At 68.0% G+C, this 56,639-nt stretch carries 57 protein-coding genes and 2 pseudogenes (2 of these 59 only partly in view); 30 read left to right on the top strand and 29 right to left on the bottom strand.

Annotated elements, in window-relative coordinates; all coding sequences use genetic code 11:
- Positions 1-425: the 3' portion of a PhzF family phenazine biosynthesis protein gene (locus tag IBX18_RS24260; protein WP_194835825.1), read on the top strand. 229 nt of this gene lie to the left of the window's left edge; 425 of the gene's 654 nt are visible here — the last part of the coding sequence; its start codon lies off the left edge, out of view; its stop codon occupies positions 423-425.
- On the opposite strand, the gene IBX18_RS24265 is transcribed toward IBX18_RS24260, so the two are convergent.
- Complete coding sequence (locus tag IBX18_RS24265) at positions 422-562, bottom strand: hypothetical protein (protein WP_194835826.1); 141 nt, start codon at positions 560-562, stop codon at positions 422-424. The genes IBX18_RS24260 and IBX18_RS24265 overlap by 4 nt on opposite strands.
- 28 nt (positions 563-590) lie before the next feature.
- Positions 591-2,519: a 1-deoxy-D-xylulose-5-phosphate synthase gene (gene dxs / locus IBX18_RS24270; protein WP_194835827.1), complete on the bottom strand. Its 1,929-nt coding sequence runs from the start codon at positions 2,517-2,519 to the stop codon at positions 591-593.
- A 167-nt stretch (positions 2,520-2,686) separates the two neighbouring features.
- Here dxs and glsA point away from each other — a divergent pair, with 167 nt between their 5' ends.
- Together glsA and IBX18_RS24280 are read left to right on the top strand one after the other, a co-directional pair.
- Positions 2,687-4,552 (top strand): glutaminase A, encoded by a 1,866-nt coding sequence (gene glsA, locus IBX18_RS24275; RefSeq protein ID WP_373889222.1) that lies wholly within the window; start codon positions 2,687-2,689, stop codon positions 4,550-4,552.
- A gap of 104 nt (positions 4,553-4,656) precedes the next feature.
- Positions 4,657-5,337, top strand: a complete 681-nt coding sequence (locus tag IBX18_RS24280; protein WP_135232190.1) for an SIMPL domain-containing protein — start codon at positions 4,657-4,659, stop codon at positions 5,335-5,337.
- Positions 5,338-5,397: 60 nt separating this feature from the next.
- Here the strand turns inward: IBX18_RS24280 and IBX18_RS24285 are convergent, their stop codons facing one another.
- On the bottom strand, positions 5,398-5,694 hold the full coding sequence (locus tag IBX18_RS24285) for a DUF1330 domain-containing protein (RefSeq protein ID WP_194835828.1): 297 nt from the start codon (positions 5,692-5,694) through the stop codon (positions 5,398-5,400).
- 103 nt (positions 5,695-5,797) lie between these two features.
- Between IBX18_RS24285 and IBX18_RS24290 the strand changes: the two genes are divergently transcribed.
- The 3 genes from IBX18_RS24290 (at position 5,798) to IBX18_RS24300 (ending at position 8,543) form a co-directional block, all read left to right on the top strand.
- Positions 5,798-6,682: a CPBP family intramembrane glutamic endopeptidase gene (locus IBX18_RS24290; protein WP_194835829.1), complete on the top strand. Its 885-nt coding sequence runs from the start codon at positions 5,798-5,800 to the stop codon at positions 6,680-6,682.
- A 301-nt stretch (positions 6,683-6,983) separates the two neighbouring features.
- A complete protein-coding gene (locus IBX18_RS24295; protein WP_194835830.1) occupies positions 6,984-7,598 on the top strand; it encodes a hypothetical protein in 615 nt (204 codons plus the stop codon).
- A 141-nt stretch (positions 7,599-7,739) separates the two neighbouring features.
- Complete coding sequence (locus tag IBX18_RS24300) at positions 7,740-8,543, top strand: enoyl-CoA hydratase (RefSeq protein WP_194835831.1); 804 nt, start codon at positions 7,740-7,742, stop codon at positions 8,541-8,543.
- Between the two features lie 624 nt (positions 8,544-9,167).
- On the opposite strand, the gene IBX18_RS43165 is transcribed toward IBX18_RS24300, so the two are convergent.
- The gene (locus tag IBX18_RS43165) at positions 9,168-9,866 is read right to left on the bottom strand and encodes a hypothetical protein (protein ID WP_306796400.1); all 699 of its coding nucleotides are present in this window, start codon (positions 9,864-9,866) and stop codon (positions 9,168-9,170) included.
- Positions 9,867-9,974: 108 nt separating this feature from the next.
- Between IBX18_RS43165 and IBX18_RS43465 the strand changes: the two genes are divergently transcribed.
- Complete coding sequence (locus tag IBX18_RS43465; protein WP_373889225.1) at positions 9,975-10,811, top strand: hypothetical protein; 837 nt, start codon at positions 9,975-9,977, stop codon at positions 10,809-10,811.
- Positions 10,812-10,910: 99 nt separating this feature from the next.
- On the opposite strand, the pseudogene IBX18_RS43470 reads toward IBX18_RS43465, so the two are convergent.
- A pseudogene (locus IBX18_RS43470) lies at positions 10,911-11,006 on the bottom strand (hypothetical protein); the annotation flags it as partial.
- A gap of 40 nt (positions 11,007-11,046) precedes the next feature.
- Positions 11,047-13,035: an APC family permease gene (locus IBX18_RS24315; RefSeq protein WP_194835832.1), complete on the bottom strand. Its 1,989-nt coding sequence runs from the start codon at positions 13,033-13,035 to the stop codon at positions 11,047-11,049.
- 160 nt (positions 13,036-13,195) lie between these two features.
- Here IBX18_RS24315 and IBX18_RS24320 point away from each other — a divergent pair, with 160 nt between their 5' ends.
- Both IBX18_RS24320 and IBX18_RS24325 read left to right on the top strand, forming a co-directional pair.
- Positions 13,196-13,861: a TrkA family potassium uptake protein gene (locus IBX18_RS24320; protein ID WP_194835833.1), complete on the top strand. Its 666-nt coding sequence runs from the start codon at positions 13,196-13,198 to the stop codon at positions 13,859-13,861.
- A gap of 2 nt (positions 13,862-13,863) precedes the next feature.
- Complete coding sequence (locus IBX18_RS24325) at positions 13,864-14,535, top strand: TrkA family potassium uptake protein (RefSeq protein WP_107658108.1); 672 nt, start codon at positions 13,864-13,866, stop codon at positions 14,533-14,535.
- A gap of 36 nt (positions 14,536-14,571) precedes the next feature.
- Here the strand turns inward: IBX18_RS24325 and IBX18_RS24330 are convergent, their stop codons facing one another.
- From IBX18_RS24330 to IBX18_RS24340, 3 genes are all read right to left on the bottom strand, one after another.
- Complete coding sequence (locus tag IBX18_RS24330; RefSeq protein ID WP_194835834.1) at positions 14,572-15,195, bottom strand: sigma-70 family RNA polymerase sigma factor; 624 nt, start codon at positions 15,193-15,195, stop codon at positions 14,572-14,574.
- A 171-nt stretch (positions 15,196-15,366) separates the two neighbouring features.
- On the bottom strand, positions 15,367-16,071 hold the full coding sequence (locus IBX18_RS24335) for a DUF3159 domain-containing protein (RefSeq protein WP_194835835.1): 705 nt from the start codon (positions 16,069-16,071) through the stop codon (positions 15,367-15,369).
- A 3-nt stretch (positions 16,072-16,074) separates the two neighbouring features.
- Positions 16,075-16,452 (bottom strand): OB-fold nucleic acid binding domain-containing protein, encoded by a 378-nt coding sequence (locus IBX18_RS24340; protein WP_107658110.1) that lies wholly within the window; start codon positions 16,450-16,452, stop codon positions 16,075-16,077.
- Positions 16,453-16,580: 128 nt separating this feature from the next.
- On the opposite strand from IBX18_RS24340, the gene IBX18_RS24345 reads away from it, so the two are divergent.
- A complete protein-coding gene (locus IBX18_RS24345) occupies positions 16,581-17,294 on the top strand; it encodes an alpha/beta hydrolase (protein ID WP_306796382.1) in 714 nt (237 codons plus the stop codon).
- On the opposite strand, the gene IBX18_RS24350 is transcribed toward IBX18_RS24345, so the two are convergent.
- Complete coding sequence (locus IBX18_RS24350) at positions 17,291-18,124, bottom strand: DUF3710 domain-containing protein (protein WP_373889224.1); 834 nt, start codon at positions 18,122-18,124, stop codon at positions 17,291-17,293. The genes IBX18_RS24345 and IBX18_RS24350 overlap by 4 nt on opposite strands.
- A 5-nt stretch (positions 18,125-18,129) precedes the next feature.
- Complete coding sequence (gene dut / locus IBX18_RS24355; RefSeq protein WP_107658113.1) at positions 18,130-18,594, bottom strand: dUTP diphosphatase; 465 nt, start codon at positions 18,592-18,594, stop codon at positions 18,130-18,132.
- A 103-nt stretch (positions 18,595-18,697) separates the two neighbouring features.
- On the opposite strand from dut, the gene IBX18_RS24360 reads away from it, so the two are divergent.
- Positions 18,698-19,183, top strand: coding sequence for a DUF3093 domain-containing protein (locus IBX18_RS24360; protein ID WP_194836004.1), 486 nt, complete (start codon positions 18,698-18,700; stop codon positions 19,181-19,183).
- A gap of 15 nt (positions 19,184-19,198) precedes the next feature.
- Here the strand turns inward: IBX18_RS24360 and IBX18_RS24365 are convergent, their stop codons facing one another.
- Both IBX18_RS24365 and IBX18_RS24370 read right to left on the bottom strand, forming a co-directional pair.
- Positions 19,199-19,501 carry a DUF4193 domain-containing protein gene (locus IBX18_RS24365; protein ID WP_194835837.1) on the bottom strand — a complete coding sequence of 101 codons (303 nt, stop codon included), beginning with the start codon at positions 19,499-19,501 and terminating at the stop codon, positions 19,199-19,201.
- Between the two features lie 182 nt (positions 19,502-19,683).
- Complete coding sequence (locus IBX18_RS24370) at positions 19,684-19,893, bottom strand: hypothetical protein (protein WP_147135809.1); 210 nt, start codon at positions 19,891-19,893, stop codon at positions 19,684-19,686.
- Here IBX18_RS24370 and cei point away from each other — a divergent pair.
- The gene (gene cei / locus IBX18_RS24375) at positions 19,877-20,551 is read left to right on the top strand and encodes an envelope integrity protein Cei (protein WP_107660712.1); all 675 of its coding nucleotides are present in this window, start codon (positions 19,877-19,879) and stop codon (positions 20,549-20,551) included. The genes IBX18_RS24370 and cei overlap by 17 nt on opposite strands.
- A gap of 154 nt (positions 20,552-20,705) precedes the next feature.
- Here the strand turns inward: cei and IBX18_RS24380 are convergent, their stop codons facing one another.
- A complete protein-coding gene (locus IBX18_RS24380) occupies positions 20,706-21,626 on the bottom strand; it encodes an inositol monophosphatase (RefSeq protein WP_373889223.1) in 921 nt (306 codons plus the stop codon).
- Between the two features lie 171 nt (positions 21,627-21,797).
- Here IBX18_RS24380 and ppgK point away from each other — a divergent pair, with 171 nt between their 5' ends.
- Together ppgK and IBX18_RS24390 are read left to right on the top strand one after the other, a co-directional pair.
- Entirely contained in the window at positions 21,798-22,556 is a 759-nt protein-coding gene (gene ppgK / locus IBX18_RS24385; RefSeq protein ID WP_194835838.1) for a polyphosphate--glucose phosphotransferase, read from the top strand.
- A gap of 290 nt (positions 22,557-22,846) precedes the next feature.
- Complete coding sequence (locus IBX18_RS24390) at positions 22,847-24,217, top strand: RNA polymerase sigma factor (RefSeq protein WP_194835839.1); 1,371 nt, start codon at positions 22,847-22,849, stop codon at positions 24,215-24,217.
- 96 nt (positions 24,218-24,313) lie between these two features.
- Here the strand turns inward: IBX18_RS24390 and IBX18_RS24395 are convergent, their stop codons facing one another.
- A complete protein-coding gene (locus tag IBX18_RS24395; protein WP_194835840.1) occupies positions 24,314-24,934 on the bottom strand; it encodes a TetR/AcrR family transcriptional regulator in 621 nt (206 codons plus the stop codon).
- A gap of 149 nt (positions 24,935-25,083) precedes the next feature.
- Between IBX18_RS24395 and IBX18_RS24400 the strand changes: the two genes are divergently transcribed.
- Both IBX18_RS24400 and IBX18_RS24405 read left to right on the top strand, forming a co-directional pair.
- Positions 25,084-26,028: a metal-dependent hydrolase gene (locus IBX18_RS24400; RefSeq protein WP_194835841.1), complete on the top strand. Its 945-nt coding sequence runs from the start codon at positions 25,084-25,086 to the stop codon at positions 26,026-26,028.
- On the top strand, positions 26,028-27,188 hold the full coding sequence (locus IBX18_RS24405; RefSeq protein WP_194835842.1) for a hypothetical protein: 1,161 nt from the start codon (positions 26,028-26,030) through the stop codon (positions 27,186-27,188). Before IBX18_RS24400 ends, IBX18_RS24405 begins: the two co-directional genes overlap by 1 nt.
- Positions 27,189-27,312: 124 nt before the next feature.
- Here the strand turns inward: IBX18_RS24405 and eutC are convergent, their stop codons facing one another.
- The 3 genes from eutC to eat are packed head-to-tail and all read right to left on the bottom strand — an operon-like array spanning position 27,313 to position 31,090.
- Positions 27,313-28,263 (bottom strand): ethanolamine ammonia-lyase subunit EutC, encoded by a 951-nt coding sequence (gene eutC / locus IBX18_RS24410; RefSeq protein ID WP_194835843.1) that lies wholly within the window; start codon positions 28,261-28,263, stop codon positions 27,313-27,315.
- Entirely contained in the window at positions 28,263-29,672 is a 1,410-nt protein-coding gene (locus tag IBX18_RS24415) for an ethanolamine ammonia-lyase subunit EutB (protein ID WP_194835844.1), read from the bottom strand. Before IBX18_RS24415 ends, eutC begins: the two co-directional genes overlap by 1 nt.
- Positions 29,669-31,090 (bottom strand): ethanolamine permease, encoded by a 1,422-nt coding sequence (eat, locus tag IBX18_RS24420; RefSeq protein WP_194835845.1) that lies wholly within the window; start codon positions 31,088-31,090, stop codon positions 29,669-29,671. Before eat ends, IBX18_RS24415 begins: the two co-directional genes overlap by 4 nt.
- Positions 31,091-31,263: 173 nt before the next feature.
- On the opposite strand from eat, the gene IBX18_RS24425 reads away from it, so the two are divergent.
- A complete protein-coding gene (locus IBX18_RS24425) occupies positions 31,264-32,031 on the top strand; it encodes a rhomboid-like protein (RefSeq protein WP_306796384.1) in 768 nt (255 codons plus the stop codon).
- Here IBX18_RS24425 and IBX18_RS24430 read toward each other — a convergent pair.
- Both IBX18_RS24430 and IBX18_RS24435 read right to left on the bottom strand, forming a co-directional pair.
- Positions 32,021-33,205, bottom strand: coding sequence for a cation:proton antiporter (locus IBX18_RS24430; protein ID WP_194835847.1), 1,185 nt, complete (start codon positions 33,203-33,205; stop codon positions 32,021-32,023). The two genes, IBX18_RS24425 and IBX18_RS24430, sit on opposite strands and share 11 nt — an antisense overlap.
- 5 nt (positions 33,206-33,210) lie before the next feature.
- A complete protein-coding gene (locus tag IBX18_RS24435; protein WP_107658125.1) occupies positions 33,211-33,693 on the bottom strand; it encodes a cation:proton antiporter regulatory subunit in 483 nt (160 codons plus the stop codon).
- A 92-nt stretch (positions 33,694-33,785) separates the two neighbouring features.
- On the opposite strand from IBX18_RS24435, the gene IBX18_RS24440 reads away from it, so the two are divergent.
- Positions 33,786-34,973, top strand: coding sequence for a sensor histidine kinase (locus tag IBX18_RS24440; RefSeq protein WP_194835848.1), 1,188 nt, complete (start codon positions 33,786-33,788; stop codon positions 34,971-34,973).
- Positions 34,970-35,617: a response regulator transcription factor gene (locus IBX18_RS24445; protein WP_147135843.1), complete on the top strand. Its 648-nt coding sequence runs from the start codon at positions 34,970-34,972 to the stop codon at positions 35,615-35,617. The genes IBX18_RS24440 and IBX18_RS24445 overlap by 4 nt, the downstream gene beginning before the upstream one ends.
- A 29-nt stretch (positions 35,618-35,646) precedes the next feature.
- Here IBX18_RS24445 and IBX18_RS24450 read toward each other — a convergent pair whose 3' ends face one another.
- A complete protein-coding gene (locus IBX18_RS24450) occupies positions 35,647-35,967 on the bottom strand; it encodes a DUF952 domain-containing protein (protein ID WP_107658128.1) in 321 nt (106 codons plus the stop codon).
- A gap of 311 nt (positions 35,968-36,278) precedes the next feature.
- Between IBX18_RS24450 and IBX18_RS24455 the strand changes: the two genes are divergently transcribed.
- A complete protein-coding gene (locus IBX18_RS24455) occupies positions 36,279-36,473 on the top strand; it encodes a hypothetical protein (protein WP_029903635.1) in 195 nt (64 codons plus the stop codon).
- A gap of 48 nt (positions 36,474-36,521) precedes the next feature.
- On the opposite strand, the gene IBX18_RS24460 is transcribed toward IBX18_RS24455, so the two are convergent.
- Positions 36,522-37,319, bottom strand: a complete 798-nt coding sequence (locus IBX18_RS24460; protein ID WP_194835850.1) for a TetR/AcrR family transcriptional regulator C-terminal domain-containing protein — start codon at positions 37,317-37,319, stop codon at positions 36,522-36,524.
- 118 nt (positions 37,320-37,437) lie between these two features.
- On the opposite strand from IBX18_RS24460, the gene IBX18_RS24465 reads away from it, so the two are divergent.
- Positions 37,438-39,171, top strand: a complete 1,734-nt coding sequence (locus IBX18_RS24465) for a DEAD/DEAH box helicase (protein WP_194836006.1) — start codon at positions 37,438-37,440, stop codon at positions 39,169-39,171.
- Complete coding sequence (locus IBX18_RS24470; protein ID WP_194835851.1) at positions 39,171-39,728, top strand: SWIM zinc finger family protein; 558 nt, start codon at positions 39,171-39,173, stop codon at positions 39,726-39,728. The genes IBX18_RS24465 and IBX18_RS24470 overlap by 1 nt, the downstream gene beginning before the upstream one ends.
- Before the next feature lie 128 nt (positions 39,729-39,856).
- Here IBX18_RS24470 and IBX18_RS24475 read toward each other — a convergent pair whose 3' ends face one another.
- Positions 39,857-40,426, bottom strand: a complete 570-nt coding sequence (locus IBX18_RS24475; protein WP_194835852.1) for a class I SAM-dependent methyltransferase — start codon at positions 40,424-40,426, stop codon at positions 39,857-39,859.
- Between the two features lie 55 nt (positions 40,427-40,481).
- Here IBX18_RS24475 and IBX18_RS24480 point away from each other — a divergent pair, with 55 nt between their 5' ends.
- Entirely contained in the window at positions 40,482-41,249 is a 768-nt protein-coding gene (locus IBX18_RS24480; protein WP_306796385.1) for a helix-turn-helix transcriptional regulator, read from the top strand.
- A gap of 227 nt (positions 41,250-41,476) precedes the next feature.
- On the opposite strand, the gene IBX18_RS24485 is transcribed toward IBX18_RS24480, so the two are convergent.
- Positions 41,477-42,217, bottom strand: coding sequence for an SDR family NAD(P)-dependent oxidoreductase (locus IBX18_RS24485; RefSeq protein WP_194835853.1), 741 nt, complete (start codon positions 42,215-42,217; stop codon positions 41,477-41,479).
- 105 nt (positions 42,218-42,322) lie between these two features.
- On the opposite strand from IBX18_RS24485, the gene IBX18_RS24490 reads away from it, so the two are divergent.
- Positions 42,323-42,931 carry a TetR/AcrR family transcriptional regulator gene (locus IBX18_RS24490; RefSeq protein WP_194835854.1) on the top strand — a complete coding sequence of 203 codons (609 nt, stop codon included), beginning with the start codon at positions 42,323-42,325 and terminating at the stop codon, positions 42,929-42,931.
- 21 nt (positions 42,932-42,952) lie between these two features.
- On the opposite strand, the gene IBX18_RS24495 is transcribed toward IBX18_RS24490, so the two are convergent.
- Positions 42,953-44,641: a DEAD/DEAH box helicase gene (locus tag IBX18_RS24495; protein ID WP_194836008.1), complete on the bottom strand. Its 1,689-nt coding sequence runs from the start codon at positions 44,639-44,641 to the stop codon at positions 42,953-42,955.
- A 281-nt stretch (positions 44,642-44,922) separates the two neighbouring features.
- Between IBX18_RS24495 and IBX18_RS24500 the strand changes: the two genes are divergently transcribed.
- Positions 44,923-46,065: a YihY/virulence factor BrkB family protein gene (locus tag IBX18_RS24500; protein ID WP_194835855.1), complete on the top strand. Its 1,143-nt coding sequence runs from the start codon at positions 44,923-44,925 to the stop codon at positions 46,063-46,065.
- 2 nt (positions 46,066-46,067) lie between these two features.
- On the opposite strand, the gene IBX18_RS24505 is transcribed toward IBX18_RS24500, so the two are convergent.
- A complete protein-coding gene (locus IBX18_RS24505; RefSeq protein WP_228541639.1) occupies positions 46,068-46,313 on the bottom strand; it encodes a DUF3039 domain-containing protein in 246 nt (81 codons plus the stop codon).
- A 162-nt stretch (positions 46,314-46,475) separates the two neighbouring features.
- On the opposite strand from IBX18_RS24505, the gene IBX18_RS24510 reads away from it, so the two are divergent.
- Positions 46,476-46,820, top strand: a complete 345-nt coding sequence (locus IBX18_RS24510; protein WP_228541747.1) for a DUF3099 domain-containing protein — start codon at positions 46,476-46,478, stop codon at positions 46,818-46,820.
- A 1,211-nt stretch (positions 46,821-48,031) separates the two neighbouring features.
- On the opposite strand, the gene IBX18_RS24515 is transcribed toward IBX18_RS24510, so the two are convergent.
- Both IBX18_RS24515 and IBX18_RS24520 read right to left on the bottom strand, forming a co-directional pair.
- Positions 48,032-49,669: an NAD(P)/FAD-dependent oxidoreductase gene (locus tag IBX18_RS24515; protein ID WP_306796386.1), complete on the bottom strand. Its 1,638-nt coding sequence runs from the start codon at positions 49,667-49,669 to the stop codon at positions 48,032-48,034.
- Between the two features lie 565 nt (positions 49,670-50,234).
- Positions 50,235-51,512 carry an MFS transporter gene (locus tag IBX18_RS24520; protein ID WP_228541748.1) on the bottom strand — a complete coding sequence of 426 codons (1,278 nt, stop codon included), beginning with the start codon at positions 51,510-51,512 and terminating at the stop codon, positions 50,235-50,237.
- Positions 51,513-51,671: 159 nt separating this feature from the next.
- Here IBX18_RS24520 and IBX18_RS24525 point away from each other — a divergent pair, with 159 nt between their 5' ends.
- The 3 genes and pseudogenes from IBX18_RS24525 (at position 51,672) to IBX18_RS24535 (ending at position 55,274) form a co-directional block, all read left to right on the top strand.
- Positions 51,672-52,412 carry a VOC family protein gene (locus IBX18_RS24525; RefSeq protein WP_194835858.1) on the top strand — a complete coding sequence of 247 codons (741 nt, stop codon included), beginning with the start codon at positions 51,672-51,674 and terminating at the stop codon, positions 52,410-52,412.
- Positions 52,413-52,593: 181 nt separating this feature from the next.
- A pseudogene (locus tag IBX18_RS24530) lies at positions 52,594-54,113 on the top strand (methyltransferase).
- A gap of 192 nt (positions 54,114-54,305) precedes the next feature.
- Complete coding sequence (locus IBX18_RS24535; protein WP_040736879.1) at positions 54,306-55,274, top strand: sigma-70 family RNA polymerase sigma factor; 969 nt, start codon at positions 54,306-54,308, stop codon at positions 55,272-55,274.
- Positions 55,275-55,481: 207 nt separating this feature from the next.
- Here the strand turns inward: IBX18_RS24535 and IBX18_RS24540 are convergent, their stop codons facing one another.
- The gene (locus IBX18_RS24540) at positions 55,482-56,516 is read right to left on the bottom strand and encodes a hypothetical protein (RefSeq protein WP_194835859.1); all 1,035 of its coding nucleotides are present in this window, start codon (positions 56,514-56,516) and stop codon (positions 55,482-55,484) included.
- Between the two features lie 122 nt (positions 56,517-56,638).
- Here IBX18_RS24540 and IBX18_RS24545 point away from each other — a divergent pair, with 122 nt between their 5' ends.
- On the top strand, position 56,639 holds a 1-nt sliver of the coding sequence (locus tag IBX18_RS24545; protein ID WP_194836009.1) for a TetR/AcrR family transcriptional regulator. Its footprint extends 602 nt past the window's final position; just 1 of its 603 coding nucleotides falls inside the window; only part of the start codon is in view: it crosses the right edge, with 1 base visible at position 56,639; its stop codon lies off the right edge, out of view.

Consider the following 56,639-nt stretch of genomic DNA (forward strand, 5'->3'; position numbering starts at 1 on the left):
GCGTGGCCTGGCTGCTGGACGCACCCAGCTTGGTCACGGCCGCAGGCGTAGTCGGTACCCGGTCCGACGGGGAGTTCACTTGGATCCAGGCGCCCGCCGAATGGGCGCCCCCACGCACCCTTCGCCAATACAGTTCCGCCACAGAGGTGGACGCTCTCCCGGTACCGCCGCCGGGCGAGTGGATCTACGCCTGGGCTTGGCAGGACGAGTCCGCCGGCCGGATCAGAGCCCGCGCTTTCCCTGGCCGCGGCGATGGTATCGATGAGGATGAGGCGACGGGCGCGGCGGCACTGCTGCTCACGTCGAGGCTTGGCCGACCCCTGCAGATTTCGCAGGGAAGCGGTTCACAGATCGTCACCGCACCGCGAGCGAACGGCCTCATCGAAGTGGGTGGGCGCGTCAGAAGGGCTGGGTCAGAGCCTTAATTGCGATGCACCGCCGTGTCCTGCGCGGTGCCGATGCCGATGCCGATGCCGATGCCGATGCCGCAATATACGGAAGCAAGGCGCTCGAGCGGCGCACGCAAAGCCGGACATCCGGTCGCGATCAGCTCTCCGCGCACCCGAGGCCGACCGGATTTCCAGCCGGTCTCACCGAGCGGCGAGCCACCCACCGATCCGCCGGGCGATATCGGGCGCAGTCAACCCGAGCTCCGCATGCACCTCACCCCGCGACGCATGATCCAAGAACTGCTGCGGCACACCGAGATCACGGGTCGGGATGTCCAAACCGGAGTTACGTAGGCGCGCCGACACGGTCGAGCCGATGCCACCGTGCAATCCGCCATCCTCCACCGTCACCACGAGCCGGTAATTCTCAGCAAGTTTGACCAGCGTGTCGGAAACCGGAAGCACCCACCGCGGGTCGAGCACGGTGACCGAAATCCCTTCGGCCTCCAGCAGGTCCGCGGCTTCCAGCGCCGGACCGGCGAAGGACCCGACCGCTACCAGTAGCACGTCACCGCGCACCGCCTGCACCGATCCGCCACCGTCGAGCGCGGGTTCGTCGCCGCTGCGCTCCCCGGCGGCCAGCCGCAGCACGTCGACACCGTCGAGCCGTTCGACCGCCGAGATATCTTCGGCGACACTGCCTTTCGGGAACCTGATCGCGGTGGGTCCGTCGTTGACGGCAAGCGCCTCGGCCAGTTCCTCGCGCAGCGTCGCCGCGTCACGCGGCGCCGCCACCCGGATCCCGGGAATGATGCCGAGCACGGAGAGGTCCCACATGCCGTTGTGGCTGGCGCCGTCGGGCCCGGTGATGCCGGAGCGATCCAGCACGACGGTGACCGGCTGCTTCAACAGCGCGACGTCCATCAGCAGCTGGTCGAAGGCCCGGTTGAGGAACGTCGAGTAGATCGCGACCACGGGATGCATGCCGCCGAGCGCGAGCCCGGCCGCTGAAGCCATCGCGTGCTGTTCGGCGATGCCGACGTCGAACATCCGCTCCGGGAACCGCTCGCCGAACGCCGCGAGCCCGGTCGGACCCGGCATGGCCGCGGTGATCGCGACGATGTCCTCGCGCCGTTCGGCCTGTGCGACGAGTTCCTCGGAGAACACCGCGGTCCAGCCGAGCGCCTTCGGTCCGCCCACGGGGACGCCGGTGAGCGGGTCGATCGGGTCGCAGGCGTGCATCTGGTCGGCGATGTGGTTCTCGGCGGGCGCGTAGCCATGGCCCTTCTGCGTCACCGCGTGCACCACGACGGGACCGCCGAAGTCCTTGGCCCGGCGCAGCGCCGCCTCCAGCGCGACGATGTCGTGCCCGTCGACCGGGCCGACGTACTTCATCCCGAGGTCGCTGAACAGCTCCTGCGGGCTCACCGCGTCCTTTATCCCGGCCTTCACCGCGTGCATCATCGAGTACGCGGACTCGCCGACCCGCGGGATGCTCTTCAGGATCCGCTTCCCGGTGTCGAGCGCGTGCTCGTAGGCGGGCTGGGTGCGCAGCGCGGTCAGCCGGTCGGCCAGGCCGCCGATGGTCGGCGCGTAGGAGCGGCCGTTGTCGTTGACCACGATGACGACCGGGCGGTCGGGCGCGCCCGCGATGTTGTTGAGCGCCTCCCAGCACATGCCGCCGGTGAGCGCGCCGTCACCGACCACGGCGACCACGTGCCGGTCCTGGCCGCTGAGCGCGAACGCTTTGGCCAGGCCGTCGGCGTAGGACAGCGACGCGGAGGCGTGCGAGGACTCCACCCAGTCGTGCGCGCTCTCGGCGCGGCTGGGGTAGCCGGACAGCCCGCCCCGCTTGCGTAGCGAGTCGAACTCGTCCTTGCGGCCGGTCAGGATCTTGTGCACGTAGGCCTGGTGGCCGGTGTCGAAGATCAACGGATCGGCAGGCGAGTCGAAGATCCGGTGCAAGGCGATGGTCAGTTCGACCACGCCGAGGTTCGGGCCGAGGTGCCCACCGGTCGCGGCAACCTTCTGCACGAGAAACTCGCGGATCTCCGCCGCCAGCTCACGCAGTTGCGGCGCGGTGAGCGGACGCAAATCTTCGGGCGTGTCGACCCGGGAAAGCACTCCCACCTGAACTCGCTCCCTCCGGATAGCGCATCTGATCCGATCAGTCTACGGAGCGGCGGGGAGTGCCCTCGTACGAGAACCGAACTGCCCCACCTTGCCACGACCACCACCAGCCGACATCGAACCGAAATGTGAGCCTCGGCATACGGTACTCGGCCTAGAGTGATCGTGTGGCCGAGGCCGGAGAGGCGATCGAGCGGACAATCGAACCGGGCGTCGTGTCCAGGATCGTCAACGACGTCTACCAGCTGTGCCGACCCGACGATTCCGGCTCGCTGGCCGACTACATTCCTGAACTGGCTGCCGCGCAGCCGGATTCGTTCGCGCTGTGTCTGGCCACCGCCGACGGGCGGGTCTACGGCACCGGCGACCTGGATACCTCGTTCACCATCCAGTCCATCTCCAAGCCGTTCACTTACGCGCTGGCCCTCGCCGATCGAGGCACCGCGTTCGTGGACGGGCGCATCGATGTGGAGCCGTCCGGCGAGCCGTTCAACGAGATCAGCTTGGATCCGGTGACCGAGCGGCCGCGCAATCCGATGATCAATGCGGGCGCGATCACTGCTGCGGCCTTGATCACCGGCGACGACCCGGCCGAGCGATTCGAGCGCATTCGGCGCTGTTTCTCGCGCTTCGCCGGACGTGAGCTGAGCATGAACGAGGCTGTGTACGCCTCCGAGGCGCGTACCGGCTTCCGCAATCGCGCCATCGGCTACATGCTGCGCTCGTTCGGCATCATCGACTCCGACCCGGACGAGGCGGTCGACCGCTACTTCCGGCAGTGCTCTATCGACGTGACCTGCCGGGATCTGGCGCTGATGGCGGCGACGCTGGCCAACAACGGGCGCAATCCGGTGACAGGAGAACGCGCGCTGTCGGCGGCGCTGACCGAGCGGGTGCTCAGCGTGATGACCACCTGCGGCATGTACAACGCGGCGGGCGACTGGGTGACCACGGTCGGGATGCCCGCCAAGAGCGGGGTCGGCGGCGGCATCGTCGCGGTGCTGCCCGGGCAAATCGGCATCGCCGTGTACTCGCCTCGGCTGGACGTGCACGGCAACAGTGTGCGCGGCGTCGCGGCCTGCCGGGAGCTGTCGAAGCGGCTGGAACTGCACTTTCTGCGCGTCACGCGGGCGGCGCGGACCGCGATCCGAGCCGGGTACTCGGTGGCCGAGGTGCCGTCGCGGCTGCGTCGGACGACCGACGAGATCGCCGTGCTGGCCGAGCACGGGCATCGGGCACGGGTCTACGAGCTGCACGGTGACCTGTTGTTCGCGGGTGCGGAGAGCGCGGTGCGGACCATCGAGGAGCAGGCCGGCGAGCTGGTGGCGCTGGTGGTCGATCTGCGTCGGGTCGGTGAGGTGAGCGCGATCGCGGTGCGGATGCTAGACAGTTTGGAGGCCGAACTCGCGGCCGTCGGTGTGCGGGTGGCGCTGGTCGATCCCGATGCCAAGCTCGGGCACCTGGTGTCGAGTCTGGACCCGGACGATCCGCGGGGGCGGGTATTCATCGATCGCGACACGGCGACCGAATGGTGTGAGGACATCGTGCTCGAGCGGCATCGGCCCGCGGACGAACCGGTGTGCACGTCGATCACCATCGAGGATCATTCGGCGCTCGCCGCGCTCGAACCGGATGATCGGGCGCGGTTGGCCAAGGAGTTCGAGGTGCACACCTACGCGCGCGGTGAGGTGATCGCGCGGCGTGGCAGTGCGCGGTCGGGGTTGTATCTGATCTTGGAAGGGCGAGTGCGGATCACCTTCGAGGGCAGTGACGCGCGGACGCATCGGCTGGTGAGTCTGTCGGCCGGGATGTCGTTCGGGGAGATCCCGATGCTGGTGGGGACGCCGTTCGTGAACGAGGCGCGGGCGGAGACCGGAGTACGGGTCGCGGTGCTCGGTCCCGCGCGTTTCGATCAGCTCACCTCGCAGGCGCCGCAGTTGAAGCTCGCGTTGCTGGAGCGGTTGGCGGCGGGGGCGTATGCGCAGATGGATGCGGCGGTGCGGGCGATCGCGGTGCGTGGGGGTGACTATTGAGCGGGGTCTCCGGGACGCGACAACTATCTGTCGCGGGGACGATTGCCGGCTCTGCGCCGTTGACCAGATGAAGCGAGACCGACCCGTCGACAGAGGAGCATGCCGTGAACACGAAGTCCGAGTCCGCCGGTCCGGGCACCGTCACGATTTTCGGGAGCGGCACCGCCCGCGCGACCCCGGATCTGATGCGGGTCACGATTTCTGTCGAATGCCGGGCTAGCAAAGTTGCGCTCGCGTACAGCAAGGCAGGCGATCGAGTTGCCGCCGTCACCCATTCGCTGCGCTCCGACGGTGTCGAGAGCCGGGACATCGCTACCAGCGGGTTGTCCGTGCACACCGAAACCGTGTGGACCGAAGGACAGGGCAATCGGATCACCGGGTATCTCGCGAGCACGTCGCTGACCATCTCGTTGCGCAACCTCGGTGAGGATGCCGACCCGGGTCCCGCGACGATCATCGCCAACGCCGTCGACGCGGGCGGCGACGACGTGCGGCTCGGCGGGTTGAATCTCACGTTCGCCGATCAGGAATCGCTGCTCGTCGAGGCGCGGGACGCGGCGTGGGAGAACGCTGTCGCCAAGGCGGAGCAGTTCGCACGGCGGGCGGGGCGCACGCTCGGCGCGGTGCTCGAGATCACGGAGAACACCTCCGCCGCACCGCCTTCCATTCCTCGGATCAAGGCGATGGCGGTGTCGATGGACGCCTATGGTGCCGCGCCGGTACCGGTCGAGTTGGGTGAAAGTGAGATCTCGGCGGGGATTCGCGTTACGTGGCAGATGGATTGACCATGCGTCGTCGTTTCGCGTCCGCCAACGGATCCGGGGGCGCGCCGGGGCCGACGCGAATCAGCGGTGACCGAGCCCCTTGATCAGCAGGCTCACGGTGTCGGCGCCGGCGTGTCTGTCCTTCGAAATCTCCAGGTACTCCGGCGATTCCGCCCAGGCCCGGAACGCGGGCTCGTCGGGGAACGACATCAGCACCACCTTCTCCCGGTCCGTGCTGCCCTCGATGAGCTGCGGTGACTCGTCGGCGGCGAGCAGCGTGCCGGAGTAGCGGGTGAAGATGTCGAGGAAACGCGCCTGGTACCGGTCGTAGGCTTCCCGATCGGTGAACTTCAGTTGCGCGATCACATACACGGTCATGGTTGTGACTGTAAGGCCCGAAGAACTTTCCGCATCGATGGAACCGGGCGGGCACCTACCGCGTCCGAATAGGTAAGGCAGCACGCCGTCCTAAGGATGTCGGATGATCGCTCGGCGCAACGATTTCGTTCTCTTCCTGCTCGTCGCGATCGGTGCGGCATGGGTGCTGGCGTCCGGGCCGTGGCTCGACGGTGCGGGGCTGCGGTCCGGATTGTGGCTACACACCGGTGCCGCGACGATGATGCTGTCCCCGGCGCTGGGTGTGCTCGCGGTGTGGTGGTATCGGCGGCTGTCCTGGTCGGCGCTGGTGGCGCAGAACGGATTACGGCTCGGCCCGCGACCGCGGCGGACCGTGTGGTTGCTGGTGATCGCCTGGTTCGGGACGCCGCTGATCCTGTGGCTCGCCTTCGGACTGAGCGCGCTGTTCGACGTGTACGTCTTCGAATTCTCGCGACCGGAGATAATCGCCGCCGTCATCATCGAGGCGGTCACCGTCGCCACCCTCAGCACCCTGCCGTTCGCGCTCGCCGAAGAACTCGGCTGGCGCGGCTGGCTGATGCCGCAGCTCACCGGCCGCCTCGGACTCGTCGGCGGAATCGTTGCCACCGGGGTGATCTGGGCGCTGTGGCACGCACCGCTGACGCTGCTCGGCTACAACTATCCGAACCTCGGCGCCTGGGCCGTCGTCGCCTTCATCGGATTCTGCGTGCCGTTCGGCGCCATCCTCGGTTGGCTGCGGATGCGCACCGGCAGCATCTGGCCGTGCGCCGTCGCACATGCCGCGTTCAACGGAAGTGCCGTGGTGTTCGGCCTATTCGGTTCGACTACCTATGCAGCGAACCCACTGTGGGCAGGGTATGGATTCGTCGGCTGGGGAGTACTCACGGTCATCGCCGTCGTGCTGTTCACGTGTTTCCCGGTTCGCCCGGTCACCGCCAGAACAAGATTCTTTGCGCTGGCGACACATTCGCAGCCATCGCTCGGATAAGCCATCGCCGGCCGTTGGCTCACGAATTGCGGAGGCCGTAGGTGAATTCGACAGGGCGAAGCCCGTCCGTCAGATGCCCCATCCCAGCGAAGCTTTGATCCAGCCGCGCATTGGGCGTTGATCTCACAATGCGGTGCCACGAGCCATGTTGCGGGACAACAAATCTCCGTCTGTCGCCGTGAACTCCTCTGACCAGGTGAAACATTGCCGAAAATACTATGACCGAGCTGAACTGTCGGTAACATTGTGGCTCGGAGCAGTAACTCCGAAGAATCCGCTGCCTGGGGAGGACGTGGATCTGATGACGATCGACGATGCGACATGCACGCCGCGGCGCAGGGTGCTGCGCATCGCAGTAGGTGTCGGAATGGCCGCTGTGGCCGCACCTTTGATGATCGAAAACGCTGCGCCTGCTTCGGCCACACAGCGCCTATGGCGGAGATGTTCGCGTTGCCGCGGTCTCTGGTTCTCGGGCAACGGCACCCGCGGCGGTTGCCCAGCCGGCGACATCCTCGACGGCGGCCATCATGATGATGGAACCGGCGACTACATCCTGAAGGAAGACCCGGATGGTGGACAGGGTCAAAGTCAATGGTTCTGGTGTCGGAACTGCCAGGGGCTGTGGTTCCTGGGGAATAGCAGTTTCGGGGTGTGTCCTTCACCGCATCTCCGGCCCGGTCATAACAACCTCGGCTCTGGTACTTATCGGCTGGAAGATGTGACCCATCGCGACGGGCCTGGCGGAGAAGACAAGTGGCGCTGGTGCCGGAAGTGTTCGGGCTTGTTCTATGACGGATACTCGCCGGGTGCCTCGGGTGTCTGTCCGGCCGACAAGCAGCACCACGACATCGTAGGCAGCGGTAGTTACGTTCTCCGTGACGCAGACTCGACACGTTTGCCGAGACCGCCCTACTGATCTGCTCGTGCAGACACGGGCGACGATGATGCTTCCGTAATCGGCGGAAGCCATTGGCGCGCCACTTTCCCTGCGGCAGTTGGACGGTCACCACCTATATTGAGATGTCGGTGACGGTTTGGTTGCCGGTTAGGGGTTCGTATGTCGTTCGTGCTCATCGACACACCGCGACCGCACGTCGCCCTGGTCACGCTCAATCGCCCGGATCGCATGAACGCCATGGCCTTCGATGTGATGATCCCGTTGCGCGAGGCACTGGAAGAAGTCAGCGCCGACAACGACATTCGGGTTGTGGTGCTCACCGGCGCGGGCCAAGGGTTCTGCTCCGGCGCCGATTTGCAGAGTGCGGGCAAGGTGCCCAATGTCGAGGGGCTCACCGTCACCAGCGTCGCGCGCCGGTCGATGGACCTGCTCAACGATGTGATGATCACCCTCCGACGGATGAACCAGCCCGTGATCGGCGCGATCAATGGTGCCGCCATCGGTGGCGGATTCTGCCTCAGCGTCGCCACCGACATCCGAATCGCGGCCGAGGAAGCCTACTTTCGTGCGGCAGGCATCAACAACGGCCTCACCTCCGCCGAATTGGGCATCAGTTACCTGCTGCCCCGCGCCATCGGTGCCTCCCGCGCCTTCGAGATCATGCTGTCCGGCCGCGACGTCGACGCCACCGAAGCCGAACGCATCGGCCTCGTCTCCCGCACCGTCCCCACCGCCAAACTCCTGGAAACCTGCTACGACCTGGCCGACCGCATCATCAGCTTCAGCCGCGTCGGCACCGAACTCACCAAACGCATGCTCTGGAGCGGGATGGAAGCAGGCAGCTTCGAATCCCACATGCAGCACGAAGGAACGGCCCAACTCTACGTCCGCCTCACCACCTCAAACTTCGACGAAGCCATCCGCGCCCGCCGAGACCGCCGCCCCCCTGTCTACGACGACTGACCCGCCGACACCCCCCAGCGCTCACCCCCGCCACCATGTCCCAAGCCGGCAAACACCCCGCGCCAAACGGGACATGACGACGGCCCCACCCGCACTTCACCGCCACCATGGCCCAAGGCGGCAAACACTCCCGCCGAACGGGACATGACGGCGGGACTACTCGCACTTCCCCGCCGCCATGTCCCAAGGCGGCGAACATCCCGCGCCGAACGGGACATGACGGCGAACCCGCACTTCCCCGCCGACATGGCCCAAGGCGGCGAACATCCCGTGCCGAACGGGACATGGTGGCTGAACCACTCGTCTTCTCCGCCACCATGTTCCGCAGCGTCGCCCATACCGAGCGACAACACGCGCCAGACCCAGCGTGAGAAACCTAGTCCACCTCGCAGCGCTCAGCCACCGGCAGACCGACCCGAACGGGACATGAGGCGCCCCCACTCGCACTTCCCCGCCACCATGTCCCAAGGCGGCGAACACCCCGCGCCGAACGGGACATGACGGCGGGACTACTCGCACTTCCCCGCCGACATGTCCCAAGCCAGCGAGCACGCCGTGCCGAACGGGACATGACGGCGGGACTAGTCGTTTCCGCCACCATGTCGCGAGAGGACTGGCCCAGTGTCACTGGGGAGTTGGGCGCTCCAGGAGGGCGATGCACTCGACGTGGTGGGTGCCGGGGAAGGCGTCGAAGGCGCGTAGGTCGGTGAGGTGGTAGCCGGCGGCTTGGTAGAGGCCTAGGTCTCGGGCGAAAGCGGCTGGGTCGCAGCCTATGTGGACTATTCGGAGGGGGCCGGTGGTGGTGATGGCGGTGATGACGTCCTTGCCTGCGCCGGCTCGTGGCGGGTCGAGCACGATGACGTCGGGGGATGCGCCGTCGACGCGTTCGGTGACCCAGCGTTCTACCCGTTGGGCGTGCAGGTCGACCCAGGGCAGGTCGCGCAGTGCGGCGGTGCCGTCGGCGACGGCGGGGCGGGATGATTCGACCGCGAGAACCGCGCCGGTCTGGCCTACCTGTGCGGCCAGTCGGGCGGCGAAAACACCGGCGCCACTGTACAAATCCCAGGCCAAGCCGCCGGGACGCAAGCCGGACCACTCGGCGACGAGATCCGAATAGCACTGTGCCGCACCGTGATGCGCCTGCCAGAAGCCCGTCGCGGAGACCTCCCACCGGCGCTCCGCCACATACTCGACCGACCGCCCGGTGCCGGAGATCAACCACTCCTCGCGCGCCGCATGAGTAGCCGACCGCCGAGCCGACGCACTGCGCCGCTCCCCGGCCTGCGGTGTCTCCAACCGCCCGTCGGCGTCGGACCGTTCCACACCACGCTCGTCCGCGGCTCGCGCCGCTTCGCGACGGCGTCGACCACTCCCACGCTCCCCGCCGAAGTCATTCGCGTCGGCGGTATTACGGCCGCCCGACGCATCGTCGTGGCTCCCGCCGGAATCCGGCCGACTCCCGCGCCGCGCATCACCCGCGCTCCAGACGCCACCGATCTCACCTGGGCGACGACGGTGGCTGCGGCCGGTGACACCTGGCACATCGTCACCGCGCACTTCGCTACCCGGCTTGCCGCTTGGGCGGCGACGGTTGTCCCGTTCGACTCCACCTCGCGCCTCCGCACCACGCCCGGCGTCGGCTCGGTCGTCGCGTCCGCCCGGGTTGTGCGGCTTCCGTCCACGCTCGTCGTCCCCGCGCGAGTTACCGGGTTCGGCACCGGGGCGTCGGCGATCACCGCGCTCGGCACGATCACCTCGTTCGGTGCGACCCCTGCGGTCGCGACCGCGCCCACGGCGTTCCTCACCCGGCTCGGCCCGCTGCCATTCACCAGAACGCGTCCGCCGCTCCCCCTCGACAGCGGGCGCCAACTCGATGATGTGCCGCACCCCGTCACCATCAACGGCGATCACCAAATCCGCACCGGGCGTCCACAATCGATCCGCCACCCCGTCGAGCGCCCCCGAAACCGGTTGGGGGCAGCGCAGATCCGTGATCACCTCGGTGCTGCGGTATCGATGAACCCCGGCTCGCCCCTCCGCATCGACAGCCAACCGAATCCGGGTACGCCACCCACCGGTGGTGTCACCGGCGCCGGCGATCGGTTCGACGACAACCTCCCGCTCGATCCCCGCAAGTCTGCGCAGCTGTTCGGCAACCACCGAAGCCTTCAGCGCCCGTTGAGCTTTCGGAGTGGCATAGGAGAAGTCGCAGCAGCCCGCACCACCCGGACCGGACACGGGGCAGGTGGCGGGAACGCGGTCCGGTGACGGTTCGAGGATCTCCACCGCGTCAGCGCGGCAGAACGACCCACCCCGGTCCTCGGTAACACGCACCCGCACCAGTTCACCCGGCAACCCGTGCCGAACGAACACCACCCGACCCTCATGCCTGCCCACACAGAACCCACCGTGTCCGGGCGGTCCGAGCCGGACGTCGAAAGTCGTGTCGCGCCAATCAGTCATGCCCACGCCTCGTCTGCACTCGTTTCCCGAAAGGCAACTCTCATGTGCGGTCGTCGTAACCGCGGCGCACCGCACCGGGCGCGTTCACCATGCCCGGCGTCCGTGCCCGCGTCGACGAGGTCAACTGCCACGGCACGCTGGTCACCATCACGCCGGGCTCGAAAAGCAAACGGCCCTTGAGGCGCAACGCACTCTGGTTGTGCAGGATCTGTTCCCACCAGTGCCCCACCACGTACTCGGGGATGAACACGGTCACCACGTCGCGTGGCGAATCCTTGCGCACCCGCTTGACGTAGTCGAGCACGGGCTTGGTGATTTCGCGGTAGGGCGACTCGATCACCTTGAGCGGCACGGTGACGTCGCTCTTCTCCCATTCGCGCACGAGCGCCCTGGTGTCGGCCTCATCGACGTTCACGGTGATCGCCTCCAGCGTGTCCGGCCGGGTGGCGCGGGCGTAGGCCAGCGCGCGCCGCGTCGGCAGATGCAGCTTGGACACCAGCACGATCGAGTGCGAACGGCTGGGCAGGACGCCGTCCCACTCCTGCTCCTCCAGCTCGCGCGACACCGAATCGTAGTGCTTGCGAATCATTTTCATCACGATGAAGATCGCCACCATGGTGCAGATCGCGATGTAGGCGCCGGCGAAGAACTTGGTGATGAGCACGATGATCAGCACGGTGCCGGTCGCGCTGAGGCCGACCGCGTTGATCACCCTGGACCGCTTCATCCGCGACCGCTGCGCCGGATCGGTTTCGCTGCGCAGCAATCGGGTCCAGTGCCGCAGCATGCCGGTCTGGCTCAGCACGAACGAGACGAACACGCCGACGATGTACAGCTGGATCAGCTTCGAGACCTCGGCACCGAACAGCACGACGAACGCGATCGCGGCGCCCGACAGGAACAAGATGCCGTTACTGAAGGCCAGCCGATCGCCGCGAGTGTGCAACTGCCGTGGGAGGTAGCGGTCCTGCGCCAGAATCGAGCCGAGCACCGGGAAGCCGTTGAAGGCGGTGTTGGCGGCGAGCACGAGGATCAGCGCGGTCACCGTCGTGATGAAGAAGAACCCGATCGGAAATCCGTGGAACACCGTCTCGGCGAGCTGCGCGATCAACGTCTTCTGGTGGTAGCCGGGGGGCGCGCCGATCAGATCGTCAGTGTTGTGCGCGTACACGATCCCGATCTTCTGAGCCAGGATGATGATGCCCATCAGCAACACGATCGCGAAGGTGCCGAGCATCAGCAACGTGGTGGCGGCGTTGCGCGACTTCGGCTTACGGAACGCGGGCACACCGTTGCTGATCGCCTCGACACCGGTCAGCGCGGCACAGCCGGAGGAGAACGAGCGGGCGATCAAAAAGGCGAAGGCGAGGCCATACAGATGCTCGTCCTCCGCCTTCAGCCCGAAACCGGACGATTCCGCTTGTAGATCCTCGCCGAGTACGAAGATGCGGATCAGTCCCCAGCCGAGCATGACGAACATGCCGACGATGAACGCGTAGGTCGGGATGGCGAACGCCGTGCCGGATTCCCGGACGCCACGCAGGTTGATCGCGGTGAGGATCGCGATCGCGACCACGGCGAACAGCACCTTGTGCGTGGCGACGAACGGAATCGCCGAGCCGATATTGGACGCGGCCGAGGAGATCGAGACGGCCACCGTGAGCACGTAGTCGACCAGTAGCGCGCTACCGACCGTCAGGCCGGCATTGGGGCCGAGGTTCGTCGTCGCAACCTCGTAGTCACCGCCGCCGGACGGGTAGGCGTGCACGTTTTGCCGATAGCTTGCTACGACCACCGCCATGACGAACGCGACGGCCACACCGACCCACGGCGCGTAGACATAGGCGGAGATGCCCGCGGCGGAGAGCACGAGGAAGATTTCTTCCGGCGCGTAGGCGACCGAGGACATGGCGTCGGAGGCGAACACCGGGAGGGCGATGCGCTTCGGCAGCAGGGTATGGCCAAGCGAATCACTACGGAAAGGCCTGCCCAGCAGCATTCGTTTCGCTGCCGTCGTCAACTTGGACACTGGAGCGAGCATAGGCCCCTCGATGGGTGCTCGCGCGCGTGGCTCGCAGGTTTGGGCGCGAGGCGAAGGGGGAACGTGGCCGTTGGAATGATTCGGCGGGTACCGTTCGACCGAACAAGAAGCAGACCGAACGCTTGGTTCCAGGAACGAGGTTGCACGGGTGTACGTAGTGATCATGGGATGTGGGCGCGTCGGGTCGGCGCTGGCCCGCGCCCTGGTCCGGGTCGGCCATGAGGTCACCGTGATCGACCGGGACCCCGCCGCCTTCCTGCGCCTCGGCCAGGACTTCACCGGCCAGCGGGTGACCGGCGTAGGTTTCGATCGAGATGTCTTGGTGCGAGCCGGAATCGAGCGGGCCGACGCGTTCGCCGCGGTCTCCTCCGGTGACAACTCCAACATCATCTCCGCGCGGGTGGCCCGCGAGATGTTCGGCATCGAGCGCGTGGTCGCCCGGATCTACGATGCGAAGCGGGCCGCGGTCTACGAGCGGCTCGGCATCCCGACCATCGCGACGGTGCCGTGGACCACCGACCGGTTCCTGCGCACTCTTATCGGCGACAGCAGCACCACCACCTGGCGCGAACCCACCGGCACGGTAGCTGTGACGCAGCTGACGCTGCACGAGGACTGGTATGGCCGGACCGTGCGCAATCTGGAACGCGACGTCCGAGTGCGGGTCGCGTTCATTCTGCGATTCGGCCAAGGCCTGCTGCCCGACAGCAAGACCATCGTGCAGGCCGACGACGTCGTCTATGTCGCCGCGACCTCCGGGTCCGTGGGTGAGGCCATCGCGTTGGCAGGCAAGCCCCCCGTGAGCGAGGACTGAACATGAAAGTGGCCATCGCCGGAGCGGGTGCCGTCGGCAGATCCATCGCCAGGGAACTCCTGCGCGGTGGGCACAACGTCATGCTGCTGGAGCGCCAGCTCGACCACATCGAGCCGGAAGCGATCCCGGATGCGGTCTGGGTGCACGCGGACGCGTGTGAGCTCGCGTTGCTCGAGGACGCGGGACTGGAAACGTATGAGGTGGTCATCGCGGCCACCGGCGACGACAAAGCCAATCTGGTGCACAGCCTGCTCGCCAAGACCGAGTTCGGCGTGCGCCGGGTGGTCGCGCGGGTGAACGATCCGCGCAACGAGTGGCTCTTCGACGAGTCGTGGGGCGTCGACGTCGCGGTGTCCACGCCGCGCCTGCTCGCCTCGCTGGTCGAGGAGGCGGTCACCGTCGGCGATCTGGTGCGCCTGATGACGTTGCGGCAGGGTCAGGCCAATCTGGTCGAGATCACGCTGCCCGGCGATACCGCGCTCGCCGGCAAGCCGGTGCGCACGCTCACCCTGCCGCGCGACGCCGCCCTGGTGACGATTCTGCGCGGCGGCCGGGTGATCGTGCCGCAGCCCGACGATCCGTTCGAGGGCGACGACGAACTGCTGTTCGTGACCTCGGTGGAGGCCGAAGAGGACCTGCGCGTCGAACTGGCCAACCACGGCATCAAGCCTTGACTCCCCGACAGGGCTGATGCACGGCCGCTTCGATGGTCAGGCGACTTTCAGTTCCGCGCGCAGCTTGTTCAGCGCGCGGTGCTGCATCACCCGGACCACGCCGGGGCTGGTGCCGATCGCCTCGGCGGTCTGCGCCGCCGACCAGCCGAGCACGATCCGCATGACCAGCACCTCGCGGTGCGCCGGAGCCAGGATCTTCATGAGTTCCTTGGTGGCCGCGCGCCGTTCGGACGCCAGCGCCCACTCCTCGGGCCCGGCCTCGCTCGACGGCGTGTCCGGCATCTCGGCCATCGGGTAGGTGGGGTGCTGCTGGGAGCGGCGGAACGCGTCGGCGACCTTGTTCGCGGCGATGCCGTAGACGAAGGCGAGGAACGACTTGCCCTGATCCCGGTAGCGCGGGATCGCGTTCACCGTGGCGATCAGGATCTCCTGCACCACATCGTCGGCGGTGACCTGTAGGTGGGCCGTATTGCCAAGGCGGGCACCGCAATACCGGCGCACCAGCGGATGGACGACCCGGACGATCTCGGTGATGGCGGCGCGATCACCGGCCGCCGCGGCGCCGATCAACGCATCCAGTTCGGCTGCCACCCGGCGGCTCTCCGACAGGGCCGGCGTGCGGTTCTTCGACAATGCTGCGGTGTTGTGCTCGGTAGCCACGTCCGAGTCCTTTCCTACGATCGTGCGTTGTTTTTCGTACACAACGATCGTCTGACGAACTCGGACCACCAGCCAGACACCCCAGGGTGGGTAACCCCCCACCTCGGCGGGGATTTACCCCACCCCTGATGGTTTTCGCGGGAAAGATCCGCAGGGTTAACGCTTTACGGGTCAGACCGCGGGCGCGGTCTTGGTGGGCAGGTGACCCGCGCGGCGCACCGCCCACACCGTCACCGCCAGCGCCACCGCGGTCAGCGGCCAGCCCATCGCGATACGCGCGAACGCGAGCCAGCCGGTGCGGTCGGTGTCGTAGAGCTGCGACTGCACCAGGTACCGGGCGCCGAAGACCACCATCCAGGCGGTGGTCGCGACGTAGTAGAGGCGCTGCACGCGCTGATCGGCGCGCCAGTCGGTGCCGTGGCCGTTCAGCACGCCCCAGATCACGCCGACCAGCGGCCAGCGCACCAGCATCGACACCAGGAACACGCCCGCGTAGACCAGGCTGGTGTAGATGCCGAACAGGAAGAAGCCCTTGGCCTCCCCCATCCGGTAGGCGATGAACGCGCAGATGCCGACGCCGAGGAAGCCGGAGATGGCGGGCTGGATGGGGCTGCGCCGGAACAGGCGCCAGACCAGGATGAGCGCGGCCACCCCGAGGGCGGCCCAGATCGCCGCGGTCAGCCCGGCGAAACTGTTCACGGGGACGAACACGACAACGGGAACGGTCGAGGAGATCAGGCCGCTGAAACCGCCCAGCTGCTCGAGCAACGTCTGCTCCGCGGCGACCTCGTCAGGGTCGAGAGCCGCTTCGGGCTCGATCTGTCCGGTCGTGGGGGTCGGTTCGCCCGTGGGGGCGTTGTCGTTGCTCGATGGCATACGTCAGCTGTTCCCGCGCAGTTCGTAGTAGGGGTTGTAGATCACCTTGCGGCCGTCTCGATCGCCGACGCGGCCGCGAACCAAGATACGTCGGCCCGGTTCGATACCGGGGATGCGCCGACGGCCGATCCACACCAGGGTGATGGCGTCGGTTCCGTCGAAGAATTCCGCTTGCACCGCAGCGCCCGCGGACTTCGGACACGCTTCGACACTGCGCAGCCTACCGAGCATCGTGGCCTCGTCGCCGCGGCGACACTCCGATGCGCGGCACGCTCCTGAGGCTTCCGATTTCTCGGCAAGCTCCTCGGCGTCCAACTGGTCGAGATCCTCGGTCAGTCTGCGGCCCAGACGTCGAAAATACCCTGAGGCAGCGGATGACATTTCGCACGCTCTCCTGCATAGAGCAGACAGTGTGGATCGCACACCATCGTGGATTCTCAGCACGACCGGCTGTGGACGTACACCCGCCACTGTAGATGCACCAGGGCACCCCCGCTACGCTCGGACCGGTGTTCGACTCCCCACACTCCGTGTCGGCCGCTCACGTTGTCGTGGCACTGCCCGGCACCGGATCCGACGCCGATTTCGCCCGCCTTGCCTTCGAGCCCGCCTGCGCAGCGCGCCGTCTAGCCGTGGTCGCGGTGGAGCCGGATCCGATGGGTGTGGTCGCGAGTTATCGCGCGGCCCTCGAGGCGGCGGCCGCGGCGGGACCGATTGCTGTGGCGGGAATCTCGTTGGGCGCCGCGGTCGCGATCGAGTGGGCGGCCGAGCATCCGGAACTGGTCGTCGGGGTGGTCGCGGCGCTGCCCGCGTGGACCGGACCGGACACCGCCGCCTGCCCCGCGACGTTGAGCGCGGGGGCGACCGCCGCGCAGTTGCGGGCCGACGGCTTGGACGCGGTGGTCGAGCGGATGCGCGCGAGCAGTCCGCGCTGGCTGGCCGACGCGCTGACCCGGTCGTGGCGCGCGCAATGGCCGAATCTGCCTGCGGCACTGGAGGAAGCGGCCGACTACAAGTGGCCGGGCACCGAGCGGCTCGGCACCCTCGACGTGCCGGTCGCGGTGGTCACGGCGGTCGACGATCCGGTGCATCCGTTCGCTATCGCCGAGGAGTGGGCAGCGCTCATCCCGCGGTCCGCGATCCACCGGATCACACTCGCCGACCTCGGTGCGGATCCGGCGATCCTCGGGCACACGGGATTTGCCGCGTTGGCGCGCAGTTAGTTCAGACCGAGCTGCTGCATGGCCGAACCGTCCGCACCGCGGCGCGGCCCCTCCGGCATGCGTGGCGGCACGGCCGCCTGCGGGCCCGCCGCGGCCTGCGCCGCCGCCTGCTGTTGCTGGGCGTCGATCTGCGCCTGGTGCGCCGCGGCCAGCTGTTCGGCCAGTTCCTGCGGCAGCACCACCGGTAGTGGCTCGCGCACCGGCAGCGGGTCGTCGCCGCGCCGGATCACGGTCTCGCGCAGGATCGCCCGGGCCGCCGCGACCAGTGGACTGCCGTCGTTCGACGCACCCGACGGACCCGCCGCGACCAGCCGAACCATCCAGCGTGGCCCGTCGACCCCGATGAACCGCAGATCCGCACCCTCGGTGACGGCGAGCAGTTCACGACCCCACGGCCCGGTCTCCACCGCGACCCGCGCGCCGTCGTTGCGCAGCGAATCGGCGAGATCGGCGGCCACGGTGCGCCACTGTCCCGCCGACTTCGGCGCGGCGTACGCGGCGACGGTGAGCCTGCCGTGCTCGGTGGCCAGGTGCACCGCCTGCGGCGTGCCGTCGGGGGTCATCTCGACCTGCAACTGTCCGCCCTGCGGCACCGGCAGGATCACCGAGCCGAGGTCGAGTCGCTGGTCGGTGACCTTTTCCAGCAGATCCGCCACGTCGCTGTAGTCGTATGGGCCCGAACCCTCGGCACCCGCGCCCTGGTAACCACCGACGACCACCGGGTGTTCGTCGGTGTCGTATTCGTCTTCGTCATAGGCGAAGTCGTCCTCGTCGTAGTCGTCGGCCGGATACCGGTCGTCGTCGGACGATCTCTTCTTCTTTCCGAACAGTCCCATTACGCCTCCTTCACGGTGGCCTGGCTCGCGCTGGTCAAACTCGCGTGACCGCCGCTGGAGCCGTGACCGCCCGCCCCGCGGGTGGTCTCGTCCAGCGAGTCGACCTCCAGGAAATCGACCAGTTCCACGCGCTGCACCAGCAGCTGCGCGATCCGGTCGCCCCGGCGCAACTCGATGGGCGTGCGCAGGTCGTGATTGATCAGGCACACCTTGATCTCGCCCCGGTAGCCGGCATCGACCGTGCCGGGGGTGTTCACCACCGACAGCCCGGTTTTGGCCGCCAGGCCCGAGCGCGGGTGGATCAGGCCGACCGTGCCGACCGGTAGCGCCACCGCGATGCCGGTGCCGACCAGCACCCGCTCCCCCGGTTCCAGGATGACGTCTTCGGTGGTGCACAGGTCCACCCCGGCGTCGCCGTCGTGGGCGCGCACGGGCATGGGGATGCCGGGATCCAGCCGCAGCATGGGGATAGGTGAAGTGGCGGTCACGTTGGTCGAGCCTACGCGTTCACCGGTGAGTGCCGTGAATTAGTGTTGACTCGTGTCGGACCAGCCCAATCCAGTGACGATGGACGAGAAACAGCAGAGCCCGCAGCCGTACCGCGAGCGCCTCTGGGTGCCGCTGTGGTGGTGGCCGGTGGCCTTCGCCATCACGGGCCTGCTGGCCGCCGAAATCCACATGGGCGCACCAGGATTGCGGGCCTGGCTGCCCTATGTGCTGCTGTTCCCGATACCGGTCTGGGTGCTGCTGTGGCTGAGCCGCCACCGCGTGGAGGTCGCGCCGGACGCATCGGGCACGCTGGAACTGCGCGCAGACCGCGCACACCTGCCGGTCAATTTCGTCGCCCGCGCGGCCGTCGTCGCCCGCACGGCGAAAAGCGCGGCGCTGGGTCGCCAGCTCGACCCCGCCGCCTATGTGCAGCACCGGCCGTGGATCGGGCCGATGGTGCTCCTCGTTCTCGACGACCCGGACGATCCGACGCCGTACTGGCTGGTCAGTACGCGCCGCCCGGACCGGGTCCTAGCCGCGCTGGGGCTGCCCAGCGCGGGCTGATCACCTCGAACTAGCTCAAGCGCCGCAATCCATGCAGATCAGCTGTCCACCCTTCTCGCTAACCAGCCTGCTCCGGTGGTGCACAAGGAAGCAGCTGGAACAGGTGAACTCGTCGGCCTGCTTCGGGATCACCCGAACGCTCAGCACTTCGTCGGACAGGTCCGCGCCGGGAAGCTCGAACGACTCCGCGGTATCGGATTCGTCGATATCCACGACGGCGGACTGTGCCTCGTTACGACGAGCCTTCAGCTCCTCCAGCGAATCTTCCGACACATCGTCGGTTTCGGTACGCCTCGGTGCGTCATAGTCGGTTGCCATGTCGTCTTCCCCTCGTCCTTACTTCGTATATCCCGGACCGGCCAGTCCACACCGATTCCCGCTGGAACCGCCGTGACTCGCATCGCCCCGCCGGTGGTGCACGTCACACGTACACCGGTCACCCACCAGGTCGGATCGAGCTGATCCACTCCGGATAGCGCTCGGTAAACGCAGGACACGCCCTACTTGTTCCCGCGACCGACCACCAATTTCACCACCGGCGATTCGATCTGGGCCGCCAGACAATAGCGGACCCCAGCGCAAAAGTCGCAATCAAAACACAGACGATTCGAAACCGACGGGTAATCGACACCATCCGTCGAACTCGCCGAGACCTTGTGCAGCGGCGGCGTGACCTTTTCGTAGAGTGTGCTGGTGGTTTCACTGATCACCGAAGGCCGCCCCGTGGATTCCCAGGGCAGGCCCTTCCCCCGACGGCGCCCGCAGCCCTGGCTGATCATGCTCGGCATCGTCACGCTGATCTGCACGATTGTGTGGGTCAAGGCGTTGACGACGACCGAGCAGGACAGCAGCGCGATGGCCTGCAACTCGCCGAGCCCGGCCACCGAGCCGGGCGCCCAACCCGCGACGCTCGGCCAGCGCGTCGGCGCGGGCCGGCTACAAGATGTGGATCCCGCGCCGCTGGCGGCGAGCAAGGTGCGCGTGCTCAACGCGAACAACCAGCGTGGTCAGGCCGCGCACGTCGCGGCGCAGTTCGGTGACCTCGGGTTCGCCAGCGCGCCGGGCACGCAGTTCGGCAACGACACGGTCTACGTCAACGGCGATCTCGAATGCACCGGTCAGATCCGGTTCGGCGTGAGCGGCCGCCCGGCCGCCGCGTCGGTGCAGCTGGTGGTGCCGTGCGCCGAGCTGATCGAGGATCAGCGCACCGACGACACGGTCGACATGGTGCTCGGCTCGCTGTTCCGCGACATCCGGCCCAGCAACGACGCCGAGGAGGTGCTGCGATCGTTGAAGAACCCCGCCCCCGGCGGCGCACCCTCGATCGACATCGAACTCCTCGACGCCGCACGACAAGCCAGGTGTTAGCTCCCCCGCCTCTCCGCGTATTCAGGCCAGACCTAGGCGGCAATGCGGTCACGTTGGCGACCGGCGGTCGGTCGGCTGGATCGTTAGCCCGTCCCCGATGAGTTACCCATGTGCCTGCGAGATCAGTCGTCTTGCGGGCACATGGGCTGTCGCGTCAGCGGTCGGGGAGCGGTTCAGTAGCGCCAACCCGCTCGAGTAGCGCGGCCAATTCGTCGGCGATGCCCGGGGCTGCCGCGACCACCAGGTCGCCCGCCTCGCCCGGGGCGGTGGCGGGGGGCAGGGTGAGCTGGGCGCCCGCCTCGGCTGCAATCAGCGCGCCCGCGCCCCAGTCCCACGCGTTGAGGCCGTGCTCGAAGTACGCGTCCACCCGGCCCGCGGCGACGTGGCACAGGTCGAGCGCGGCGGCGCCGAAGCGACGAATGTCACGCACCTGCGGCAGGATCTCGGCGATCAGCTGGGCCTGCCTGGCCCTGCGGTGCTTGCCGTAGGCGAAGCCGGTGGCCACCAACGACATCGACACAGTCTCGACCGGCGTGCAGCGCAGGTGCTCCACCGCGCCCTCGGCGTCGACCCGGATCGCACCGAGACCGAGCCCGGCGCTGTAGGTGGCGCGCCTGGCCACGTCCACCACGGCGCCCGCGACCGGCCTGCCGCCGCGCATCGCGGCCACCGACACCGCGTAGCCCGGGATGCCGTACAGGAAGTTGACGGTGCCGTCGATCGGATCGACGACCCAGTGCACGAGGTCGGCGGCCGAGTCGGCGAGGCTGCCGCCGCCCTCCTCGCCGAGGATGGGATCGCCGGGGCGTTGCTCGGCGAGCAGTCCGCGGATCAGTTCTTCGGTCTCGGTGTCCACGATGGTCACCGGATCGGTCGGATGGCCCTTGGCCTGCACCGCCCCCTCGGCGGGGCCGGCCTGCCCGAAGACCTCGGGGCGGCGGGCGCGAACGTGCGCCGCGGCGGTTTCGGCGAGGTCGACCGCGACTCTGCGCAGTTCGGCCTCGTCGCCGCGGGCGACGATGATCTCGGAGGTGTAGTCGGACACTGGCGATGAGGTTTCCGGCACGCCCTCCATCGGATCACAGATCCTCGGGAACGCGCAGCACCGATCGCGCATTACTCTTGTCGTGCACGACACAACGCCGTCGTCGGGCACACCACCGCAGCGCGCTCGCGACACCGGGGTGAAGCCATGTGCTGCGGTGTTGTGCTCCACACCGGCCAGCACAGGAACGAGGGGTTAGCCATGTCCGCTCGGGGGCACGCATTCGGCATCGATATCGGCGGCAGCGGCGTCAAGGGCGGCGCGGTCGATCTGGCCACCGGCGAACTGGTGCACGACCGGATCAAGATCGCGACACCGCAGCCGTCCACCCCGCAGGCCGTCGCCGAGGCGGTGGCAAAGCTGGTCGCGCAAGCCGATTGGGACGGCCCGGTCGGCATCACGCTGCCCTCGGTCGTGCTCGACGGAGTCGCGCGCACCGCGGCCAACATCGACAAGACGTGGGTGGGCACCGACGCGCGCTCGCTGTTCGCCAAGGCGCTGGACGGCCGTGAGGTCACCGTGCTCAACGACGCGGACGCGGCCGGGCTGGCCGAGGACCGCTACGGCGCGGCAAAGGATTTCGACGGCCTCGTGCTGTTGCTGACCTTCGGCACCGGTATCGGCTCGGCCCTGCTGTACCAGGGCACCCTGGTGGCCAACAGCGAACTCGGCCATCTCGAGATCGGCGGCATGGAGACCGAGCACCGCGCCGCCGCCTCGATCAAGGATCGCGACGGGTTGACCTTCGAGCAGTGGGCGGCCGCGGTGAGCACGGTGCTGATCGGCCTGGAGAACCTGTTCTGGCCGAAGGTGTTCGTCGCGGGCGGCGGTATCAGCCGCGACGCCGATCTCTGGATTCCGTTGCTCACCAACCGAACCCAGGTGATTCCGGCGCATCTGAAGAACACCGCGGGCATCGTCGGCGCGGCGATGGCGATCGACGCCGGAATCGCGCCGTAGTGGCGCGGCTCGGCCGCCGGAGCGGGGAGAATCGTGCGACAATGCGAATAACGCGCCCGCGCCGATGGCGGCATCGTGCCGAAGGTACCCTGGTTAGATCGTTACAATGGAACGTGCCCGGCTCGTTCACGAGCGAAGCGAGTGAACCAAAGTCACAGTGCCCTCGGCTTACGACGCAGTCGTAAGCCGGTGAAACCCGACCGGCCTTCCGCCGGTGAAACCCGACAGACCGCTCCGCCGGAAGACCACTCTGGCGTGACGCCGCACGAGACCGTCACGAAAGGGCGTACGTGGTAGCCACGAATACCCGTCAGACCGCCGATTCGGCCGAGGCCGATTCCGCAGATGTAACCGAAGCCCGGCCGGTTCGTAAGGCGGCTGCCGCGAAGAAGGCTCCGGCCAAGAAGGCCGCAGCCAAGAAGGCGCCTGCGAAGAAGGCGCCCGCCAAGGCGACCAAGGGGGCCGCCAAGAAGGCAGGCCCCAAGAAGGTCGGCGCCGACGGCGAGCCCATTGCCGACGAGGCGATCGAGGACGAGGTCGAGATCGAAGACCTCGGCGATCTCGAGGTCTCCGAGGACGATCTCACCGAAGAGACCGAGGACCTGGTCGTCGAGGAAGTCGCCGAAGTCGCCGAGGAGGAGGTCGAGCCGACCGCCGCCGACAAGGCCTCGGGCGATTTCGTCTGGGACGAAGAGGAATCCGAGGCGCTACGGCAGGCCCGCAAGGACGCCGAGCTCACCGCTTCGGCCGACTCGGTGCGTGCCTACCTCAAGCAGATCGGCAAGGTCGCGCTCCTCAACGCCGAAGAGGAGGTCGAACTCGCCAAGCGCATCGAGGCCGGCCTCTACGCGGCCGAGAAGGTGCGCGAGTTCACCGAGCAGGGCGAGAAGCTGCCGGTCGCGATGCGTCGCGACTACACCTGGATCGTCCGCGACGGCAACCGGGCCAAGAACCATCTGCTCGAGGCCAACCTGCGACTGGTCGTCTCGCTGGCCAAGCGCTACACCGGCCGCGGCATGGCGTTCCTCGATCTGATCCAGGAGGGCAACCTGGGTCTGATCCGCGCCGTCGAGAAGTTCGACTACACCAAGGGCTACAAGTTCTCCACGTACGCCACCTGGTGGATCCGGCAGGCCATCACCCGCGCGATGGCCGACCAGGCCCGCACCATCCGTATCCCGGTGCACATGGTCGAGGTCATCAACAAGCTCGGTCGCATCCAGCGCGAGCTGCTCCAGGACCTGGGCCGTGAGCCCACGCCGGAGGAGCTGGCCAAGGAAATGGACATCACGCCGGAGAAGGTGCTGGAGATCCAGCAGTACGCGCGTGAGCCCATCTCGCTGGACCAGACCATCGGCGACGAGGGCGACAGCCAGCTCGGTGACTTCATCGAGGACTCCGAAGCCGTTGTCGCCGTGGACGCGGTGAGCTTCACGCTGCTGCAGGATCAGTTGCAGTCGGTGCTGGAGACGTTGTCCGAGCGCGAGGCGGGCGTGGTCCGGCTGCGCTTCGGCCTCACCGACGGCCAGCCGCGCACCCTCGACGAGATCGGCCAGGTGTACGGGGTCACCCGCGAACGCATCCGGCAGATCGAGTCCAAGACCATGAGCAAGCTGCGCCACCCGAGCCGCTCGCAGGTTTTGCGCGACTACCTCGACTGATCTCGATCGACCTTTGGGCCGCTGAGCTTTTCGCTCGGCGGCCCATTGTCGTTTCTGCCCGACGCGGCGAGTGCGAGCAGTACCGCGCGCGGCCGGTCAGCGATGGCGCGCGTGCTCGCTCTGTGCGGTGATCGCGGTCCCCATCCAGCGATGGAGGTAGGCGCGCAGTTGCTCCTCGGTGCGGGGCGGATTGCCCGGGGACAGGAAGAACGAATGCATGGTGCGCAGCACGAATTCGACCAGCTCCAGTAGCGCCGCGTCGTCGTAGCCGTGCCGTTCCCAGTCGACGTCGAAGCGCCGGATCATCGACATGCCAAAGGCTTTGGCCTGTTCGGAGGTGAGGCTGTCGGGGTCGAGGTTGGAGTAGGGGTTCGACAGCAGAATCCCCAGATGCGGGGTGCGACGCACCTCGACGAGCGTGTAGATCACACCCTCGGTCATCGCTTCGACAGGATCGTCCAGGCCCGCGACGTGGGCGGTCAGCCGGTCCAGGAACCCGTCGACCGAGGCGATCGCCGCGGCGGTCATCAACGCTTCGGCGCTGGGAAAGTACCGGTACACGGTCTGCCGGATGACGCCGAGAGCTTCGGCCACGTCGGCGATGCTGATGGCGGCACCGGTGGTGCCGATCAGATCGACCGCCGTGGCGACGATGCGACGGTGGGCCTCTTCGTCATTCGCCGGCGGACTCCCGCCCCATCCGCGTCTACGCGCCACCGGGCGGACGTTATCACAGGGCTCGGGCCTGGACCGTTGGCGAATCCCGGCAAGTGATCATACATATTGACAACTCTTTGTATGATTGTCGCATCGCGCTGGCCGCGCGTGAGATCTGATCGACTATTTCCCGAGGCGAGGTACGCGCTGTGACCCACTTGCAACCCAGAAAGATGGACTTCGGCTTCGAGGACGCCGACGTCCCATTCCTGTGGAACCCGCAGAATCCGGCGTGGTCGAGCATGTCCAACGCGGTCTCGTTCCTGGCCATCGGCTTCGAGAAGATGATCGTCAAGCTGATCATGCAGTTGAAGCCGACCTTCACCGATCCCGAGGTGGCCGCGGAGGCCATCGCGTTCATGCGGCAGGAGGGCCACCATTCGACCGCCCACCGCCAGCACGTCAAGGCGTTGATCAGGCGGTATCCCGGGCTGCAGAACACCCTCGACGCGGTGATCGGCGAGTTCGACCTGCTCACCGAGGCCACCTCGCGTGAGTATCGGCTCGCGTACACCGCCGATCTGGAGGCCACCTTCACGCCGGTGTTCAAGCTGATGCTCGACAACGAGGACACGCTGTTCCGGCCGGGCGACGACCGGGTCGCGTCGCTGTTCATCTGGCACTTCGTGGAGGAGGTCGAGCACCGCAGCTCGGCGATGATTCTCTTCAATGCCCTTGTGGGCGACGAGCTTTACCGGATGCGGATGGCGCCGTCGATCTTCGCGCACGTACTGAAGGTGATCCGGATCGCGTGTGCCGGGTTCAACCAGCACGTCCCGCTCGCGGACCGGCAGGTCGATTCGCTGTCGATGTTCGCCAGGCATCGCGTCAAGCAGAAGGCGCTGGTGTATTTCGCGCCGTACCTGACCAAGGGGCCGATGCCGCGCGCGTTCGACGGGCTGCCGCGCCGGGCACAGCTCACGGCGCTCGCCGGTGTGGTCCGCAGCCAACTGCCGAATCATGATCCGGCGCACGAGAAGCTGCCGGAGCTGGCCGGTCGCTGGTTCGAGCGCCATGACGCAGGCTACGACTGCACCCGCTGGTACACCGCCGACGTGCGCCCCGACAAGCTGACGGCGGCGGAGGCGAACTGATGGCCGACCTGTGCCCTCCTACTTTCTCGGAACTCGCTACCCGGCTCGGCTTCTCGTGTGCCGAGAGCGGCGGGCTCGCCGAGTTCCGTAACCCTGCCGCGCTGGAGAACTGGACGTTGCCGGTGCTCGAGCTGACCATCGTGCTCGGGTCGGTGCTCGCCCTGATCTATGCGATCGTCCGGCTGCGCAGGCACGGTGACCCCACCAATCTGGTGCTGTGGTTCGGTGCGACCGCCTATCTGTTCGTCATCGAGCCGCCGCTGTATTTTCCGTCGGCGTTCGGCATCGCCGAGCAGGTCGACACGATGTTCGCGCACAACGTATTCACGGTGGACTTCCTGTGGGGGCGGTTGCCCCTGTACATCATCGCCATCTATCCGCTGATGGCCACGCTGGCGTTCGAAATCGTGCGGATGCTCGGCGTTTTCCGGCGGTACGGGGTGTTCCTCGGTGCGGCCTGCGTGGGCTTCGTGCACCACGCCTTCTACGAGATCTTCGATCACATCGGACCGCAGCTGCGCTGGTGGGAGTGGTCGGTGGACAATCCGCTCAACCAGCCCATGTTCGATGCGGTACCGCTGCCGAGCGTGGTCGTCTTCGCGGCGCTGTGGCCGATGTCGCTGGCGTGGTGTGTGCAGTTCTTCGTCGGCCGCCAGGTGGAGGCGGGCAAGCAGTTCAGCGGACCGCAATTGGTGGGGCGCACCGTGGTTATCGGGCTGCTCGCCTCGGTCGGCACCTTCGTGTTGCCGTTGCCCGCGACGGTGTTCGGGATGGGGAGTGACGCGGTACGCGGGTTCCTCTATGCGGCAGAGCTTTTCGTACTGTCGGTGGTGGCGGTGGTGCTATTGGTCCGGCAGTGGTCCGCGCTGCGTTCCGGTGCGTCGACGCCGCCGGGGTACCGGAATAGGCTGGTTCAGGCGTATGCGCTGGTCTATCTGGGCGTGATGGCGGTGCTCTGGATCACCGCCCTGCCCGACTATTTCGACGCAGTCGACGGCATCACCGCCAACGGTGATCCCATCGGGAACCTCTGGTACACGATCGCTTGCTTCGCGATCGCGATCGTCACCGTTGTCGCCACTTTCACAGTGCCGCAGGGGAAGTCACGGGATCACGAAGCACCGGAGACCGCCGAGCCCAGGGTGACGAACGCGACGTAGGCCGCGCCGCGGGGCTGGTGCACACGTTTCTCCTGGCGCGCGCAGAGTTCGGGCGCGTCTGATGAAGAGATGTGCGGCACGCCATTCTGGCTGGCGCGCACATCGTCTTCGGCCGGGCGCAGAATTAGTCCGCGTCCGGCGGAGAGGTGTGCGGCACGCCGGGTAGGCGGGCTCGGTCGCTGGGTTCAGTGAGCGCACCGCTCGCGCTCTCGATCGAGACCACCGCACCCTCGGCGAGCGCAACGCGCGAGGTGTCCTTGAGATCGACGCCCGAGCGGCCGAGGCGGCGGGCACCGGATATCAAGCCCGCCACCACCTTTGCCGCCTGGGTGTAGCCGAGACCCTCCGGTGGGTGGATGTTGGAGACGCAGTTGCGGTCGGCGTCGGTGCGGCCCGGTCGGGGCAGGTGGGTGAGGTAGATGCCCAGGCTGTCGGCTACCGAGAGGCCGGGGCGCTCGCCGATCAGCACCACGACCGTCGCCACACCCATCGCGTCGGCGATGTGGTCGCCGAGCGCGACCCGTGCTTGGGTCGCGATGACCGGCGGGGCGATCGAGTAGTGCGGCGCGAGTTCCTCGATCAGCGCGGCCAGCGTCGCGGAGCCGTGGTCGGTGAGGGCGCGAGGGGAAAGGCCGTCCGCCAGCACGAACCCGATCTCGGCACCGCTGTGCTGGATCACGGACAGCGCGGAACCGCCTGCGGGGTCAGCGGATTCGGCGGGCAGTCGGCCGAGGTCCGGTCTGCGTAGGTACTCCGCACGATCACTCGCGCGACTGCGCACATGCGCGGGTTCGCCCACCCCCAGCGCGGCCACCCGCTCCCCCAACGCTCCTACATCCAACGGCAGGTGCACCGCATCCCGTGCCGCCGCGTGCGCCGCACGAAATTCGAGTACCCGTGTGGTGGGCAACGCGTCACCGGTACGACCCAAGCCGATCCTCGATTGGGTGCTGCGCCGGAGATCAGTCCAGAACTGCTGCGCTGCCTCGCTTTCCGACCGTGCCGCCGGATCAGGTTCGGCCTCTCCCAGCGGCGCAACGACTTCCAGCCTGACCCGCACATCCCGCCGTTTCATCACGCACCCGCCAAGGCACGCAGTGGCGAAGCGAGCGGCTCTACCGGGAGCACCCGTCCCGCCGCATCGATCATGCCGAGCCCGGACAACCAGGACTCGAATTCCGGTGCGGGGCGCAGGTTCAGGACGCGGCGGGCGTACAACGCGTCGTGGAAGCTGAGGCTTTGGTAGCCGAGCATGACGTCGTCGGCGCCGGGGACGGCGATGACGAAGGCGCAGCCTGCCGCACCCAGCAGCGTGAGCAGGGTGTCCATGTCGTCCTGGTCGGCTTCGGCGTGGTTGGTGTAGCAAACGTCGACGCCCATCGGGAGGCCGAGCAGCTTGCCGCAGAAGTGGTCTTCCAGTCCGGCGCGGATGATCTGTTTGCCGTCGTAGAGGTATTCCGGGCCGATGAAGCCGACGACGGTGTTGACCAGCAGCGGGTCCAGGTCGCGGGCCACCGCGTAGGCGCGCGCCTCCAGGGTCTGCTGGTCGACAGGCTTGCCACCGGTGCCGAGGTGCGCGCCCGCCGACAGTGCCGAGCCCTGACCGGTTTCCAGGTACATGACGTTGTCCCCGACGGTGCCGCGGCGCAGCGACCTGCCTGCCTCGTTGCCCTCACGCAGCAGCGAAATATTCACGCCGAAGCCGGTATTGGCACCCTCGGTGCCCGCGATCGACTGGAACACCAGGTCGACCGGCGCGCCCGCCTCAATCAGGCCGATGGTGGTGGTCACGTGGGAGAGCACGCAGGATTGGGTGGGAATATCGAAACGCACCCGCACCTCATCGAGCAGGTGTAGCAGCTCGGCCGTCGCCTGCGGCGAGTCGGTGGCCGGGTTGATCCCGATCACCGCGTCCCCGCAGCCGAGCAGCAGCCCGTCCAGCGTGGCGGCGGCGATACCGCGCGGGTCGTCGGTGGGATGGTTGGGCTGCAATCGGGTGGCCAGCGTGCCGGGCAGCCCGACGGTGGTCCGGAAACCGGCGGTGACCTCGACCGCGCGCGCGACCGCGATCAGATCCTGATTACGCATGATCTTGCTGACGGCAGCCACCATCTCCGGGGTGAGGCCCGGCGCCACCGCGCGCAGCGTCGCCGCGGCACCCGCACCTGCCGCGACGGCGAGCAGCCAGTCCCGCAGCCCGCCCACACTGAGGTGCGAAATCGGTTGGAACGCAACATGATCGTGGGTGTCGATGATCAGCCGGGTGACCTCGTCGGTCTCGTACGGCACCACCGGCTCATCGAGGAACCTGGTCAGCGGCACCTCCGCCAGCGCCCACTGGGCAGCAGCCCGCTCGGCATCCGAACCCGCCGCGCAGCCCGCCAGTTCGTCACCGCTGCGCAACGGCGTGGCCTTGGCGAGCAACTCCACCAGACCGTCGAAGGTATAGCTGCTACCGCCGAGATGCTGTGTGTAGCGGGTCATTCGAGCTCCTCCTCCGCCTCGGCCAGCAGCGCGAACTCCTCGTCCGGCGAGTGGGCCACCAGCCGGTGCCTGCTGTACAGGCCGAAGTAGGCCATGAAGGCGCAGAACGCGACGAGCGTCCAGGTCGCGGCCACCGGGTCGACCAGGAAGGTGGCAATCACTGCGGCACAGGCGATCACGAGCGCGAATGCGGTGGTCGCCACGCCGCCGGGCGTCCGGTACGGGCGCGGCATGTTCGGTTCGCGGACCCGGAGCACGATGTGGCTCACCATCATCAGCACGTAGCTGAGCGCGGCGCCGAACACGGCCATATTCAGCAGCATCGCGCCCTTTCCGGTCAGCGACAGCGCGAAACCGACGACGCCGGGCACGATCAGCGCCAGCACCGGCGCCTTGCGCGCATTGGTCACCGACAGGCTCGTCGGCAGATAACCCGCCCGCGACAGCGCGAACGTCTGCCGGGAGTAGGCGTAGACGATGGAGAAGAAGCTGGCCACCAGCCCGGCCAGGCCGATGTAGTTCACCAGTTTCGCGGCGCCGCTGTCGCCGAGTGCCTCGACCAGCGGATTGCCGGAGGTCGAAATCGCCTGCGCGCCAAGCGCTCCGGTCGCCAGGAACAACACCGCAGCACCGGTGACGATCAGCACGAGCATCGCGCTGATGATCCCCTTCGGCACGTTCTTCTCCGGCTCCCGCGCTTCCTCGGCGGCCAGCGGCACGCCCTCGACGGCCAGGAAGAACCAGATGGCGAACGGCACCGCCGCCCAGATCCCGAACACCCCGAACGGCAGGAACGACGAGCTCCCGAAGGCATTCGGGTCCGCCGGGATATCGGTCAGGTTGCCCGCTTCGAACAGACCCCACGCCGACACCGCGAACACCGCCAGCCCAACCAGCGCGATGGCGGTGATCACGAACATCGCCTTGAGCGCCTCCCCCGCCCCGGTCAGGTGCACCCCGATGAACAGCGCGTACACCGCCAGATACACCCACCAGCCGTCGGTGATCCCGAACAGGTTCAGCGACTCGACATAGCCGCCGATGAACGTGGCGATGGCCGCGGGCGCGATCGCGTATTCGAGCAATACCGCTGTGCCGGTGGCGAATCCGCCCCACGGACCGAGCGCCCGCCGGGCGAAGGTGTAGCCGCCGCCCGCCGCGGGCAAGGCCGCCGACAGCTCGGCCATGCCCAGCACCATCGCCAGGTACATGCCTGCGATCAGGACGGTCGCGACGAGCAGTCCGCCGAAACCGCCCTCGGCGATGCCGCTGTTCCAGCCCGCGTAGTCACCGGAGATCACGTAGCTCACGCCGAGCCCGGCGAGCAGCACCCAACCGGCCGAACCCGTGCGCAACGTCCGCTTGGCCAGATACTCCGCGCCGGCGGTACCGGTCACCTTCGCGTCCTCGATCGTCATAGGCGCTACGCACTCCTCGTCCACATACCGTTTGGTCGGTGGACCAATTCTTGGGAGCGATTGTTGCCCGGGTGTGAAACGACGTTACGGACGCGGTGCCGCCGCCGGTGACACCGCGCACACCCCGGGCGGGTCGCACGGCCGCACCCCGCCGAGCACGGCACACTTGGCGAGTGATTGCCTCCGCCCCGGTCCGGTTTCGATCACCCTGGACACAGACCATCGATCTGCGGACCGAAGCACGCATCGCACGCGACTGGCTGCGCCGTCCCGGCCTGGCGCACCGGGTGCTGCCCGCGATCCGCGAGCACCTCGGCGCCGCCCCGGCCAGCACCGCCTACGCCTTCACCGTCTTCGTCACCTGGTGGACATTGCGCGGCGTCGGCGACTCGGTCGAGCGCCGGTTGATCTTCTCCGCGTCGACCAACCTCTACAACATGCGGCACAACCCGGTGCAGGTGCTGGTCGCCTCGGCGTTCTGGACCGACGGCGGCTTCCCGTGGAGCACCCTCGCCGGCTTCCTGATCGTGATGGCCTACGCGGAACGCTGGCTCGGCACCACCCGCTGGATCGTGCTGTTCGCCACCGGGCACATCGGCGCGACGCTGCTCACCGTCACCGGCATCTCGCATGCCATCGATCGCGGCGTCATCCCGCTCAAGGTGGCCGTCGCCGCGGATGTCGGCACCAGCTACGGCTTTTCGGCGGTGCTGGCCGCCATGGCCTTCCGATTCCGCGGGCTGGTCCGGCTGCTCTGGGCGGGCACGCTCATCGCGATACTCGTCGCCGCGCTATGGATCGGCCCGACCTTCACCGACTACGGCCACCTGTGCGCGTGCGCGATCGGCCTGGTCGTCGGCGGGATCGCCACTGTGCTCGGCCGCTGGTTCGAGAAACGCAGCGCGGCGAGACAGGAACCCGCGGCAGCGGTCACGGAGTGACGGGAGCGGGCCGCACCCGGCGCTGCACGAACCCGACGACCGGCTCGACGACCCGCGCGGCGATCGGGCCGAGCACCGCCATCAGCAGCACGTAGGCCGAGGCGAGCGCCGCCAGCTGACCGTCGACCCCGCCCATGGTCACCGCCAATCCCGCGATGACGATGGAGAATTCGCCGCGCGCGACCAACGCCGCGCCGGTCCGCGCCCGGCCCATCGGGCGGATGCCCTGCCTGCCCGCCGCCCACCAGCCGGTGGCCATCTTGGTCAGCATGGTGACCACCGCCAGGGCCACCGCCCAGCCGAGCACCGGCGGGATGGCGCGTGGATCGGTGGTCAGCCCGAAGGCCACGAAGAAGATCGCCGCGAACAGATCCCGCAGTGGCTCCAGCAGTTTCGCGGCCTCGTGCGCGGTCGAGCCGGAGATGGCGATGCCGAGCAGGAACGCCCCGACCGCCGCGGACACGTTGAGCGCCGAGGCGACACCGGCCACCAGCAGCGCCGCGCCGAGCAGCTTCAGCAGGAACACCTCGTTGTCCGAGCTGTCCACGATGGCCGACACGTATCGGCCGTAGCGCATCGCGACCACCAGCACGACGGTGATCGCGGTGAGCGCGATGGCGAGCGATTTGGCGCCGCTGGCGAAGCTCAGCCCGGCCAGGATGGTGGTGAGGATCGGCAGATAGACCGCCATCGCCAGGTCCTCGAACACCAGGATCGACAGGATTACCGGCGTCTCGCGGTTACCGAGGCGCCCGAGATCGTTGAGCACCTTCGCGACGATGCCCGAGGACGAGATGTAGGTGACGCCACCCATGGTGATCGCACCGACCGCGCCCCAGCCGAGCAGCAGCGCGACGATCACACCGGGCGTCGCGTTCGCCACGATATCGACCAGGCCGGCCGCCCAGGACCGGCGCAGACCGGTCATCAATTCGGGTGCGGTGTACTCCAGACCGAGCAGCAGCAAGAGCAGCACCACGCCGATCTCGCCTGCTATGTGGCCGAATTCGTTGGCGGCGCTCAGCGAGATGAAGCCACCTTCGCCGAAGGCGAGGCCGCCGATCAGATAGAGCGGAATGGGGGACATCCCGAAGCGACCTGCCAACCGCCCGAACGTGCCGAGGGCAAAGAGAATCGCTCCGAGCTCGATCAGGGCGAGCGCGGTTTCAGTCACTGGTTTCAGCCGTGGGTGAGAATCTTCGCGGCGGCATCTAGGCCGTCCGGGGTACCGACGACGACGAGCACATCGCCTGAGGTGAAGGTGAAATCGGGTCCCGGCGAGGGATGCAACTGCCCGGCGCGCATGGCCGCGACGATCGACACCTTGGTGCGGGTGCGCATCGCGGTCTCGCCGAGTGTGCGGCCCGAATACGGTGATTCGTCGCCGATCGGCAGCTGCCGGGTGGTGATGCCGGGCAGGTCGCTGTGTTCGTCGTTGAGCTTGGAGACCAGTTGCGGCGCGCCGAGCAGGTTGGCCAGCACCGCCGCTTCGTCGGTGCTCAGCGGGATCTGCGCGGCACAGGCGTCGGGGTCTTCGAGTTTGGAAACGATGAGGTCGATGTCGCCGTCGCGATGCGCGACCACGCCGATCCGGCGGCCGGAGCGCACCTCGAAGTCTTTTCGGACTCCTATCCCGGGTAGGGCGGTCACGTCGACATTCACGGGTACAGATTAGACCGATGTCCGATTCGCTCGGCGGTGCGGTCATCACTTCGGCTGATGGCGCCTGGTCAGGGCTGTGCTGAGATGGAAGCGTGCAGTGGTGGTGGCGGATCCCCGGGACGGCGCGTAAAGCGGTCGGCGCGCTGCTCGCGTTCGCCGGTGGCGCCGTGCTCTATGCCGCGAATCTGTATACCCTGACCGAGCACGGGCTCGATGTGCCGCTGCCGACGCGGCTCGCGGTGTTCGCGCCGCTGTGCCTGTTGACGATGTGCCGCCGGACGCCGGTGACCGCGATGTTCGTCGGGCTTGTGCCGCTGGCGATCGACATGTACCTGGGCCCGACCGTGCCGGTATGGCTCCTCTACGGCGACCTGATCTACGCGGCCGTGCTGTATTCGGCGCGGCGCCCCGCACGCATCACGATGGTGGCGTGGTCCACGTTCTCGCTGATCGTGGTGATCCTGACGCTGGTCCGCACCGGCGACCTGCGTGCGGTCTCGATCGCCCTCCTCGTCGTCTTCGCCTTCATCGCCACGCCGCTGTGGTGGGCGAATACGGTACGCACGCACAAAGAGGTCGCCGAGGCCGAACGTGCCCGCGCCCAAGCGATGACCCTGGTCGCCGAGCTCGACCGGCGCGCCGCCATCGCCGACGAGCGCACCACCATGGCCCGCGACCTGCACGACGTGATCGCCGGGCATCTGTCGGCCATCGCGATCCAGTCCGAGGCGGCGCTGGGGGTGCTGGCCCGGAGCGAAGCGGACTCCCCGGTCACCGGGATCCTCGGGTCGATCCGGACCAACAGCGTCAGCGCGCTACAGGAAATGCGCACCATGATCGGCCTGCTGCGCAACGACGCCGTGGACGAAGTGGCCGCGCCACGCCGGCTCGCGCAACTGCCCAACCTGGTCGAGGCCGCCCGGGCCGCGGGCATCGCCGTGCGGGTGCGCGACACCCTCGACGACACCGACCTGCCGAGCGCGGTCGACCAGGCCGCGTACCGCATCGTTCAGGAGGCTCTGACCAACGCCATGAAACACGCACCGGGACAAGAGGTCGACATCGAAGTGGGCGCGCAGGACGCGATGCTGCGGGTGGCGGTGCGCAATCCGCTGGCGGCGGCCGCCTTACGACACACCGACAACGGTGAACCGCACCGCGGTCTGATCAACATGCGCGAGCGGGCGGCCGCGCTCGGCGGAAACTTCACGGCCGGACCGGATTCCGGCGGGTGGCTGGTGCTGGCTCAGCTGCCGCTGAGCACGGTGGGCGCCGTATGACCATCCGGGTAGTGATCGCCGACGACCACGCCGCGATCCGCGCGGGCCTGCGGATGATCCTGGACGCCGAGGACGACATCGAGGTGGTCGGTGAGGCCGCCGACGGCGATGTCGCGGTCGCGCAGGCCAAAGCGCTGCGCCCGCACGTGGTGCTGATGGATGTGCGCATGCCTGGCGTGGACGGGATCACCGCGACCGAACGGGTCACCGCCGACGGGCTGGCCAAGGTGCTGATCCTGACCACGTTCGATCTGGACGAGTACGTCTTCCGCACCTTGCGGGCCGGGGCCTCGGGTTTCGTGCTGAAATCGGCGTCGGGGCAGTCGCTGATCGACGCGGTCCGCACCGTGGCGGCCGGGGACGGCGTGCTCGCCCCGGAGGTGACGCGCGCGGTGATCACCGCCTTCGCCAAGACGAATACCGATGCGGCCGAACCGGAACCGAACGGGCTCGCCGATCTCACCGAACGCGAACGCGAGGTGCTCGACTGCCTCGGCGACGGGCTGTCCAACGCCCAGATCGCCGGTCGGCTGTTCATCGGCGAGACGACGGTGAAGACGCACGTGTCCCGCGTGCTCACGAAACTCGGTGTGCGGTCGCGGGTTCAGGCGGCGATCCTGGCGCGGGAGATCCGCGGCAGCTAGGCCCCGAAGAGGACTTCGGGGGGCCTAGCTCACTTGGCGAGTGGCGCGAACACGCCGTCCTGACCGGGCTGGAACTCCTCGACCGCGATCACCGCGCCCGTCGGCAGCGGCCCGTACAGATGCGGGAAGAGCATCGACTCCGGATCGGTCGGCACGCCCGGCTCCCACTTGACCGGCGCGCCGAGGCGGGCCGGATCCAGGCGCAGCAGCACCAGGTCGCGCCGCCCGGCGAAGAGCCGGTTGGCCGGCAGATGGGCCTGCTGCGGCGCGGACAGGTGGATGAAGCCCACCTCGTCGAGCGAGGGCGCGCGGTACTCACCCGTTTGCCGAGCGGAAAGCCACTCGCCCAAAGTGCATATGTGAACAAGCGTGTGAGTGTCGTGGGTCACGGGTAATCTCCCGGTAGACAACTGGATCGGCCTGTTCGAGGTGGTGACCACACTGAGTTCGTAGCGTGACCTGGAATGTTCGCCTGTAGCGAAATCCCAGGTCGTGTTATCGAAAACACACAGAATCACTCACGGGAACAAAGCCCCCGTCCCGAACGTCTGACAGAGTAGTCATACCACTGCTGGGAAGTAGCGGTAGCGAGCCCGCGGAGTGACCACGGGCCCCACACCAGGCAAACGGTCTGTGAACCGGGAGCCAGGACGGAGGAGTCATGCCAGGAACCCTGACTAGCACCCCACTGACCGCGGTCGATCGTTGCGACCGCTGCGGGGCGGCAGCACGAGTGCGCGCCGTTCTGCCCGCAGGTGGCGAGTTGCTCTTCTGCCAGCACCACGCGAACGAACACATGGATCGACTGCGTGAGTTGGAAGCCGTGATCGACACGGAGTCCGCTCCCGCCCTCTGATCAACTCCTCGCGTCCTGAGACAACAACATCCGACAACAGAAAACCGTTTACCGCAGCGGGCGATCCACGGATCGCCCGCTGTTGGTGTGTACGGGGGTCGCCAGATCCCCGAGGATCCCGTCCAGCAGCCGGTCGAGGCCGTAGTCGAAGGCGCCGTCCGGGTCCGCAGGGGCTTGATAGAACTCGCCGACCGTCGCACCCACCCGGGCCGACAGCGGAAACGAACTGGACGGCATGGCCTCAGTGAGCAAGGGGCCGTGCACGTCCCACCACTGGACATCGGTCATCACCTGCGTGTCGCGCTGCGCGGCCACCGCGACACGCCCGTTGCCAGTAGCGAATTCAGACAAAACGGCGATCACGCGATCCATCTCGACATCCGACAGACCGATGCCCTCGATGGCGGCCAGCTGGCGCTCGTAGCGGCGCATGCGGCCGGGGCCGATCACCTGACGCCACGGCGATACTTCCAGCAGCCACGGGTGGGCGATCAGCTCAGCGCGCACCTGGCGGGCAATGGCGGCCAGCCGCGCGCGCACCGGTAGGTCCGCCGGGATCGGCGCGTCCTCGTCGGCGACGGCGTCGACCATCAGCACGGTCAGCGCGTCCTTGCTGGGGACGTAGGTGTACAGGCTCATCGGCCGCAGGCCCAGCTCCGCCGCGACGGCCCGAATGGACAGCTTCGCGTACCCGTCCCGGTCGGCGAGGGCCACCGCGACCTCGACCACCGCGTCGACACTGACCGCAGGCTTCGGGCCGCGCGCACCCGGGCGCGGCGGGAGTTCGTGCCGCCACAGCAGACTCACCAGTTGTTTTGCCTGTTCGACGACGGATTCGTCGGCCACGGGACTCCTCGGAACAAACTCGGTACTCTGTACGTTGTTCAGATACTTCGTACACCATACGCCGATAAAGGGGTTCGCTCTGCCCAGCACACAGGCCACTTATCTGCCCGACCGGCACATGTTCGCGCTGTGGACATGGACCGGTCAGCACACCGGGCCCGCGCCCGCCGCACTCGGCGATCGGGAGACCCTCGCGCTCGCCGTGCCGACCGGTTACGACGGGGCGATCGAGGTCGCCGAAGTCGACTGCGCGCTGGTCGATCCCGCGACATTCGCGACATTGGACCTCGCGGACGCGGGGGCATCCGTGGACATTTGGCGTACGACGCTGCATGCCGAGGCTGCGGAGGTCCAGCTACCCATCGCGGCCCACGCGGTGCCCAATGCGGCGGGCACCTCCATCGTGTCCGCCGAGCGCGCGATGCGCGTGGTGCGCGAGACGCAGGCCGTGGCCACCGAATTGCGTTCGGCGCTGAAGGCCGATCTGCGGCCCTATCAGGTGCGTGGGGTCGGTTGGCTGCGGGAAACGACCGCGGCGCACGGAGGGGCCGTGCTGGCCGACGAAATGGGGCTCGGAAAGACGGTGCAGACCATCGGCTTTCTGCTCGGGCGCGCGGACGGTGGGCCGCAGCTCGTCGTGTGTCCCACGTCGCTGGTGGGCAACTGGGCGCACGAGATCGATCGGTTCGCGCCAGGGCTGCGCGTGGTCGTGTGGCGCGGCGGTGACATCGACGTTCCTGCTGGGACTGTCGTCGTCGCCGGATATCCGACGGTGCGGCTGCACGGGCAGTGGCTCGACGGGCACCGCTGGGCGACCGCGGTTTTCGACGAGGCACAGGCATTGAAGAATCCGAGCACCCAGCTGGCCAAGGCCGCGCGGGCGCTCGACGCCGAGGTGCGCGTCGCGTTGACCGGCACGCCGGTGGAGAACCATCTCGAGGAGCTCTGGGCGCTGCTGAACCTGGTGACGCCCCGGCTGTTCGGGCACAAGACGCAGTTCCGGCGGCGCTTCGTCCGGCCGATCCAGGAGGGCTCCACGGCCGCGGCGTCGCGGTTGCAGGACGCCATCGAGCCCGTTGTCCTCGCCCGCAAAAAGGCGCAGGTGGCCGCGTCGCTGCCGGCGAAGATCCACACCGATCTGCTGTGCGACCTCACCACCGAGCAGGAAGACCTCTACGACAAACTGCTCGACCGGGCCATCGATGACGGCTTCGGCGCAGGCGTCGAACGACAGAGCCGGGTGCTCGCGGCGCTCGCCGCGCTCAAACAGGTCTGCAACCATCCCGGACTGGTCACCGGCGAGCTCACCGAGCTGGCGGGACGCTCCGGAAAGCTGGATCTGTGCACCGACATCCTGGCCAACAACCTCGAAATGGACGCGCCGACCCTGATTTTCACCCAGTACCGGCAGACCGGTGAACTGCTCGTCCGGCATCTTGCCGAACAGTTCGGGGTCGAGGCGCCGTTCTTCCACGGCGGCCTGAACCAAGCTGAGCGCGCCGCGATCGTAACCGGCTTCCAAGCCGAGGACGGGCCGCCGGTGCTCGTGCTCAGCCTGCGCGCGGCGGGCACGGGTCTCACGCTGACCCGCGCCGCCGACGTCATCCATTTCGACCGCTGGTGGAACCCGGCGGTGGAGGCGCAGGCCTCGGACCGCGCGCACCGCATAGGCCAGACCCGCACGGTCACCGTCACCACGCTCACCTCGACCACCTCGGTCGAGGAGCACATCGCCCGCATGCACGATCGCAAGTCGGCGCTCTCGGACCTCGACTCGGCGGGCATTGCCGCGCTCGCCCGCCTCGACGACGACCAGCTGGTCGAGATTTTGCGCCGTAAGAGGGAGAACTGATGCCGGACAACGAATTCGGTTACACCAAGTGGGGTATGGACTGGGTGCGGCTCGCGGAACCGATCCGGCAGACCCGTCCCGAGCCGCTGCTGCCCCGAGCCCGCAGTGTCGCGCGCAACCACGGCGTGCAGGCCACGATCGAGGGGCGCGTGGTGCGCGCCACCATTCATCGTGGCGGCGAAGCGTCGGTGATCCACCTGGAGGTGGCGCCGCTGACCCGCGCGGCGATCACCGCGATCGGGGAGGTCCTGCCGGACACCACCGTGCTGACCGACGAGATGCATCGCGCGGTGGTCGATGCGGGGTGCACCGTGGCTCCGGTGCTGGCGGGTACCGACTGCTCGTGCAAGGCGAGGTCGGCGCGTTGTCTGCATGTGCTGGCCGCGTTCTACGACATGGCGCGCCGGGTGGATGAGAACCCGCGTCTCGCGCTCGAGATCCAGGGGTACTTCCAAGCGGCACAGGATGATTCGCCTGCACCCGTGGAAGTGCCGCGGTGGGTGCCGATCAATACGTTCGATCCCGCGAACTACTTCGGTGAGCTTGCCCCCACCTGAGCCCACCATTCTGGTACGCCGAGCTGCCGCAAACCCTAGGGCTCGCCGGGCACCGTCGTCACGCGGCGTTTCACAGAGCTCACGTACCTATCACTTTGCGGCACTTACGGACGCTCTGTGAGTGTGACTCAGGCGGGGCGGCGGGCGCGGAACCGGAAACTCGTTGTGCCGGTTTCGATGTCGACGTCGGTGAAGCCGATCCGGGTCAGGCGGTCGGCGGCGTGTTCCGGCGGGACGGGGACGCACGTGTCGCCCACGTGCATCAACCGGAAGAGGCGGCTGTCGAGGCCGTCGCTGCCCGCGAACACGCCGCCGGGGCGCAGTACGCGCAATGCGTCGGCGAACAACGCGTCTTGCTGGGCAGAGGTCGGCACGTGGTGCAGCATCGTGAAGCACACGACCGAGTCGAATTGCCTTGGCGGGAAAGGCATGTCGGTGCCGTCACCGTCCACTACCGTCATCACCGACCCGTGTCGGTTACGCAACCGGGCGGCGAGGTCAGGGTCGATCTCGACACCGGTGAGCGAGCCCGCGCGGTCGAGCAGCGGGCGCACGTTCGCGCCGTAGCCGGGCCCGATCTCCAGGGCGGCGCCGCCGAGGTCGAGACCGTCCAGCGCCCACGGCACGATCCGCGTCGCGCTGGTCCGTTCCCACATCGACGAGCGGCAGCAGAGTCGGTGGAAGATGTTCATCGCCATGCTCATGACGCTAGGAGCGGGCGGCCGTGACCGCGACAAGCTACGGTGACACATTGTGTCGCGAAACGGCCATTCCTCGATCCACCGCGTCCCACCAGGCGCGACGGCGATGGTCCTCGGTGCCGGGGTGCTGCCGGCCGGATATTGGTTCGACACCCACGAGCACCCACAGCATCAGATCGCCTGGGCCGCAAGAGGAGTTATCGCGGTGGAGGTCGGCGACAACCGCTGGGTGCTGCCGCCGACCCGGGCGCTGTGGATTCCCGGCGGCGTCCGGCATCGGACGGGCAGCGCCGACGGGGCCGAGATGCGCGGCATCTACCTCGAACCCGAACGCTGCCCGGTCACCTTCACCGCGCCGACGATGATGCGGGTCACCCGACTGCTGCACGAGCTGTTCGACCATCTCGGCGCCCCCGGCACCGGCTCCGCGCGCCGAGAACGCGCGGAGGCAGTGGTTTTCGATCTCGTCGAACCCGTCGACGTGATCCCCATCGGCGCCCACTCCCCCACCGACCCCCGCGCTAGACAGGTGGCCGACGCCCTGACCGCCGACCCCGCCGACAACCGCACCCTCGCCGAGTTCGCCGCCGCCGTGGCCACCAGCCCGCGCACCCTGGCCCGCCTGTTCGTCACCGAAACCGGAATCAGCTTCGGCCAGTGGCGAACCCAGATCCGCCTCACCGCCTCGCTCCCCCTGCTGGCCGCGAACCTCCCCATCGCCCGCATCGCGGGCCGCGTCGGCTACGCCACCCCCAGCGCCTACGTCGCCGCGTTCCGCCGGGCGGTGGGCGTGTCCCCGGGCAAGTACTTCGCCAGGTAGCACGGCATCCACCTCAGCCACCCGCCTCAGCGTCCGAGACCTGCAGCCTGTTCGCGCATGTGAACCGTACGTACTCCGGCGGGCCGTCGACGGATCTCCGCAGCAAGGCTTCGCCGGGGGTCAGCGGAGACGGGACTACCGAGAACTCGCCGACCCTGGTGTGCCTCTACATCAGCCGACCGCCAACTGCACTCGCCCATGCCCGGGGCGCCCGGAGAGACGCCGCGCTAAGCGTTCGTTCCGCTGTCGACCGTGAAGATCGCCCCCGTGATGCTGCGTCCGGTCTCACCGGCGAGGAACGCGACCATCGCCGCCATGTCCGCCGGCTGCGCGAAGCGGCCCAGTGACGACAGCGCGAGCTGGGTGCCGTAATGGTCGCCGTCGACCGGATTCATGTCTGTCACAGTCGATCCCGGCTGGAGCAGGTTCACCGTGATGTCCCTGGGTCCCAGTTCCCGCGCGAGCGCCTTGGTGAATCCGTTCAGCGCCGACTTGCTCAGGTTGTAGAGCGAGAGGCCGGCGAAGGGGGCGTGCTCGGACAGGTTGGTGCCGACGCTGATGATCCGGCCGCCACCGGTCATGTGCGCCACCGCCGCCTGTGCGCCGACGAACGCGGCCCGCGCGTGGATGTTCAGGGCGCGGTCGATCTCCTCGAGCGTGAATTCCTCGAACGGCTTGGCCGGGAAGACGCCCGCGTTGTTCACCAGGATGTCCAGCCTGCCCAGCTCGGCCGCGGTCCGATCGACCGCGCTCACCACGGCACCGGCGTCGGCGCTGTCGGCGCGGATCGCCAGCGCGCGGCGGCCGAGCGATTCGATATCCGCGGCTACGGATTTCGCCGGTACCTCGGCGTTCCGATAGGTGAACGCCACGTCGGCGCCGTCGGCGGCCAGCTTCCGTGCGATCGCCGCGCCGATTCCTCGGCTACCGCCGGTCACCAGTGCCACCTTGCCCGCGAGATCAGTCATCGTTCCTCCGCCAAATTCTGTGTCGATCAGTACATAAATAGCTAAGCGCAGCGACCGCCGCGGCGTCAAGGGGTATATTTAACGATCGACACAGAAAGGACGACCATGGCCGACCGGGGACGACCACGCGCCTTCGACCGCACCGAGGTCCTGCGCCGCGCCATGGAGGTGTTCTGGGAACACGGCTACGAGGGCTCGTCGATGAGCGACCTCACCTCCGCGATGGGCATCAACTCGCCCAGCCTGTACGCCGCGTTCGGCGGCAAGGAGGCACTGTTCCGGGAGGCCGTCAGCCTGTACGGACAGACCGACGGTGGGTACACCGACCGGGCGCTACGGGAAGAGCCGACGGCGCGGGCCGCTATGGATGCGATGTTGCGGGACAACGCGATCGCCTACACCGTCGAGGACAAACCGCACGGCTGCATGGTCGTGCTCGCGGGGTCCACCTACACCACCCGCAGCGAGAGCATCCGCGACTTCCTGATCGAAAAGCGCAGGGAGACAACCGAAGAGATCCGGCGCCGGATGGATCGCGGTGTCGCGGAAGGCGATCTGCCCGCCGACACCAACACCGCCGCACTGGCCCATTTCTACGCCACGGTGCTCTACGGGCTATCGATCCAAGCCCGCGATGGGGCCTCGCTCGAGGAGCTCACGCAGTCGATCGATGTCGCTATGGCGGCCTGGCCGGCGGGTGCCACAGCTACCTGATCTGCGCAGTGCGGTCGGATTCTACATCCGGCGCAGCGCCGCGATCCGCTCCACCAACTGATCGGCCGACGCCAATGCCGTTGGCGGCCCGCCACATTCGCGGCGTAGCTCGCCGTGGATCACGCCGTGCGGTTTGTTGGTGCGGTGGTGGTGCATGGCGACCAAGCTGTTGAGTTCGCGCCGCAGTTCGCCCAACCGGTCCGCCGTCGCGACGCGTTCTGCCGCGCTCGCGACCTGGGGGCCCGGATCGGGCGCCGACGACGACTCGCCGCGGTCGGCGATCTGCCGGGTCTGACGTTCGCGCAGCAACGCGCGCATCTGGTCGGCGTCGAGCAGACCGGGGATGCCGAGGTAGTCGGCCTCCTCGTCGCTGCCCGCGAAAGTGGCGGTGCCGAAGGAGGATCCGTCGTAGATCACCTGGTCGAGCTCGGCGTCCGCGGCGAGCGCGACGAAGGACTTCTCCTCCTCGCCCGGCTCGTCCTGCTGCTTGTTCGCATCGATCAGCAGCTCGTCGTCGAGGCCGTCCTTCTCCCGGTGCGGCTTGCCGATCACGTGGTCGCGCTGCAACTCCAGCTGCGCGGCCAGATCGAGCAGCACCGGCACCGACGGCAGGAACACGCTCGCGGTCTCACCCGGCCTGCGGGCACGCACGAACCGTCCGATGGCCTGAGCGAAGTACAGCGGCGTCGAGGCGCTGGTCGCGTACACGCCGACGGCCAGGCGCGGCACGTCCACGCCCTCGGACACCATGCGCACCGCGACCATCCACGGCTCACTGCTCGCGCCGAACGAGGCGATCCGGTCCGAGGAGGTCGGCTCGTCGGACAGCACCAGCGCGGGCTTCGTGCCCGAAATGTGTTCCAGCAGTTCGGCGTAGTCGCGGGCACGGTCCTGGTCGGTGGCGATGACCAGGCCACCTGCATCGGGCATACCGGTGCTGCGCAGCTGACGCAACCGCATGTCGGCGGCGCGCAGCACCGCCGAAATCCAGTCGCCCGCCGGGTCGAGCGCGGTGCGCCAGGCGCGGGCGGTCTGCTCGGCGTTCAGCGGCTCGCCGAGGCGGGCGGTGTACTCCTCGCCCGCGCTGTCGCGCCAGTGCGCCTCGCCGGAGTAGGCGAGGAACACCACGGGCCGGACCACGCCGTCGGCGAGCGCCTCGGAGTACCCGTAGGCGTGGTCGGCGCGCGAACGCGGGAAACCGGACTCGTCGGGTTCGTAAGTGATGAACGGGATCTGGCTGTCGTCGCTGCGGAACGGGGTTCCGGTGAGGGCGAGCCGGCGGGTCGCGTCGCCGAACGCCTCGGCCGTCGCGTCACCCCAGCTCTTCGCGTCGCCCGCGTGGTGGATCTCGTCGAGAATGACCAGGGTCCTGCGGTTTTCGGTGCGCACCCGATGCCGGGACGGGTGCGAGGCGACCTGGGCGTAGGTGACGACAACACCGTGATAATCGCCGGACGTGCCGCCCGTCGCGTTGGAGAACCGCGAATCCAGCTGGATCCCCGCGCGCGCCGCGGACTGCGCCCACTGGTGCTTGAGGTGTTCGGTCGGGGCGACGACGGTGATCTGGTCGACGGTGCGGTCGGCCAGCAGTTCGGCGGCGACGCGCAGCGCGAAGGTGGTCTTACCGGCGCCCGGCGTGGCCACCGCGAGGAAGTCGCGTGGCTTGGACGACAGGTACTTGGTCAAGGCCCGGCGCTGCCAGGCACGCAGCGATCCACCGCCCGATGTACCGGAGCTGTTCGGCGTCCCCGAGACCTCGGGTCTAGCCGAATCGCCCGGTGTCTCCGCTCTTCCCGCCACAGCGGCGCCACCCGACCCAGTCACGCAGTCGACCCTACTGGCCCGGCCCGGCGTGTTGCCAAACCGACGCGGCGTGGGCGATGGGCATCACATGTTCAACTACCGACACGCCGGAATTCACCCGTTGCCCGACGACACGTCGCCCCCGGAATCCGATGCGCGCACCGCTCGTGCGCGATGCTTGAGGGACGATGCCCGAGGAAAACGCCCTGCCGGACCAACCACTGCGGACCGACATACCGTCGCTCAGCGGTGGCCTGGCCGCGCGCAAACTGACCTCGGCGCAACGGGTGACCATCCGGCTGCGCCGGGCCCGCAGGAAGACCGTCAGGCTGACGGTACGGGTGGCGGTGAAGGCCTGGGACGACTCGATCTTCGCCAAATCCGCGGCCGCCGCGTTCTGGCAGACGTTGTCGCTGGCGCCGCTGCTGCTCGGGGTGCTCGGCAGCCTCGGGTACGTCGGCACCTGGTTCGGGCCGGACACCGTGCAGATCGTGGAATCGAAGATCATCTCGTTCAGCCGCGACCTGTTCAGCTCCAGCGTGGTGTCGGATCTGATCGAGCCGACCGTCAAGGACGTGCTCGGCAAGGGGCGCGGCGCGGTCGTCTCGGTGGGTTTCGTGCTGTCGCTGTGGGCCGGGTCGTCGGCGATGGCGACGTTCGTGGACGCGATCGTCGAGGCGCACGGTCAGCAGGACCTGCGACATCCGGTGTGGCAGCGGATCTTCGCGCTGCTGCTGTATGTGGCATTCCTGGTGGCCTCGGTGTTCATCCTGCCGCTGGTGGCGCTCGGGCCCACCATCATCGGCCGGGTGCTGCCGGAGCCGTGGCGGGTGACCGGGCTGCAACTGCTGGACTTCTTCTACTACCCCGGCGTCGGTTTGCTGCTGATCATCGTGCTCACCACGCTCTACAAGCTGGCACTGCACACCTCGCTGCCCTGGCACCGCATGTTCGCGGGGGCGTTGGTCGCGGCTGTCTTCTTCATCGCGGCCAGTGAGGTGCTGCGCCGGTATCTGTCCTGGGTGACCGAGACGGGTGTGAGTTACGGCGCACTGGCGACGCCGATCGCGTTTCTGCTCTTCACGTACTTCCTCGGGTTCGCCATCATCCTCGGCGCGGAATTCAACGCCGCCGTGCAGGAGTTCTGGCCCGCGCGCACGACCCGGATGGAGCAGGTGCGGGAGTGGATCACCAATCAGCTGACCGGGGATTCGCCCGACGAGGACGATCCGAAGACAGAAACCACCGAGACGACGGAGAAAGCTCCGCCGTCACCTGTCGACACACCCGAGCAACCGGGCGCGGCGTCCGCGCAGACGCCGCCCCCATAACCTCACTCGCCCTTTTTCAGCCCGTCGTAGACCTTCTTGCAGTCCGGGCAGACCGGCGAACCGGGCTTGGCCGACCGCGTCACCGGAAAGACCTCACCGCACAGGGCGACGACATGGGTGCCCATGACGGCGCTCTCCGCGATCCGGTCCTTCTTGACGTAATGGAAGAACTTCGGGGTGTCGTCGCTCGTCGACTCGTCGGTGGTCGAATCGGGGCGAACCATGGTGTCGGTGTTCACGGATTCCATGATGCCGCATTCGCGCAAACGGTGACCGATCACGGTCCAGTGTCCGGCTGACCACACTGTGTGCACTGGGGCTCCGACAGTGGAAGACTCGAAGACATGCAGCAGCACGGCGACTCCCCCGACGCCGGCGACATCGGCCGTGGTGAGCGTCCGGACGTGACGATGCCGCCGAAATCCTCCGGCTACTTCCCCGGCACCGACGACAAGCATCCGGTCCTGATCACCGAGGCGCAGCCCTCGCTGGAAGACCAGCACCGCTCGCGCGTGCGCCGGTACACCATCATCATGGCCTTCCGCATCCCCTGCCTGGTGCTGGCCGCCATCGCCTACAGCACCTTCAGCAGCGCCCTGCTGTCGATCCTGATCATCGCGGTCTCCATCCCGCTCCCCTGGATCGCCGTCCTCATCGCCAACGACCGTCCGCCGCGTCGCAAAGACGAACCGAGCCGCTGGGACGAGCGCCGCGCCGCGCTGGAAGCTCGGCCGCACAACGCCATCGACAGCTGATCGCCGGGCTGGGCCGCCGGGACACAGCGGCGGGATCGCGAGAGTAGACCCGCCACCCAGTCCCGCTTGCGGATACGATCCACGCCCAACGGGACACCATGGCGGCATCCGCCGCGTAGACCCGCCACCATGTCCCACCGGCGAACGCCGTCCGCGGCCAGCGGGACAACACGGCGCCATCCTCCGCGTGAAGCCTCCAACATGTCCCATTCAGCGCAGCACCGGTGACGGCGGGACATGGCGTCGGGTTCGAGCGAGTAGGGCCGCCGCCATGTCCCACTCACGAATGCCATCAGTGGCCAACGGGACAACACGGCAGCAACCACCGGAAGAAGCCTCCAACACGTCCCATTCAGCGCAGCACCGGTGACGGCGGGACATGGCGTCGGGTTCGAGCGAGTAGGGCCGCCGCCATGTCCCACTCACGAATGCCATCAGTGGCCAACGGGACAACACGGCGGCATCCACCGAGTAGACCCGCCACCGTGTCCCACCGGCGAACGCCGTCCGCGGCCAGCGGGACAACACGGCGCCATCCTCCGGAAGAAGCCTCCAACACGTCCCATTCAGCGCAACACCGGTGACGGCGGGACATGGCGTCGGGTTCGAGCGAGTAGACCCGCCACCGTGCCCGGCCGCGAATGCCATCCGTACCCAACGGGACACCATGGCAGCAACCATCGGGTACACGCGCCACCACGTCCCACCCGCGAACACCGTCCACGCCCAACGGGACACCATGGCGGCATCCGCCGCGTAGACCCGCCACCATGTCCCACCGGCGAACGCCGTCCGCGGCCAGCGGGACAGCACGGCGCCATCCTCCGCGTGAAGCCTCCACCACGTCCCATTCAGGCGCAGCATCGGTGACGGCGGGACGTGGCGGCGCGGCGTCAGGCCTTGCGCCGAATGAATGCGGACATCGCGGCGGCGCCCATCGAGGTCGACCGCCACATGTCGCGCCCGCAAACGCCATCCACGCCACCGGGACTTGGCGTCGGGTTCGAGCGAGTGGGGCCGCCACCATGTCCCACTCGCGAACACGATCCACGCCCAACGGGACGCCACGGCGGCATCCACCGAGTAGACCCGCCGCCATGTCCCGCTCGTGAATGTCGGCCGTACCCAACGGGACACGACGGCGGCATACGGGCTGGTTGGGACTTCGACTTAGGGCCTAGCTGCTGGAGCCCCGACCGTCGGCTGCCCCGTCAGGTGGTGATGCCGAGGTCGGTGCAGGCGCGGGCGCCGCTTTCGAGTGCGCCTTCGATCCAGGCTCGGCCTCGGGTGGAGGTGGCGTCGCCCGCGAAGGCGACCCGCCCGTCCATTTCGGGGGTGCGGGTGTCCGGGCCGATTTCGACCGATTGCCCGGGCAGGTAGATCGCGGCTTCGCCGTTCGCCCAGCGGTCGGTGGCCCAGGAGTGCGAGGCGTAGCCGCCGGTCCACGCGCTGCGGACCGCGGGGCCGTGCACGTCGGCGAGGTGATCGAGGCATTCGGCCGCGCGTTCGGCCGGGAGCAGGCCATCCCAGGCGTGCGCGTCGTCGGCCCAGGTGTAGGAGGCGATGACGACGCCGCCGTCGCCGGTGGGATGGGAGGGGTACACCGTCAGTCGCGGCGGGGCGTCGGTGACGTCGATGCCGCCGTGCCCGGACCACCAGCGGGTGGAGAACTCGAGGAAGGTTTTGGTCGCGGCGTCGTGGTGCAGTTCCGCGATGGCGCGCTGTTTGCCGTAGGACAGGGCCGGTTGGAAGCCGAGGTAGCGCAGCAGCGAATACGGTGCCGCGACCACGATGCGATCGACCTCGACGGTGTCCTCGCCTGCGCCGTACCGCAGTCGCAGCCGCGGATGTCGTCCGTCGACCCCGGTGACCACGGAGTTCGTGATGATCTCTGCCCCAGCGGTTTTCGCGGCTCCGGCCAACTCGACGATCAATCGATCGGTGCCGCCGACGATTTCGACCAGCTCGGTGCCGGGAGCGAGGTTGGTGGCGGTCATGAGGTTGTGGGTCAGACTCAAACCCATGCGGGCGGTGATGCCCTCGATGGAGCCGAGGTGATCGATGCTCGATTCCGAAAGCCCTTGGGCGAGTAGCCAATCCCGCAGGGACATCTCGTCGTAGCGGGCCAGGAAGTCGGTCCACGCCTCGACATCGCTGTCCCGGTTCACGCCCGTGCGCGACAACACCTGATCCAGCAGCGCCCGACCGTGCACCGCTGCGGCACCGAACACTCCCGCGATCGGTGCCGGATCAGTGGTGTACTCGGCCCGGGTCATGGACACGCCACCGGCGCTGACCAGTCGATGCGGGTGGGTCATGTGAAACGGGCGGGTCGGCACACTCAACCGGGCCAGCACTCCCGTGGTGATGGTGTGCGTGGCGGGGATGCGCATCGCACCGGCCTCGCCGTGACCACCGGTGGCCGCGAACGGTTCCCGCAGCGTCCGAATCCGGCCGCCCACCCGGTCCGAGCCCTCGAACACCCGCACCCGATGCCCCGCCCGCGCCAGGATCCACGCTGCGGCCAACCCGGCGGCGCCGGCCCCCACCACAGCGACATCCTGCGGGTTGTCCGTGCGCTTCGGGCCCGCACCGGCAAGCAACTCTCGGTGCAGTGCCCGCACATCGCGACCGGACTCGTCCACACCCACGATGTCCCGGGCGACCAGCCGAGCCCGATCCCGACGAGACGGTGAAATATCGGCACTCCCGGCCGCGGGCCGCAACGCCTCACGACCGGCGAAATGGCCGGAAGCGACCGCACCCCCCGCCGCCCCCAACACCAGCCCGGCCGCACCGGCAGCGGTGTAACGCAACAGATCACGCCGACCAACGGTGTTCTCACGCACGATCCAGCTCCTTTGCTGCGATCCGGTCCACACCACCGAACCGACCATGCGGCCGATCCGCGCTCATAGGGCCACCGACCCACCCTCAGCGCAGACACTGTGTCACACATCACCACCCCAACCCGGGCACCTGAGGTGTGTCGCCGCCGACCAGTCCCGTTCGCCACCCCAACCGCCCCACAAGATCAACTCCGCGACCCCGGTCCATTCGCCGAGATCGGGAGACTGATCGGCGTCACGCCTTGCAGCGGATGAATGTGGACATCACCGCTGCACCCACCGAGCGGGAACGCCATCAAGTCCCACTCGCGAATGCCATCAGCTGCCAACGGGGCAGCACAGCGGCATGCGTCGAGCAGACCCGCCAACATGTCCCGCTCGCGAATCCCGGCCGTGCCCAACGGGACACCACGTCGGCATGCGCCGAGTGTCACCTCCACCACGTCCCACCTGCGGATGCCGACCACGCCCAACGGGACACCACGGCACCATCCACCGAGTGACGCCGCCGTCATGTCCCGTTCGCGCGCAGCAGCAACGCTGGAGGGGACATGGCGGCGGGGCGTTAGGCCTTACGACGGATGAAGGCGGACATTACGGCTGCTGTGGCGCATAAACCGCCGGCCAAGTACCAGGCGAGGTCGTAGGTGCCTTGGACGTCGCGGATGACGCCTGCGCCGGTGGCGGCGATGGCGGCGCCGATCTGGTGGGAGGCGAAGACCCAGCCGAAGGCGACGGGGCCGTCGTTGCCGAACAGTTCACGGCAGAGCATGACGGTGGGTGGGACGGTGGCTACCCAGTCGAGGCCGTAAAAGATGATGAAGACCCAGAGGCTGGGTTGGGTGTGGGGGCCCAGCAGCGACGGCAGGATGAGCAGGGACAGGCCGCGCAGCACGTAGTAGCCGATCAGTAGGTAGCGCGGGTCGATGCGGTCGGTCAGCCAACCGGAGGCGATGGTGCCCGCCACGTCGAAGATGCCGACCACGGCGAGCAGGCTCGCGGCGGCGGTCGGCGGCATGCCGTGGTCGTGCGCGGCGCTGACGAAATGGGTGCCGACGAGACCGTTGGTCGACGCCCCGCAGACCGCGAAACCACCTGCCAGCAGCCAGAACCCGGGTGTGCGCGCGATCTTGGCCAGCACCGTCAGTGCGCGGAACGCGCCGACCGCAGCCGGTGTGCGAACGCCGACCACGCTGCCCGGCTCCGCGCCGTACGCGGTGACCCCGACATCACTCGGATAATCCCTGATGAACAGCAACACCAGCGGCACGACCGCCAGCGCCGTCCCTGCGACGATCAGCGACGGCAGCCGCCAGCCGTGCTCGTGCGCCAGCATCGACACCAGCGGCAGGAACACCAGCTGACCGGTCGCACCCGCCGCCGTGAGCACCCCGGTCACCAGTCCGCGCTGCCGCACGAACCAGCGGCCGGTGATGGTCGCCACGAACGGCATCGACATCGACCCGACGCCGACACCCACCAGCAGACCCCAGGTCAGCATCAGATGCCACGGCTGGGTCATGAACACGGTGAGCCCCGCGCCTGCCGCGACGAGCACCAGCGCCCCCGACACCACCTTGCGGATGCCGAACCGGTCCATCAGCGCCGCCGCGAACGGCGAAATCAACCCGTACAACAGCAGATTCAGCGAGACCGCCGCGCCGATCGTGCCGTGCGACCAGCCGAACTCCGCGTGCAGCGGATCCATCAGCACACTGGGCACCGAGCGGAACGCGGCCGCACCGAGCAGCGCGACGAAGCCGACCCCCGCCACGATCCACGCCGGATGCGGACCGCGCCGGGCCACGGTGTCGTGCAACGGTACTGGCGGTGGTGTCTGCAGCTCGGTCACCCGCTGAGCGTGCCGGAAATTCGGCCGCGCAACGAGCGGCCGGAAGGCCACAAAACACCAAGATCGTGCCAGTACCGGCGACACGCCAATCTGCTCGACACCGCGCGTCGCTTTCCCTATGGTGGCTGCGGGTACAAGACAGGAGTGAACATGATTCGGTGGATCTGGGCTTTCCTGGACCGCCCCGCACAGCGCTTCGACGACTGCGCGAAGTTCTGGTCCACGGTCACCGGTACCGAACTATCGGCTCGCCGCGGCGAGCACGACGAATTCCTCACGCTGCTCCCCGATCCCGCGCTGTTCGCGGCGGCGGGCGTGAAGATGCAGGCGGTGACTGGTCTCGGCGGCGTCCATCTCGACCTCGACGTCGACCACATCCCGACCGCCGTGCGCACCGCGCTCGACCTCGGCGCCGAACTGGTTGCGAATCACCCGGACTACGCCGTCCTGCGCTCCCCCGGCGGCCAGACCTTCTGCCTCACCCCGAGCGGTCGCGGCCGAGGCACCCCCGCCCCCGCCACGAAAGCGCCCGACGGCACCCTCAGCCGCCTCGACCAGGTGTGCCTGGACATCGGCCCCGCCGACCACGCCGCCGAAACGGACTTCTGGAAGACGTTGACCGGCTGGAACTTCGAGCAAGGCAGGCTGCCCGAGTTCGCAAGTCTGCGCGCCGCCGAATCCCTCCCCATCCACCTCCTACTCCAACGCCTCGAGAACGACCGCCCCACCAGCGCGCACATCGATCTGTCCTCCTCGGACATCGACGCCACCGCCCGCTGGCACGAAACCCTCGGCGCCACAGTGATAGATCGCTACGAACACTGGATCGTCATGCACGACCCCGCAGGCGCCACCTACTGCATCACCGCCCGAGACCCCAGAGGCGTCTGACCCATCGAGCAGAGTCATATGGTCGCCGAAAGATCTTGGATACCGACCAGATGACTCTGCTCGATCCCCAAGATTTCGCTACCGCGGCCCAGCACTATCCGACTGCTCCCCGGGCGCGCGCAGCTGCTCGCGAGAGCACCACCTGCGAAGTCGGCCGAGTAAGCGGTGGCAGAGTACCGATGTGCCTACGAACCGATCGACGACCACCGGATCCCTGCTCACCGCGCTGTGCCCGGAGCTCCGGACGGCGCTGACCAGGGTCGGCTACGACGCCGACACTCTGCTGGAGGTACTCGGCGAGGACGTGCACGCGGCACTGGGCCGATCGGAACCGGTCCCGGTGCGCCGTGCCGCGCGCGACGCCGGAGAACTGGGCACGCTCATCCGGTTGCTGCTACTCGGCGACGCACTGCCCGAACGCGATGTCGCGGCCGCACTGCTGCCGGTAGATATCGACCGGGCGGTGGCGGCGGGCCTGCTCGACCGGGACGGCGACACCGTCCGCGCCGCGCTCGACCTGCGTCCCCTCGATGCCGGAGCGGGCACCCGCTGGATCCTGTCCGATCTCGACGACTCGATGCACCGGCGCACCCTCACCGAAGAACACGTGCTCGGTGTCGGCCACGCCTCCCTCTCCCTGCTGCGCGCCACCCCGACCCGCAAGGTCGGCTCGGTGCTCGACCTCGGCACCGGCTGCGGCGTGCAAGCCGTGCACGCCGCCTCCTACGCGAGCCAGGTGACCGCCACCGACGTGAACACCCGCGCGCTGTGGCTCGCCGAAGCCACCGCCGCACTCAACGGACTCGATATCGAACTGCTCGAAGGCTCTTGGTTCGAACCGGTCGTGGGCCGCCGCTTCGACCAGGTGGTGGCGAACCCGCCGTTCGTCGTGGGTCCCGCCCGGATCGAGCACACCTACCGCGATTCCGGGCTCGCCCTCGACGGCGCCAGCGAATTGGTAATCGGACAGGCTGCGGACCTGCTCGCCCCCGGCGGCACCGCCGCGATGCTGGCCGCCTGGGTGCATGTGGACGGCGAGGATTGGCGGCACCGGGTGTCGTCGTGGCTGCCCGCGCACGGCGTCGACGCCTGGGTGGTGCAGCGCGACGTCGCCGACCCCGCCCTCTATGTCGGCACCTGGCTGCGGGACGCGGGCCTCGACCCGCGCGACCCGGCCGCGCAGGCCCGCGCCGAGCAGTGGCTCGACGCCTTCACCGCGGCCGACGTCGAGGGCATCGGCTTCGGCTTCGTCTATCTGCGCGCCATCGACGCCCCGACCGAACTGCTCGCCGAGGATCTCACGCACGGCTTCGACGACCCGCTCGGCGACGAGGCGACCCGCTACTTCGAGCGTTCGGCCTGGCTGCGCGCCGTGGCCGGTGACGAAAAACTGGCCTGGACTTCACGTTTCGTGGTGGACCCGGCAACCGCGCTGGAACGCGTCGCGCTGCCCGGCCCGGACGGCTGGGCCGAGCAGGTCGCGCGGGTGCACCGCGGTGACGGGCCGCGCTGGCAGCACGAGGTGGACGAGACAACCATCTCGCTGCTGGCGGGAATGCGCGCGGACGGCCTGCCGTTGTACGAACTGATCGAACTGCTGGCGGTTGCCCACGGATCTGCCGAAGTGACCACGGAGTCGCGGCCGAAGCGTTGTCCGTGGTGGCCGGACTGGTCCGCCACGGATTGGTGCGGCCCGTGTAAATCCGGCGATCGCGGGTAGGTCGGTGCAGGCACCGGACAGCAGGCGTTCCACCGCTGGGAGCTTCTCAGGAACTTCTCAGACGAGAGTGAGGAAAACCGCACGTCAAAGCGGTTTATCTGAGCCACGACGGGGAACTTTATCTCTGTCGGGTCCGTTGTTCGGAGTGAGACACCACCGACAGGAGGCAAGTCATGACAAGCCCCGCCACCACTCGTGTGCGCATCAGCGATTCGGACCTCGACGCCCAGAGCCCCGCAGCCGATCTGGTACGCGTGTACCTGAATGGAATCGGCCGCACTGCGCTGCTCACGGCCGCCGACGAGGTCGAATTGGCCAAGCGTATCGAGGCGGGCCTCTATGCCCAGCACCTGCTGGAGACCGGCAAACGTCTGTCGGCCACCCGCAAGCGTGATCTGGCCCTCATCGTTCGCGAAGGCCAGGCCGCACGGTCGCACCTGCTGGAAGCCAACCTCCGCCTCGTGGTCTCCCTCGCCAAGCGCTACACCGGCCGCGGCATGCCGCTGCTGGATCTCATCCAGGAAGGCAACCTGGGTCTGATCCGCGCCATGGAGAAGTTCGACTACGCCAAGGGCTTCAAGTTCTCCACCTACGCCACCTGGTGGATCCGGCAAGCCATCACCCGTGGCATGGCCGATCAGAGCCGCACCATCCGGCTGCCCGTCCACCTGGTCGAACAGGTGAACAAGCTGGCCAGGATCAAGCGGGAACTGCACCAGCAGCTCGGCCGCGAGGCCACCGACGCGGAACTGGCGAACGAGTCCGGCATCCCGGTCGAGAAGATCTCCGATCTGCTCGATCACAGCCGCGACCCGGTCAGCCTGGACATGCCGGTCGGCAACGACGAAGAGGCCCCGCTCGGCGACTTCATCGAAGACTCCGAGGCCACCTCCGCCGAGTCCGCGGTGATCGCTGGACTGCTGCACCACGATGTGCGCAGCGTCCTCGCCACCCTCGACGAGCGCGAGCAGCAGGTCATCCGCCTGCGCTTCGGTCTCGACGACGGCCAGCCGCGCACCCTCGACCAGATCGGCAAGCTCTTCGGGCTCTCCCGCGAGCGCGTCCGCCAGATCGAGCGCGAGGTCATGTCGAAGCTGCGCAAGGGCGAGCGGGCCGACCGTCTCCGCGCCTACGCCAGCTGACCCCCGTGCCGGAACCTTCCGGCCCCATAACGACGCCGGGCTCCCCGAGACCGGCCCGGCGTCCAGACCTGGTGACCCTCGCCGGTCACCTGCCAACGCCGGCCGGTGCCGCGTATCTCCGCCCCCTCCGGGATAGCGCGAGCCGGTCGGCGTGAATTGTGCCGGGCCGTCCAATTCTGTGACGGCCCAACGACTCCCGGCAGCCGCTCAGCTGCTGGATGCGTCAACCTTCCGATAGTGCTCTGCCAGCGCGCCGAACGCTGCCTTGGGCTCCCAGGGCATCTCCGGGTAGACCTGCCCGAGGCCGGCATCCAGGACTTTGACAATGCCGTAGCTGGCCAAGTCCAAGTCGTTCCTCGGGTCGCCGTCGGGACGGTGCACATGGTCGTAGAGCGCGAAGAGGAACACGAAAGCGGCATCGACACCCTCGGCGTCGAAGATCTCCAGGAGTTCCCGCACGTACGCCGCCTGACCCGCCTCGTCGCGCGCGTAAACGCCGTTCAGTCGCACCGGGCCCTTGGCGTCGTACTCGACGATCTCCAGTCCCTGTGCGCCACGGTCGCCCGCGCCGCGGTAAGTGGCCGCACCGAACTCCGTGATCGCCAGCGGCTTTCCCTGCGCCACCAGCGCACGCACGCCGGCAGTGAACTGGTCGGCGACCGCAGCCGAGCGGTAGAGGTCCACCGAGACGATGTCGAACAGGTCCCAGTCGACGCGGTCGAGCGGGATCGACGCATAGGTGACCTTGCCGCCGAAATGCGTGCGAACAACCGAAACCGCTGTGCGGAGGACGTCGTTGACGCGTTCGCCGACCTCGCTGATCCGCTCGTTCCTGCCGTCCGGCCGCAGTAATACCTCCAAGCGTTCCTCGACCGTGTCGCCGGGCAGGAAGCCTTTGTTCATCAGGCTCAGTTCCGCGCCGGTCACGAAGACCACGTCGGCTCCACGTTTTCTGAGCCGCTCCGCGCGCACAGCGCAGTCCGTGAACAGCGCCAGCATGTCGTCGGCCGACAGTTCCAGCGGGTAGGGCGAGAACCACACGGCCAAGCCGAGATCGGCGGCACATGACGCGACCAGTTCCAGGCGGTCGGGGTCACCGCCGATCACCCGGACGGCGTTGCAGTGCAGATCGTCGCGGATGATGCGCAGCTCGCGCTCGACCATCGCCGGATCGAACAGTTTGCGTGAGGACGCTCCGTTCCGCAGGAAACCGGTGTCGTAGCTGATGCCTTTGAGTCGCACGGCGAATCACTTCCTTCATTTAGGGTACTTGACGTACCTTAAATCTCGCGGCGCTTGCCACGCAACAGTCGATATAAGGTACTTTCGGTTCCCAACTACCAGTTCGAGCAGCGGGGGATGTGA

The organism is Nocardia sp. XZ_19_369 (assembly GCF_015355715.1).
Classification (GTDB): domain Bacteria; phylum Actinomycetota; class Actinomycetes; order Mycobacteriales; family Mycobacteriaceae; genus Nocardia.

What these genes read in the sequence shown, in the direction of transcription:
- IBX18_RS24470 (WP_194835851.1), top strand. Translation starts at nt 39,171, where the DNA reads ATGCCGGACAACGAATTCGGTTACACCAAGTGGGGTATGGACTGGGTG.
- IBX18_RS24295 (WP_194835830.1), top strand. Translation starts at nt 6,984, where the DNA reads ATGACGATCGACGATGCGACATGCACGCCGCGGCGCAGGGTGCTGCGC.
- IBX18_RS24445 (WP_147135843.1), top strand. Translation starts at nt 34,970, where the DNA reads ATGACCATCCGGGTAGTGATCGCCGACGACCACGCCGCGATCCGCGCG.
- eutC (WP_194835843.1), bottom strand. Translation starts at nt 28,263, where the DNA reads ATGAAACGGCGGGATGTGCGGGTCAGGCTGGAAGTCGTTGCGCCGCTG.
- IBX18_RS24300 (WP_194835831.1), top strand. Translation starts at nt 7,740, where the DNA reads ATGTCGTTCGTGCTCATCGACACACCGCGACCGCACGTCGCCCTGGTC.
- IBX18_RS24360 (WP_194836004.1), top strand. Translation starts at nt 18,698, where the DNA reads ATGGACGAGAAACAGCAGAGCCCGCAGCCGTACCGCGAGCGCCTCTGG.
- IBX18_RS24455 (WP_029903635.1), top strand. Translation starts at nt 36,279, where the DNA reads ATGCCAGGAACCCTGACTAGCACCCCACTGACCGCGGTCGATCGTTGC.
- IBX18_RS24365 (WP_194835837.1), bottom strand. Translation starts at nt 19,501, where the DNA reads ATGGCAACCGACTATGACGCACCGAGGCGTACCGAAACCGACGATGTG.
- IBX18_RS24475 (WP_194835852.1), bottom strand. Translation starts at nt 40,426, where the DNA reads ATGGCGATGAACATCTTCCACCGACTCTGCTGCCGCTCGTCGATGTGG.
- IBX18_RS24340 (WP_107658110.1), bottom strand. Translation starts at nt 16,452, where the DNA reads ATGTCATCCGCTGCCTCAGGGTATTTTCGACGTCTGGGCCGCAGACTG.
- IBX18_RS24405 (WP_194835842.1), top strand. Translation starts at nt 26,028, where the DNA reads ATGGCCGACCTGTGCCCTCCTACTTTCTCGGAACTCGCTACCCGGCTC.
- IBX18_RS24335 (WP_194835835.1), bottom strand. Translation starts at nt 16,071, where the DNA reads ATGCCATCGAGCAACGACAACGCCCCCACGGGCGAACCGACCCCCACG.
- IBX18_RS24500 (WP_194835855.1), top strand. Translation starts at nt 44,923, where the DNA reads ATGCCCGAGGAAAACGCCCTGCCGGACCAACCACTGCGGACCGACATA.
- IBX18_RS24380 (WP_373889223.1), bottom strand. Translation starts at nt 21,626, where the DNA reads ATGGAGGGCGTGCCGGAAACCTCATCGCCAGTGTCCGACTACACCTCC.
- dut (WP_107658113.1), bottom strand. Translation starts at nt 18,594, where the DNA reads ATGCTGCGGCTGGATCCCGGCATCCCCATGCCCGTGCGCGCCCACGAC.
- IBX18_RS24505 (WP_228541639.1), bottom strand. Translation starts at nt 46,313, where the DNA reads ATGGAATCCGTGAACACCGACACCATGGTTCGCCCCGATTCGACCACC.
- IBX18_RS24510 (WP_228541747.1), top strand. Translation starts at nt 46,476, where the DNA reads ATGCCGCCGAAATCCTCCGGCTACTTCCCCGGCACCGACGACAAGCAT.
- IBX18_RS24535 (WP_040736879.1), top strand. Translation starts at nt 54,306, where the DNA reads ATGACAAGCCCCGCCACCACTCGTGTGCGCATCAGCGATTCGGACCTC.
- IBX18_RS24525 (WP_194835858.1), top strand. Translation starts at nt 51,672, where the DNA reads ATGATTCGGTGGATCTGGGCTTTCCTGGACCGCCCCGCACAGCGCTTC.
- IBX18_RS24285 (WP_194835828.1), bottom strand. Translation starts at nt 5,694, where the DNA reads ATGACCGTGTATGTGATCGCGCAACTGAAGTTCACCGATCGGGAAGCC.
- ppgK (WP_194835838.1), top strand. Translation starts at nt 21,798, where the DNA reads ATGTCCGCTCGGGGGCACGCATTCGGCATCGATATCGGCGGCAGCGGC.
- IBX18_RS24465 (WP_194836006.1), top strand. Translation starts at nt 37,438, where the DNA reads ATGTTCGCGCTGTGGACATGGACCGGTCAGCACACCGGGCCCGCGCCC.
- IBX18_RS24325 (WP_107658108.1), top strand. Translation starts at nt 13,864, where the DNA reads ATGAAAGTGGCCATCGCCGGAGCGGGTGCCGTCGGCAGATCCATCGCC.
- IBX18_RS24290 (WP_194835829.1), top strand. Translation starts at nt 5,798, where the DNA reads ATGATCGCTCGGCGCAACGATTTCGTTCTCTTCCTGCTCGTCGCGATC.
- IBX18_RS24415 (WP_194835844.1), bottom strand. Translation starts at nt 29,672, where the DNA reads ATGACCCGCTACACACAGCATCTCGGCGGTAGCAGCTATACCTTCGAC.
- eat (WP_194835845.1), bottom strand. Translation starts at nt 31,090, where the DNA reads ATGACGATCGAGGACGCGAAGGTGACCGGTACCGCCGGCGCGGAGTAT.
- IBX18_RS24485 (WP_194835853.1), bottom strand. Translation starts at nt 42,217, where the DNA reads ATGACTGATCTCGCGGGCAAGGTGGCACTGGTGACCGGCGGTAGCCGA.
- IBX18_RS24490 (WP_194835854.1), top strand. Translation starts at nt 42,323, where the DNA reads ATGGCCGACCGGGGACGACCACGCGCCTTCGACCGCACCGAGGTCCTG.